This window comes from Streptomyces sp. BI87 (genome assembly GCF_025957665.1).
Lineage (GTDB): Bacteria > Actinomycetota > Actinomycetes > Streptomycetales > Streptomycetaceae > Streptomyces > Streptomyces albidoflavus.
In genome coordinates this window covers 3,114,950-3,169,374 of the sequence record NZ_CP110079.1, presented here as the reverse complement: position 1 = coordinate 3,169,374, position 54,425 = coordinate 3,114,950, and the positions used below count along the sequence as shown (strand labels likewise).

Sequence of the window (54,425 nt, the reverse complement as noted above, 5' to 3'; positions counted from 1 at the left end):
CCGGATCTGGACGAACTGCCGACCCGAAACGCGGGCCGGGGCGCGCTGATCAGCCGGGAACACGACACCCCTGCGTGTCAGCGAGTGGGGGTGTGCTCGCCGCTCGCTTCGGCCGGGAGGAGCTCGACGGTGTAGGCGGCCGGGTCGTCGTCGATGCCGAGGACGAGACTGACCAGATCGCGCGCATTCTCGTGCGCCTCGGCCCAGGTGCGGCCCTGGGTGACGTTCTGCTCTCCCTCCGGAAGTCCGTCGACGCGCACGACCCAGAAGGGTTCCCGACGCTCTGCTGTTGCCTTGTACGAGGAGTCGCGGGAGTTTCCCGCCGCGCTGGCGGGCGGTTCGACTACGACGACGGGTACGGGGTCGAGGCCGCGGCCGGTCACGGGGCGGAGGGAGGGGCCCGGCCGGATGCCGTGCGGGAGGCGGTGGCGGAACGGTTCGCTCCTGGGCGGCGACGCGGACCCGCCGAGGTGGTGGCGGCCGCCGGGGCCGCATTCCCCGGCTTCGACGGCCACGTGAGGAGCCTGACCCGCTCTGACGACTCGCCGACGACCCTGACTACCCCCCGACCACCTTCGCCGCGAAGGCGTCCAGGTTGGTCATCATGCGGGCCACCCGCTCCTCGACCGTCAGCGACTCCTCCTGCCGCCCCGAGCGCAGCTTGGGCTGCCGCTTGCCGCGTACGTAGAGGGGGCAGGCCAGGTCGGAGCAGAGGTAGATGCCGACGGTGTTGCCCTGGCGGCCGCGTGGGCCGGCGAGCGGGGCGGTGAAGAGGGTGACGCCGGAGGAGGCGTGGCCGGTCAGGCAGATCTGGCAGAGGCTCGACTTCATGGCGCTGGTGCGGCCGACGGCCGGGACGCGCAGGGAGACGCCGAGCGGGCCCTCGTCCGCGCGCGGGACGACGAGGTGGGCGCGGAGCGGCGCGCCCGGGTCGACCCAGCCGAGGAAGTCGAGATCCGGCCAGGGCAGCTCGGCGAAGTCGAGCGGGAGGCGCAGGCGGGCGGCCTCGCCCTTCGTGCTGTTGACGAACGAGGTACGGATCTGTTTTTCGGTCAGTGGGTCCACGGGGGACGACCCTAGGGCGGAGTCGGTGGGCGGTGCACGGAGTTTTTCGTGCCGTGCCGTGCCGTGCCGTGCCGGGGGCCGTGGGCGGGGCGGGAGGGGCCGGAGCGCCGACGGAGCGTCATATACCGGCCGCACAGGCGTGGTCTGCGTCATGTCCGGGGGAAATCTGTTCGCTTCCGGTCGCGATGGGGGACCCTGGGGGCGTGAAAAAGGTTCTGGTGGTGGGCGGGATCGGGGTCACGGCGTCCCTCGGGTTCGTCGGGCTGCTCTTCGTCGGCACGCTGGCGGCCGCCGGGTCGCTGGCGGGCGGCGCGGCGGGGGGTGCGGTGGGGCTCGCCAAGGGCGCCGTACCGGCGCAGTACCAGAGCCTCGTGCAGAAGTGGGGCAACCTCTGCCCGGCCATCAACCCGGCCCTGCTCGCCGCCCAGCTCTACCAGGAGAGCGGCTTCAACCCGAAGGCGCAGAGCCCCGCCGCCGCCCAGGGGATCGCCCAGTTCATCCCCGGGACCTGGGCCACCCACGGCATAGACGGCAACAAGGACGGCGTCCGGGACGTGTGGGACCCGCAGGACGCGATCCCCTCGGCCGCCTACTACGACTGCGAGCTGGCCAAGTACGTCAAGGACGCCCCGGGCGACCCGACGCACAACATGCTCGCCGCGTACAACGCCGGGCCGTACGCCGTCATCAAGTACGGGGGCGTGCCGCCGTACAGCGAGACGCAGAACTACGTGAAGACCATCACCGACCTCTCCAAGAGCTTCGCCCGGCCGGTGACCCGGGTCGAGCCCTCCAAGCAGGCGGCGCAGGCCATCCAGTACGCGCAGCAGAAGCTGGGGACGCCGTACCTGTGGGGCGGGACGGGTACCGCCGAGCAGGGCGGGCGGTTCGACTGCTCGGGGCTGACGCAGGCGGCGTACCGGACGGCGGGGATCGAGCTGCCGCGCGTCGCCAACGACCAGTACAACGCCGGGCCGCACCCCTCGCGGGACGAACTGCTCCCGGGCGACCTGGTCTTCTTCTCCGACGACCTCACCAACTCGCGCGCCATCCGCCACGTCGGGATCTACGTGGGCGGCGGCTACATGATCGACGCCCCGCGCCCGGGCGCCGTCGTCCGCTTCTCCAAGATGGACACCCCGGACTACTTCGGCGCCACCCGTGTCACGGCGGCGGGGGCCGAGGCGCTGCCGACGGCGCCCGCCGAGGAGCAGAAGGCCGAGGAGCAGGCCGAGGAGCAGGCCGGGGAGCAGGCGGAGGAGCAGGAGGAGAGCCCGGAGGGCGCGGCGGATACGGAACCGGGTGACGAGGCCCGGCGCGAGGAGAGCGAGACGCCCGAGGGCCGTTCGGACGAGGCCGGGGGGCCGTCGGTGTCAAGGGCCCCTACGTCCTGAACGCGCACGGTAAGGTGGCTTGAACTCTGTGTCAGATTCCGGCTCTGAGCTGCGAGGATGGATCTCTCTTCGATAACAGGAGGGTGATCGTTCCGTGGAGGGTGGAACGGCGCGCGGGCCCACAGGCGTTTCCTGGTCGGGGGCAGCACGCCGCACTGACCACGCAGCAGCACGCACCGGACGGACCGTCACCACGGTGGTGGCGGAACCGTCGCTTCGGACCACGGGGGTTGCGAAGGCAGAAGAGGCACGCGCGAAGGTGTGCCGGCAGGCGAGCAGACAAGGGGCCGCACCGCGATGGCTGGACTGGAGACCACCGGGTCGAACCCCGACGTGGGTCTGCTCTACGACATCAACGGCCTCGCCGCCACCGCCCCCGACTGGGTCGACCGCGTCGTCACCTTCGCCGGGGAGTACGGGCTGATCCTCGCCCTGGTCCTGCTGACCGTGTGGACCTGGTGGCGGGTGCGGCGCACCGCCTGCCGCGAGGAGGCCGCGGGCGCGGTCGCCGCCGTGGTCTGGGCGCCTCTGGCGGCGGGCATCGCCCTGCTGGTCAACATCCCGATCCGCGGTTTCGTCGCCCGCCCGAGACCGGCCGAACAGCACCGCGGCATCGAGGAACTCGTCGCCGGCCGCGCCGACTTCTCCTTCGTCAGTGATCACGCCACCCTCGCGATGGCCCTCGCGGTCGGCCTCTTCATCGCCCACCGCCGGGCGGGCCTGGCCGGTATCGCCCTCGCCGCCCTGCTCGGCTTCAGCCGCGTCTACCTCGGCGTCCACTACCCCACCGACGTCATCGGCGGCCTCGCCCTCGGCACCGCCGTCACCCTCCTCCTCTCCCCCCTCGCCTCGGCCCTCCTCGCCCCGCTCACCAAGCTCATCGCCCGCTCGGCGACGGTGGGCCGCCTGGTCTGGTCCCCGAGGGGCACCCGGGACGAGGCCGTCCCGGTGGAGGAGGAGCGGGAGCGGGAGCAGGGCCGGGAGCGGCAGGAGGACGGGGTACGCCAGGAGTCGGGCGCCGTCGGCGTCAGCCGCCGCCGGGACCGCGACCTGGCCGCCTGAACGGGCTGCCCGGCCGGAAGGCTCAGGCTGCCGCGACGGGGCTCAGCCCGTCCTCGTACGCCCCGTGCCCCTCGGCGTCCGACCGCGCCTTCGACCGGGCTCTGCGCGCCGGTCCCCGCCACCCGCAGGTGCAGTGCGCGGTACAGAAGCGCCCCTTCTCCACGGTGGTGGTGAGATGGGGCGCGGGGGGTGCTGTCGGCTCTGCCACGACTTCCACGGTACTCGTCCGCCTCCCGGCCTCAAGTGCCGGTGTGCTGTTCCTTCGGGCGGGATGCGCCCCAGCCGTTACTTGACCGATCGTTCTTGAATCTCCTAGGGTCCGGGCGTGGCCAGATCCAAGGAATTCGACCCGGACGCCGCCCTCCAGTCAGCCCTTGAGCTGTTCTGGCGCCAGGGCTACGAGGCGACCTCGATGGCCGACCTCGTCAGCCACCTCGGCATCGGGCGCGCCAGCATCTACGCCACCTTCGGCAACAAGCACGAGCTGTATCTGAAGGCGCTGGACCGGTACAACGAGAACCGGGACCCTGGACTGCTGGGAGAGCTGTCCCAGCCGGGCCCCGCGCTGCCGGCCGTGCGCGCGGTGGTGCGGCGGTTCGCGGCCGAGGCGAGCTCCGGCGAGCACCGCGCCGACGGGTGCTTCGTCACCAACACCGCCGCCGAACTGGCCGCGCGGGACCCCGCCGCCGCCCGCCGGGTCGAGGCGAGCTGGTCCCACATCGAGACCCTGCTGCACTCGGCCCTGGTCCGGGCCCACGCCCAGGGGGAACTGCCCGCCGGCCGCGATCCGCGGGCCCTTGCCCGGATGCTGCTGGTGCTGATGCAGGGGCTGCGGGTGGTCGGCAAGGCGTCGGACGAGCCGGGCCGGGTACGGGACGCCGCCGAGCAGGCGCTGCGGCTGCTGGACTGAAGGTGCCCCCTGTCGAGCAGGGGGCTTGCTTCTGACCATGAAATGGAACGCTCGGTCAAAAACTAGGGGGAGTCATCATCATGACCACACGCTTCACGGGCAGGACCGTCCTCGTCACCGGCGCGGGCTCCGGCATCGGCCGGGCCGTCGCGCTCGCCTTCGCCGCCGAGGGAGCCTCGGTCGTCGCCGCCGGGCGCACCGCCGCACCGCTCGACGAGACGGTCGCCCTGATCGGGAAGGAGGGCGGTACGGCGGCCGCGTTCACCGCAGACGTGTCCCGCTCCGAGGAGGTCCGGGCGCTGGTCGACCACACCGTCGCCCGCTTCGGCAGCCTCGACGTGGCCGTCAACAACGCCGGTGTCTTCCGGGGCGGCGGCCCGGTGGCCGACCTCCCCGAGGAGGACTGGCGCGGCCTGGTCGACATCAACCTCACCGGCGTGCTGTTCAGCCTCCAGACCGAGATCGCCCGGATGCGCGAGCAGACCACCGGCGGCGCCATCGTCAACCTCGCCTCCAACCTCGGCGCCCACCGCCGCGTCCCCGGGATCGCCGGATACATCGCCACCAAGGCGGCCGTCTCCGCCCTGACCCGCGCCGCCGCCCTGGACCACATCGCCGACGGGGTCCGCATCAACGCGGTGAGCCCGGGGCCGTCCGCCACCTCCATGTCCCTGCTCCCCGGCGAGAACGGCACCGCCCGCGCCACCCGCATGAAGCAGGACTCCCCCTTGGGGCGCGTCTCCACCACCGCCGAGATCGCGGCGGCGGTGCTGTACCTGGCCTCACCGGAGGCCGCCTCGGTGGTCGGGGCGGACCTCGTGGTGGACGGGGGCGCCGCCGCCTGAGCCGGCGGGTGCGGGCCGGCGGTGTGGTCAGAGCCGTACGGCCCGCCCCTTGGCCCCAACGGGGCATGAGGGAAATGGCCCCTCTGTGTCATGTGCCGACCGAGGGCCCCTGCCTACGCTGGGGGATCGGTCGGCGGCGTGGGAAGGGGCGAGGGCGGATGGGCGGGATGCGCGGTGGGGGCGTGCAGGACGCCGTGGCGCTCGCGGAGATAGAGCTGTGCGGGGAGTTGATGATCGTCGCGTCGACCGCTGCCGGGGAGCGGCTGAGTTTCGCCGTGATCGACGAGGTGCTGCGGGTGCGGGAGACCCGGGTGCCGGTCGGTGCGGGGTGCTGGGGCGAGGAGTAGCCGGCCCCGCCCCCGAGACCCCTCCCCGAGACCCCTCGGGGGTATCCCGCGCCCGCCTGGAGCGTCAGGTGCGGAGCATGCGGGCGATGGCCTTGGTGGCCTCTTCGACCTTGGCGTCGATCTCGTCGCCTCCCTTGAGGGCGGCGTCGGCGACGCAGTGGCGCAGGTGCTCCTCCAGAAGCTGGAGGGCGAAGGACTGGAGGCCCTTGGTGCTGGCCGAGACCTGGGTGAGTATGTCGATGCAGTAGACGTCCTCCTCCACCAGGCGCTGGAGGCCGCGGATCTGCCCCTCGATGCGGCGCAGGCGTTTGAGGTGTTCGGCCTTGTTGTGGTGGTAGCCGTGGATGCCCCGGTCGTGGTCGGTGACGATCTCGGCCCCTGTCGCCTCGGCCGCCTCGCCCGTCCCCGCTGTCTCGTTGGTCACGTCCGCCCCCTGGTGCGCCTGCGTGTCCGGGGTGTCGCCCGGTGTGGTTCCCCGCTGGTCGGCGGAGGGTGCGGCGGGGTTCGGGGCTCCGGCCTCGGTGGTCGTCATCGCGTCCTCCTGGAGGGGGTGTCGGGGGTCGGGGCGGGGTACTCAAGCGAGAAGTCGTATCGTCGGCTTGGTGTCGGACGATGTCCGGTACCAGCCAAAACCAGCCAGTACCACCCTCCTCATATACCCCTAGTGGGTATATGGTACCGAACTTCGCCATACTGAGGGCTGGCCGGTTAGCCGTGGCCGGATGATGCGCCTAGCATCACCCTGACCGAATCCAGAGCACCCCGAGGACCCCACGTGCGCTTTCGTCTGACCCCCAGGGAGACGAGCTTCTACGACATGTTCGCCGCCTCTGCGGACAACATTGTCACGGGCTCGAAGCTCCTGATGGAACTGCTCGGGGCGGACCCCTCCGCTCGGGCCGAGATCGCGGAGCGGATGCGGGCGGCGGAGCACGCCGGGGACGACGCGACCCACGCGATCTTCCACCAGCTGAACTCCTCCTTCATCACCCCGTTCGACCGGGAGGACATCTACTCCCTGGCGTCGTCGCTCGACGACATCATGGACTTCATGGAGGAGGCCGTCGACCTGGTCGTGCTGTACCAGATCGACGAGCTGCCCAAGGGCGTCGACATGCAGATCGAGGTGCTCTCGCGCGCCGCAGAGCTGACCGCCGAGGCGATGCCGAACCTCCGCACCATGCAGAACCTCACGGAGTACTGGATCGAGGTCAACCGGCTGGAGAACCAGGCGGACCAGATCCACCGCAAGCTGCTCGCCCACCTCTTCAACGGCAAGTACGACGCCATGGAGGTGCTGAAGCTCAAGCAGATCGTCGATGTGCTGGAAGAGGCGGCCGACGCCTTCGAGCACGTCGCCAACACGGTGGAGACCATCGCGGTCAAGGAGTCCTGACGCTCGTGGACACCTTCGCGCTGGTCGTGACGATCGCCGTCGCGCTCGGCTTCACCTACACCAACGGCTTCCACGACTCGGCGAACGCCATCGCCACCTCGGTCTCCACCCGGGCCCTCACGCCCCGGGCGGCGCTCGCCATGGCCGCCGTCATGAACCTGGCCGGCGCCTTCCTCGGGCAGGGCGTCGCGAAGACCGTCAGTGAGGGGCTCATCGAGACGCCCCACGGCGACAAGGGAATGTGGATTCTCTTCGCCGCGCTGGTCGGCGCCATCGTCTGGAACCTCATCACCTGGTACTTCGGCCTCCCCTCGTCCTCCTCGCACGCCCTGTTCGGCGGCATGGTCGGCGCGGCCCTGGCCGGCGGCATCGGCGTCATCTGGACCGGGGTGCTCGACAAGATCGTCATCCCGATGTTCCTGTCCCCGGTGATCGGCCTCATCGCCGGTTACCTGGTGATGACCCTGATCATGTGGATGTTCCGCCGGGCCAACCCGCACAAGGCCAAGCGCGGCTTCCGCATCGCCCAGACCGTCTCGGCGGCCGGCATGGCGCTGGGCCACGGTCTCCAGGACGCGCAGAAGACGATGGGCATCGTGGTGATGGCCCTGGTCATCGCCGACGTCCAGCAGGCCGGCGACGAGATCCCGGTCTGGGTCAAGGTCGCCTGCGCCCTGATGCTCTCGCTCGGCACCTACGCGGGCGGCTGGCGCATCATGCGGACCCTGGGCCGGAAGATCATCGAGCTGGACCCGCCGCAGGGCTTCGCCGCCGAGACCACCGGCGCCTCGATCATGTTCGCCTCGGCCTTCATGTTCCACGCGCCGATCTCCACCACCCACGTGATCACCTCCGCGATCATGGGCGTCGGCGCCACCAAGCGCGTCAACGCGGTCCGCTGGGGCGTCGCCAAGAACATCATCCTCGGCTGGTTCATCACCATGCCGGCCGCCGCCCTGGTCGCCGCGGTCTGCTTCTACGCGGTGAACTTCGCCTTCCTGTAGCGAGGAGCCGGGCCAGGGGGTGTGAAGGCACCCCCTGGCGCCCGAGGCCGTACGCGAACGGGCCCGCACCCCTGGGAGAGGGGCGCGGGCCCGTTCGCGTACCCCCGCCCCTGGTGGAGCGGGCGGGTCCCCGCGGTGGCACCGCCATGCAGCACCGCGGGAGGCTGGGGGGGTGTCCGGGTCAGCCGAAGCGGCCGGAGATGTAGTCCTCGGTGTCCTGGACGGACGGGTTGGAGAAGATCCGCTCGGTCTCGTCCATCTCGACGAGCTTGCCGGGGCGGCCGACACCCTCCAGGTTGAAGAAGGCGGTGCGGTCGGAGACGCGGGCCGCCTGCTGCATGTTGTGGGTGACGATGACGATGGTGAACCGCTCCTTCAGCTCCCCGATCAGGTCCTCGATGGCGAGGGTGGAGATCGGGTCGAGCGCCGAGCAGGGTTCGTCCATCAGCAGGACCTGCGGCTCGACCGCGATGGCGCGGGCGATGCACAGCCGCTGCTGCTGGCCGCCGGAGAGGCCGGAGCCGGGCTTGTTCAGCCGGTCCTTGACCTCGTTCCACAGGTTGGCGCCGCGCAGGGACTTCTCGACCACGTCGGAGAGGTCGGCCTTCTTGGTCTTGCCGTTGAGGCGCAGCCCGGCCGCCACGTTGTCGAAGATCGACATGGTGGGGAAGGGGTTGGGGCGCTGGAAGACCATGCCGATGGTGCGGCGGACCGCGACCGGGTCGACGGAGGAGCCGTACAGGTCCTCGTCGTCCAGCATGACCTTGCCCTCGACGCGGCCCCCGGGGGTGACCTCGTGCATGCGGTTGAGGGTGCGCAGGTAGGTGGACTTGCCGCAGCCGGACGGGCCGATGAAGGCGGTCACGGAGCGGGGCTCCACGGTCATCGAGATGTCCTCGATGGCCTTGTGGGTGCCGTAGTAGGCGGTCAGGCCGCTGACGTCGATTCGCTTGGCCATCTGTACTCACACTTTCCGCGTGGCCCCGCGGACGGAGCCGGTTGTCGTGGCCGTTAGCGGCCGGTCTTCGGGGCCTTCCAGCGGGCGATGCCGCGGGCCGCCAGGTTCAGGACCATGACGAAGGCGATCAGGACGAGGGCCGCTGCCCAGGCGCGGTCGATCGAGGCCGTCTGGCCCGCCGCGTACTGCTGGTACACGTAGAGCGGCAGGGAGGACTGGCCCTGTTCGAAGGGGTTCATGTTGATGAGGGGGTTGCCCCACACCAGCAGGAGCACCGGGGCGGTCTCGCCGGCGACGCGGGCCACGGCGAGCATGACGCCGGTGGTGATGCCGCCGACCGAGGTGGGCAGCACCACCTTGAGGATGGTGCGCCACTTGGGGACGCCCAGGGCCAGCGAGGCTTCGCGCAGCTCGTTGGGGACCAGCTTCAGCATCTCCTCGGTGGAGCGGACCACCACCGGCATCATCAGGATGGCCAGCGCCAGCGCACCGGCGAAGCCGGACGGCTGGAAGCCGAGGATCATGATCCAGGAGCTGAAGATGAACAGGCCCGCGACGATCGAGGGGATGCCGGTCATGACGTCCACGAAGAACGTGACGGCCTTGGCGAGCTTCCCGGTGCCGTACTCGACCAGGTAGACCGCGGTGAGCAGACCGATCGGGACCGCCATCAGGGTGGCGAGGCCGACCTGCTCCAGGGTGCCGACGATCGCGTGGTAGATGCCGCCGCCGGTCTCGGCGTCGCCGATCACGCCCATCGAGTGGCTGAGGAAGTACCCGTCGAGGACCTTGACGCCCCGTTCGAGGGTGACCCACAGCAGGGAGAGCAGCGGGATCAGGGCGAGCACGAAGGAGGCCCAGACCAGGCTGGTCGCGAGGCGGTCGCGCGCCTGGCGGCGGCCCTCGACGCGGGCGGTCAGGGCGAAGTTGGCGGCGACGAACAGCAGGCCGGCGATGAGGCCCCACTGGACCTTGCTGCTCAGCCCGGCGGCGAGCCCGGCCGCGCAGCCGGCGGCGACGGAGCCGAGGGCGACGACCCAGGGCGTCCAGCGCGGCAGCCGCGCGGAGCTGAGCCGGGGGGCGGGGCCGCCGGCGGTAGGGGTGGTGGTCGCGGTGCTCATGCGTTGGCCCCCGAGTACTCCTTGCGGCGGGCGATGATCGCCCGGGCGCCGCCGTTGACCAGCAGGGTGATGACGAAGAGGACCAGGCCGGAGGCGATGAGCGCGTCCCGGCCCTGCTCGCTGGCCTCGCTGAACTTGCTGGCGATGTTCTGGGCGAAGGTGCCGCCGCCCGGGTCGAGCAGGCTGACGATGATCGTGAAGCTCGGGGAGAGGACCGTGGCGACGGCCATGGTCTCGCCGAGCGCGCGGCCCAGGCCCAGCATGGAGGCGGAGATGATGCCGGAGCGGCCGAAGGGCAGCACCGACATGCGGATGACCTCCCACCGGGTGGCGCCGAGCGCGAGCGCCGCCTCCTCGTGCATCTTGGGCACCTGGAGGAAGACCTCGCGGCTGACGTTGGTGACGATCGGCAGGATCATGATCGCCAGCAGGATGCCGACGGTGAACAGGGAGCGGGCCGCGCCGCCCTGGTAGGACAGGACGCCGGTCCAGCCGAAGAAGTCGTCGAACCACTCGTAGAGCCCGCCGAGGTGCGGGACGAGGACGAGGGCGCCCCACAGGCCGTAGACGATCGAGGGGACCGCGGCCAGCAGGTCGATGACGTAGGCGAGCGGGGTCGCCAGGCGCCGGGGCGCGTAGTGCGAGATGAACAGGGCGATGCCCACCGCGATCGGCACGGCGATGACCATCGCGATGATCGAGCTGATGATCGTGCCGTAGACCAGCACGGCGATGCCGAAGTCCGGCGGGTTGTCGTTGGCGTTCCACTGGAACGAGGTGAGGAAGTTCCCCTCGTTGACGGTGAGGACGCCGACCGCGCGGTAGGTCAGGAAGACGGCGATGGCCGCCATGATCACCAGCAGGGTGATGCCGGAGCCCCGGGAGAGGCCGCGGAAGACCCGGTCGCCGAGGTGGGTGACGGTCCGGCGGGGCGCGGGGGCGCCGTCCTGCTGGGGCGGCGTCCCGCCTTCGGGGGCGGGCCGGGCGCCGGAGCCCTGGTCGTGCGGGGCCCCTGTTCCCGGTGGGGTGTGTATGGACATGTCCATCTATTTCTCCGGTCTGCGGGCGCGGGGGGCCGGCGGTGGCCAGCTTCCGTGCCCTGGTGGCGGCGGTGCACCGGAATCGAGCGGATGGGGGTCGGTCGGGAAAGGGCCGGGCGCGCTGTCAGGGGCGCCCGGCCCTCGGTGGGCGTCAGCCCAGGTCGGCGATGGTGGTGCGGACCTTCTCGGCGATCTCGGCGGGCAGCGGCGCGTAGCCGTCCTTCTCCAGGAGGCCCTGGCCGTCCTCGCTGGCGATGTAGCCGAGGAAGGACTTGGTGGCGTCGAGGGTCTCGGCCTTGTTGCCCTTCTCGCAGGCGATCTCGTACGTCACCAGGGTGATCGGGTAGGCGCCCTCGGCCTTGGTGTCGTACGCCAGCTCCAGGGCGAGGTCGTTGCCCTGGCCGACGATCTTCGCCTCGGAGATGGCCTTCGAGGCGTTGTCGACGGTGGCCTCGACCGGGGTGCCGGCGCCGGTGTCCAGGTCGACGGTCTTGATGCCGTCGGTGGCGTAGGAGAGCTCGAAGTACGAGATGGCGCCGGCGGTCTGCTTCACCTGCTGGGCGACGCCGGAGGAGCCCTGCGCGGACTGGCCGCCCTTGGCCTCCCACGCCTTGCCCGGCTCGTACGGCCAGCTCTTGGGCGCGGCGGCCTTGAGGTACTTGGTGAAGTTGTCGGTGGTGCCCGACTCGTCGGAGCGGTGGAACGCCTGGATCTTGGTGTCGGGCAGCTCGGCGTCCGGGTTGAGCTTCTTGATCGCCTCGTCGTCCCAGGTGGAGATCTTGTCGTTGAAGATGTCCGCGAGGGTGGCCGCGTCCAGGTTCAGCTTGTCGACGCCGGGGACGTTGTAGCCGATCGCGATCGGGCCGCCGAGCATCGGCAGGTCGATGGCCTGGCTGTCCTTGCAGACCTCGGCGGACTTCTCGATCTCCTCGGGCTTGAGCGCCGAGTCCGAGCCCGCGAAGGCGGTCTGGCCCTGGAGGAAGGCGGTGACGCCGGCACCGGAGCCGTCGGGCTTGTAGTTGATCTGGGTGTCCGGGCAGGCGGCGCGGTAGTTCTTGATCCAGACGTCCATCGCGTTCTTCTGCGCGCTGGAGCCGGAGGCGAGGAGCTGGCCGCCCTTGCCGCACTCGACGTCGGCGGCCGTGGCGCTGGCCTCGTTGCCGCCGCCGGTGGTGTCGCCCGTCTCGTCCGAGCCGCAGGCCGTCAGCGCCAGGGCGCCGGACAGGGCGAGTGCACCGAGGGTCAGGGCGCGCGCCCTGTTCTTGCGCTGAAGCTTCACTGTCGGGGATTCCTTCCAGAAACCGTCCGAGTCCGCGGTGCTCGCGGCTCGCTCGCGTAAGGCCGAAATTAGGCAGATCAGGTGACGCCGTCTGCTGGCCGAAGTGAACTGGGGGTGAACCTCCCCTGTCGGGCTGGTTCCCCCGGCCTCCGGGGCGCCGGGCCGGATGACGCTCAGGTGAGCGGTCCGGCGGGGTCCGGCGGGCCGAGGAGCCGCAGCAGTTCGGCGACCAGGCCGCGGTCGCGGGGCTGGTCGAGCAGGCGCAGGGCCTCCTCCGGCTCCACCCAGCGCACCTCAGCGATCTCGTGGTTCGGCGTGAACGTTCCTCCGGTCGCCTCGGCGGCCCAGTACCGCACCACCTTGGGGCGCCCGCCGACCTCGTAGTGGAGCGTCGGCAGGGGCGCGCCCGGCAGGCAGTCCTGCCCGGTCTCCTCGCGGACCTCGCGGACGGCGGCGGTCAGCGGGTCCTCGCCGGGCTCCAGCTTCCCCTTGGGGTGCGACCAGTCGCCGTACTTGGGGCGGTGGACCAGGCAGACGGTCAGGGGGTGTCCGTCCGGGTCGGGCGCGCGCCGCCACAGCACGCAGCCGGCGGCCTGGATCGGGACGGGCTTGGCATCGGACATGGCACCAGTGTGCCGAGGCGGGGCGGGGCCGCCGGACACCCGGGCCGCTGGGGCGGGGAACAGGCGCGGTGGCTGGGCTGGATGGGGGAGGGGGCGTGGGAGGGAGGAATACGGGAAACCCGGCCGCGAGCCCGCCCGGATCGGCAGGATGTGGGCATGAATGACGGAAGGCAGACGTGGCCCGGCCCGCGCAGGATCGTGGTGCGGGCACCGGAGGACCCGGTGGAGGCGGTCACGGAGGCGGACGCCTGCGACGCCCCCCTCGACGTCGACACGGCACTGGTCCGCGGACCCCTCTTCGGCGTGGCCGCGCAGGAACTCGACGGCGAGGACTCCCGCTGGCGCGTGGTCTCTGCCCTCAAGGAGGGCTGCCCGCAGCAGGCCAGGGACGCCCTCATGGACCTGCTCTGGCTGCGGGCGTACGAGGAGTCCGCCACCCGTGAGGAGCGGCGCGCCCTGCTCCCGTGGATCGCCCGGCTGGAGCGCGAGCGCCTGGACGAGCTGACGGTGCTGGGCACCCGTTTCCGCGTCGTACGGGCCGACGAGTACGCCGCCGTAGGCCCGGACGGCATCGAGACGCCCCGCCCCACCGACCCCGAGCCGGTCGTCCAGGACGGGGAGGAGTCCCTGAGCGAAGGCCGGCTCGACGAGGACGTGGTCCTCGACCCCGACGCGCCCCTCACCCCCAGCCAGGCCACCGAACGCCTCCTGATGACCGGCCTCGTCCAGACCGCCGCCACCTTCCCCGACGACTTCCGCGAGGACGCCCGCCGGGCCGTCGCCACCCACCCCGACGTGCTGATCCTGCCCGTCACCTTCCGGCTGGTGCAGCGCAACGGCTTCACCTGGCAGCTCGGCGGCTCCCTGCACGCCGCCCCCTACTGGGCCCGCAAGTCCCTGGTCTTCAGCCTCAGCTGGTTCGAGCCCCGCGAGAAGGGCTACATCGCCTGGGACTTCGGCAACCGCCAGGACGACGCCCGCAGCTGCGTGGCCGCCGCCACCCCGGAGGTGGCCGCGGTCCTGGAGGCGTACGCCGACGCCGCCGACCGCGTCCAGGCCGAATGCCTCAACGAGGTCGAGGTCCTCGGCACCCTCCACCGCGTCGCCCGCGCCCGCCGCCTGGTCCGCTGGGGCCCGGACGGCCCCGAGGGCCCCCGCCCCTCCGACGTCGACGTCCAGGAGCCCTGCCAGATCAGGCCGCGCCTGGACGAGGACGGGGTGATCCACCACGAGTGGGAGGACGAGGACGAGGACGAGAACGAGGGGGCCGGGGCGGACGAGGGCGTGGAGGCCGACGGGAGCCAGGCGGACCGGGTGTGAGCGGAACTGCCCGGTGTCCGCCCCGGCGGCGTGCCCAGGGGCTACCCAGCGTCACCACCTGGGGTGAAATGAAGGAAATGTGCGGGTACGCGTCTCAGAAGGTGGTCAAAAGCGGGGGTGGTCTGGTCAGGTTGTTAACCCACCCGTAACACTTAGGGTCGAAGTGGGTCCCGTTCCTCCGGTCGGGACCCCAGCACTGTGCGAGGCAACGGCGCCGAGCGCACCCCACCGGGCGTACCGGTGCGCGCGCCTGCCCGGACGAGGCGGCGCCTGCCCCCTGCGCCCGGCGACCTTGGCCCGGTCCCCGCGACCGGCCCCCGCGCCAGAAGGGACCCCCGGTGACCCGTAACGACACCAAGGACCAGCTCGCCCAGCTCCTCGCCGAGACCGAGCGCCGCAATCCGGCCGAGCCGGAGTTCCACCAGGCCGTCCGGGAGGTGCTGGAGAGCCTTGCCCCGGTGCTGGCGGCCCGGCCCGAGTACGCCGAGCCCGGGCTGGTCGAGCGGCTGGTCGAGCCCGAGCGGCAGATCATCTTCCGGGTGCCGTGGCAGGACGACCGGGGGCGCGTCCACGTCAACCGGGGGTTCCGGATCGAGTTCAACAGCGCGCTCGGCCCGTACAAGGGCGGACTGCGCTTCCACCCCTCGGTCAACCTCGGCATCGTGAAGTTCCTCGGCTTCGAGCAGATCTTCAAGAACGCGCTGACCGGGCTCGGCATCGGCGGCGGCAAGGGCGGCAGCGACTTCGACCCGCACGGCCGCTCCGACGCCGAGGTGATGCGGTTCTGCCAGTCCTTCATGACCGAGCTGGCGCGCCACATCGGCGAGCACACCGACGTGCCCGCCGGGGACATCGGCGTCGGCGGCCGCGAGATCGGCTACCTCTTCGGCCAGTACCGCCGCATCACCAACCGCTGGGAGGCCGGCGTCCTCACCGGCAAGGGCCCGCTCTGGGGCGGCTCCGCGATCCGGCCCGAGGCCACCGGGTACGGCAACGTCCTGTTCACCGCCGCCATGCTCCGCGAGCGCGGCGAGGACCTGGAGGGCCAGACCGCCGTCGTCTCCGGCTCCGGCAACGTCGCCCAGTACACCATCGAGAAGCTGACCGCCCTCGGCGCCAACGCCCTCACCTGCTCCGACTCCAGCGGCTACGTGGTGGACGAGAAGGGCATCGACCTCGAACTCCTCCAGCAGATCAAGGAGGTCGAGCGCGGCCGCGTCGCCGACTACGCCGAGCGGCGCGGCGCCTCGGCCCGCTTCGTCGCCGGTGGCAGCGTCTGGGACGTCCCCGCCGACGTCGCCCTCCCCTCCGCCACCCAGAACGAACTGACCGAGGCCGACGCCACCACCCTGATCCGCAACGGCGTCAAGGCCGTCTCCGAGGGCGCCAACATGCCCACCACCCCGGAGGCCGTCCACCTCCTCCAGCAGGCCGGCGTCGCCTTCGGCCCCGGCAAGGCCGCCAACGCCGGCGGCGTCGCGGTCAGCGCCCTGGAGATGAGCCAGAACCACGCCCGCACCACCTGGCCCGCCACCCGCGTCGAGGACGAACTCGCCGCCATCATGACCGCCATCCACGACACCTGCCACGAGACCGCCGACCGCTACGGCGCCCCCGGCGACTACGTCACCGGCGCCAACATCGCCGGCTTCGAGCGGGTGGCGGACGCGATGGTGCAGCAGGGGGTCATCTAGCCACCCCGGGCACGCCCCGGCCGAGTACGCCCCCTACTGCCCCACCCGCCCGTCCACGCACTCCCGGAGCAGGTCGGCGTGGCCGCAGTGGCGGGCGTACTCGTCGATGCGGTGGACCAGCAGTTCGCGGATGGCGATGTTGTCCGTGCCGACCCGGGTGGAGAGGTCCGGGTAGGCGGACAGGGCGGTGTCGGTGGCCGTCTGTTCGCGTGCCAGGTCGCTGAAGGCGGCCTCGACCTGGGCCGGGTCGGCGACGGCGCCGTGGAAGTCGGCGTCGCGCTCGCCGTAGAGCTTGGGGGCGGGGTCGCCCTCGCCGAGCCAGTTGCGCCAGTCGCGTTCGACCTCGGCGAGGTGGCGGACCAGGCCGAGCAGGGACATGGTGGACGGCGGGACCGAGCGGCGGGCCAGCTGTTCGGCGTCGAGGCCCTCGCACTTCATGCGCAGGGTGTGGCGGTAGGCGGTCAGGAAGTCCTGGAGTGTGGCCAACTCGCCTTCGGGGCCCGGGCCTTCGGTGTCGCGCGGATCGTCGGCGGGGTCGACCCACATGTCGGGGAAGACGGTCGCGCGGGTCCAGCGTGCGGATTCTTCGGTCATGTGGTCATGGTGGGGCGCACGCGGCGGGGCCGCCACCGAGTTCCGGTGGCGGCCCCGTGCGCGGGGGCGCGGGGATCAGCCGGTGGCCGGGCCGTTGCGGTCGCGGAAGCGGCGGCGCGCTCCGGTGACGAGGGCGGCCAGGGCGCCCGCCGCCGTCAGGCCGACGGCCAGCGCGAGCAGCTCGGTGGCGCCGGGGCCGCCGGTGTCGGGCAGTTCACCGCCGGGGCCCGGGCTGTGTGTCGGGCCGGGGGTCGGGGTGGGCGTCGGTGAGGGGGACGGGCCGGGGCCCTCGCGGTCGGTGTTGGTGATGGTGCAGGTGGCTGACTCCCCTGCGGCCAGGGTCACTTCGTCCTCGTCGGTGACCGGGAGCGGCCCGCTCGCGCCGACGCAGCTCCAGCCGGAGGCGTCGTAGCCCTCGGGCCCGTCGCTCTCGGCGAGCTGGTACGTCCCGGGTGCGACCTCGCCCTCGGCGCCGCCCGGGCCGCCGAGCTGGTCGGGGCCGGTGGCGGTCAGTTGCCAGTCGGGCGGGGTGGCGGTGCCGCCGTGCCGGTTGACGACCTTCTTGACCAGCCGCAGGCGGGCGGAGTCCTCCTCGTCGCAGGTCACGGTGTTGGTGACGGTGAGGTGGGTGTGTTCGCGGTCGAGGGTGGCGTGGAAGGGGAGGTCACCGGTGGCGGGGTCGCCGTTGGCCTCGGTGACCTGGCTGTCGGTGAGTTCGCAGCGGTCGGGGAGGGTGGTCTCCTCGTCGACGGTGGCGGTGTCGCCCGGGGCGTAGCCGCTGCGGGGCGTGCCCCAGGGCTGCGGGGCGGCGGCGGCGCCGTCGGGGCCGGTGAGGGTGAGGGTGGCCTCGTAGCCGTCGGGCTGGTCGCCTTCGGCGTAGGAGGTGCCGTCGATGGTCCAGCGCTTGTCGACGGTCAGGTCGACCAGTTCGTCCTGGTCGGGGCGGTTGTAGACGGTGCAGGAGACGCCGCCCTGGCGGGCCAGGTCCACGGTGAAGCCGGTGGGTCCGGAGTTGGTGACGGGGACCGGGGTGCCGTCGTCGAGGTTGACGCAGACCGCGTTGGCGCCTCCCTGGGTGACCAGGGTGTGGGCGGGCTGCTGGGTCTCCGCGACGGTGACGGGGGCCTCGCCGGTGGTGGGCGGGAACTCCGGCTCGAAGGTGACGCCGCCGGTGCCGTCGTCGTCGGTGGTGCGGGTGTCGGGGAGCCCGCCCAGCGGCTCGGTGGAGGAGGCGGTGAACTCCCAGCCGGGGCCGGCGTTCCGGGAACCGGACACGTCCTCCCCGGTGTTGGACTCCGGAACGATCTGCTTGATCACGGAGAGCGTGCCCGCGCAGTGGCTGAGGGCCAGTTGGTTGAGGGCGGCGCCGGCGGCGGAGAAGTCGGTGGTCTGGTAGTAGTCGGCGGTCTCCGGGTTGTCGCCCGTGAAGGGTTCCGGGCCGGAGATGGCGCGCAGGTTGAGCCCGGAGACGCCCTCGACGCCCCGGCCGACGCCGACCGCGACCACCCGGGTGCCCTCGGCCTTCACCGCGTTGGCGGCGAAGATGCCGCCCTCGGTGTCGGCGAAGTGGGTCCGCGAGCCGTCACCCTCGATGGGCTTGCTGAACCGGGTCGGGTTGCCGTCGGTCAGCACCACGGTCAGGTCGTACCGGGTCGGGGCCTTGGCGACCGCGTACAGCCCCTGGTCCCAGTTGGTGCCGGAGCCCAGTTCCCAGTCGGCGTACAGGCTCTTGAAGGCCTCCGCTCCCGCCTGGGTGGAGACGGAGGTGGGCTCGGGGTGGTTCTCGGTACCGGTGCTGGGGGAGTTCCGGTCGAAGGAGAAGAGGGAGAGCCGCGAGGGGGTCCCGGCGAGCGTGTCCGTGAACTGGTCGGCAGCGGCCTTGAGCTGGGGCAGCGCGCTGCCGACGGAGGCGGAGAGGTCCAGGACGAGGGCGACGTCGATCCCGCAGGCGCCGTTCAGCGGCGGGTTGTTCCTGGACTGCTGCCAGATCCCGGTGGAGGCGGTGAAGGGGGACTACCGGTACTCCGTGCTGTACATGAAGTCGCTGGTGGAGGAGTACGTCTGCCCGCCCTCCAGCTCCGGCGTGGGGAAGGCGTACGCGGGCGAGAGCGAGCCGGAGCCGCTGCCCGGACCGGTGCGCAGCTCGGGGTTGGTGTACCAGCCGGACGGGGCCGCGATCTGGCGGACGGTGTAGACGGCGCCCTCGTGGGGGCCGCCCGGGCCGGTGCCGGGGACGGTGAACGAGCAGTCGCCCTCGGCGTCGGAGACGCAGACGCCCCAGTCGGGGTCGACGGGGTCGGTGGCCGCCTCGTCGGTGAAGAGGCCGAGGGTGACGCCGGCGAGCGGACCGACTACGGCGTCGGCGGTCCGGTCGCCGCCGGTGCGCACGGTCACGACGGAGGTGGTGGGCGTCGGCGCGGGGACCTCGGCGACCGCCACGGGGGCGGTGGCCGGCGCGGGCGCGAGGCCGGTGGCGCAGAGCAGAGCGGTGAGCGCGACGAAGGCGCGTACGGCCACGGCTGCCCGTCGCCGGTGGGGTGGTGCCATCTGGGTTCGCCCGTTCCCTCGGGCCCGGGTCCGCAGCGGCCGGGCCGGTCGTCTCTCGGTGGCCCGCCGATCGGGCGCACCCAGAAGAACAGGTCATATGACTGGTTGTCGGTCATTCCTCCCAACGGGGGCGCGGCGGACCGGGCGGACCCCTCCCCGGTCACGTCCAGCGGCACGAACCGGGCGTCGGCGCCCTCCTGCCGGAGCAGCGCTTCGGCGTCGCCGCCGCGCCGCTCGTCCCGCGCGCCGAGGAGGACGGTCGTCCCGCGCGCGCCGAGCTGACGTGCCGTCTCCAGCCCAATTCCCTTGTGGGTACCGGTGAACAGGGCGATGTGCGTCGTCATGGCTCCACGGTGCGTCCGCCCTCCCGCCCGAACAGCAGACCCGCGATCTCGCGGAAGGCTTCCTCGGGGGCCCGGCCCTCCAGCGCCTCGTCGAGGTTGTCGCTGAGCAGGAGGGAGGCGAAGCCGTGCGCCAGCGACCAGGCCGCGACCCCGGCGAGGCGGGGCCGCGTCGCATCGGCCCCCGGCGCTCCGGCGACGCCCGCGCGCAGCGCCTCGCCGGCCGCGGCGGTGGCGGCGCGCAGGGCGGGGTCCTCGGTGCGGAGCAGGGCGGGCTGGAACATGACCTGGAAGTGGGCCGGGTGCTCGCGGGCGAACCGGACGTAGGCCACCCCGCGTTCGCGCAGGTCGGGGGCGGCCTGGAGGGCGGCCGCGAAGAGGGTCCACCCTTCGGCGGCGAAGGCGGTGAGCAGGCCCGTGCGGTCCTTGAAGTGGTGGGCGGGGGCCGCGTGCGAGACCCCGGCCCGGCGGGCGAGGTCGCGCAGGGAGAGCGCCTGCGGGCCCTCGGCCCTGATCACCTCCTCGGCGGCGGCGAGGACGGCCCGCCGCAGATCGCCGTGGTGGTAGGTGCGCTCGGCCTGCTCGCTGGACATGGGAGCAGCCTACGCGGGATCTAGTCATTGACAAGTTGGAGGGGGAGGCGCACGCTGGGCTCGGATCTAGTCGCTGACTAGATGGCGTACGGACGCGGCTGGGTGGGACCCGGCGGCGGGCGCGACGCGACAACGACCGACACGGACGTGGACGTAAAGGGCGGGGACGGCATGACGGACGGGACGAACACGGGCACCGGCACCGGTACGGACGCGGGGGCGGCCGAGCGGGCGGCCGCGCGGCGGATGTGGCACCTCCTGGAACCGCTGCACGCGGTGGTCTACTACGCCCCCGAGGCGTACGAGGAGGCGGCGGCCCTCGGCTACGGCACGGCCGAACGCTGGCCCGCCTACTTCGCCTGGCGGGCCGCCCCGCTCGGCCCCGCCGATGCGGCGGAGACCACCGCCGCCTTCCACAGCTTCAGCCCGGACGTGGTCGCCCGGCACGTCCCGGAGAGCTGGCGCATCGCGGCCCCGGCGGCCGTCCTGGCGGCCCGCACCCGCGCGGTCACCCGGACGTACGCCGCCCTCCTCGGCCCCGAGGCCCACGCCCCCGGCGTCGCGGAGGCGGCCGCCCTGGCCCGCCGGGTCGCCGAGGCGGCCGTCCCCGCGGGCCCCCTGAGCGCGGCCAACGCGGCGCTTCCCTGGCCCGTCGACCCCGCCGCCGCCCTGTGGCAGGCGGCCACCGTGATCCGCGAGCACCGGGGCGACGGCCACCTCGCCGCCCTGCGCGAGTCCGGCCTCGACCCGGTCGAATCCCTGGTCTCCTTCGCCGCGATCGGCGCGGCCCCGCCCGAGGTCTTCGCCAGCCGCGGCTGGACCCCCGCCGCGTGGGAGGCGGCCCGCGCCCGGCTGGCCGCCCGGGGCCTGGTCGACGCGGCCGGCCTGGCCACCGAGGCGGGGCGGGAGCTGCGCGCCCAGGTGGAGCGGCGAACCGATGAACTGGCGGCGGCGCCTTGGCGGGTGCTGTCCGAGGACGAGCGGGAGCGCCTGGCCGAGGCCCTGGAGCCGTTCTGGGTCGCGGCGATCGGGTCGGGGTTGCTGCCCGGGGTCAACACCTTGGGGATCGGGAAGGTGTGACGGGTGCGCCCGGCGTCAGCACCCCACGTTCTTGATTCCGGTCCCCTTGTTCCCGAGGGTCCCGCCGTAACGGAACTTCTGCTACTTCTTGGCGCCGATCGCGAATTTCGGGTCCTTGCGGAGGGCGATGGTGACGGTGAAGCACTTCTTGGCGGAACAGGCGTTCCTCACCGTCACGTAGCGGCAGGACTTCTCGCTGGACCACTTGACCACCGTGACGCAGGCGGCGGCCGCCCGCGCGTCGGTGCGCTCGCCGGTGTCGGCGAGGGCGACGGCCTGGCCTGCGGTGAGGGTGGCGGAGCCGCACAGCAGGGCGGTGGTGGTGTGCCGGGCGTTCGCCTTTCGCCGCCCCAGGGGATGCGTTCGGTCGGCATGCGCGCCCCCCCGCGCTCACTCTCCGGCGGTCATCTCCGCCAGCTTCACCACCGTGTTCCAGTTCCGGCTGGTCGCCGGGCCCGCCGTCTTCGGGATCGCCCGGGTCAGGGGATCGGCCAGCCGGGAGCGGCCCAGGCCGTCGGGGGTGTGGAGGTAGACGGCGCGGTCGCCCGGCCGGAAGCCCTCCGGGTGGAAGGCGGCGGGGTCGAGCTTGGTGAGGTCGGCGGGGGTGACCGTGCGGGAGAGGTAGATGACGTGGAGCTGCTTCGGCTCCAGGTCGGCGGCCGGGAACGGGCAGGCGTCGATGACCGCCTGGAGGTAGGTGTGGTCGCGGACGAGGACGCCGACCTCGAAGCCGTACCGGTCGCGCAGGGCGTCCGCGATCCCGGTGGCGAGGGCGTCCGGGTCGGCCTGGGGGCTGGTGAAGACGGCGTTGCCGCTCTGGAGGTAGGTGCGCGCGTCGCCGTGGCCCAGTTCGGTGAGCAGGGTGCGCAGCTCGGCCATGGGAACCTTCTTGTGGCCGCCGACGTTGATGCCGCGCAGCAGGGCCGCGTACCGCTGGGAGGTCGTCATGGGGCCAGCCTAGAAACGGGCACCGACAGGGCGCCCGCCCCGCGTACCGGGTACCGGCCGCCGGAGTGACTACCCCGTCCGCGCCCCCGTCCCACCTGGCCGCATCCCGCGCCACCCGAGCGGCCGAAGACCTCGGGGGTTCCGGGCGGGAAGGCGTACGGGATGCGCCCTCTCTCCGACTTCCGACCCGTGGCGGCACTCAACCGGTGGCGCAACGACCCGACCGTCATGCAGACGGTCCGGTCCGCCGCCGCCGCGACCTTCGCCTACGCGGCGGCGGTCTGGCTGCTGGGCAACAAACCGCCGCCGCTGCTCGCGCCGCTGACCGCGCTGCTCGTCGTCCAGGTCACCCTGTTCGCCACCCTCACCAGCGGCATCCGACGGGTGAACGCGGTGGTGGCGGGCGTGCTGATCGCGGTGGGGTTCAGCGCGCTGGTGGGGCTGAGCTGGTGGAGCCTCGGCATCCTCATCATCACGGCGCTGGCGCTGGGGCATCTCGTACGGGTCGAGGAGTTCGTCCGCGAGGTGGCGATCTCCGCCATGCTCGTCCTCGGCGTCTCGCACGCCACCGACCTCGCCCTCTCCCGCGTCCTGGAGACGCTGGTCGGCGCCGGGGTCGGCCTGCTCTTCAACTTCGTCTTCGTCCCGCCGGTCTGGGTCTCCTCGGCGAGCGAGTCCATCGAGGACCTTGCCTCGCGGATGAAGGACCTGCTCATCGACATCGGGGACGAGGTGGCCGGCCACACCCCGGTGGAACGCGCCGCCGCCCGGCTCCACGAGGCGCGCGACCTCAACCACGACATCGCCGAGGTCGACGAGTCCCTCGACCGCGCGGTGGACAGCCTCCGCTTCAACCCGCGCGTGCGCGAGGGCCTGCTCTCCCGCGTCGTCCTCCGCACCGGCCTGGACACCCTGGAGATCATCGCCGTGGTGCTGCGGGTCACGGCCCGCACCCTCACCGACCTGGCCCGCGAACGCACCGACGAACCCCTCTTCCCCGAGGAGACGGCCACCGCCCTCCAGGACGTCTTCATCAACATGGCCGGGGCCATCGACAGCTTCGCCGTCCTCATCACCGCCCAGGTCAGCAAGGATGCCGACGAGGCCGAGACCTTCCTGCTCACCGAGTTGTCGGCGGCCCGCACCAGCCGCGAACACGTCGCCGCGCTGCTCCTCGAACACGTCCAGGAGCACCCCCGCCAGTGGCAGCTGCACGGCGCCCTGCTCACCGACATCGACCGCGTCCTCGACGAACTCGACGTCGAGAAACGCTCCATGCGCCTCGCCGAGGAACTCGACCGCTCCGCCCGCCGCCAGCGCGAGCGCTACCCGCGGCTGGCCCCCGCCCAGCGCTGGGCGGGCAAGAAGACCCGCGAGGTGTGGCAGAAGGCCACGGGGTGGACCCGCCGCAAGGGCAAGAACAAGGGCAAGGGCAAGAACAAGGGCAAGGACAGGAAGAAGACCGGGTGAGCGTCACGCGCGCCTCAGCGCGCCGCCCCGCTGTCACCCCCTTCCCCGCCCTGCTCGATCTCGGCGAACCCGTCCACCAGCCGCCCCAGTACCCGGAGGCAGGCGTCGATCTCGGCGTCGGTGAGGTCGCCGGGGAGTTCCGCCAGCATGGCTTTCTCGCGGGTGGTGATGGACTCGATGGTGGCGCGGCCGGCGGGGGTGAGACGGATCAGGGGGGAGCGCTGGTGGGCGGGGTTCGGGGCGGTGGTGACCCAGTCGTGGGTGGCGGCCTCGTTGGTCATGCGCTGGACGAACTGGCGGCTGAGGGACTGGAGTCGGCCCAGTTGCGGCACGGTCAGGTCGCCGTGGGTGTGCAGCAGGTCGAGGACGGCACGGACGCCGACCGAGACGCCCCGGGCGGCGTTGTCCTGCTCGATCTTGCGCTGGACCCGCCGGTACAACGGCCCGACCAGGGCGAACACCTCCATGAGGCGGTCGGCGAGCCGCTCGGGCGGCAGGGGCTCGGTGGGCGCGGGGCGGCGGGTGTCGGTCACCCGGCCATGGTGGCACCGGCGGCCCTTCGGCGGACACCAACATGACAACTCAGTTGTCAAAATCACCTCACCATGACACCTTGGTTGTCATGACGCGACCCACGCCGTACGACGGCTCCCCCGCGCTCTTCCCCTCCTGCGACGGCGACCTCGCCTACCTCGACACGGGGCCCCCGCAGGCGGGCGCCGCTACCCCCGCCCTCGTCCTCCTCCACCCGGGCTGGACCGACCACACCCTGTGGAGCGAGGTCGTCCCGCTGCTGGCCGCACGCCACCGTGTCATCGCCCCGGACGCGCGCGGCCACGGCGCCTCCGCCAACGCCTCGCGCCCCTTCCGCCCCTGCGACGACCTCGCGGGCCTCCTCCGCCACCTCGGCACCGGCCCCGCCGCGCTGATCGGCTGCTCCATGGGCGCCGACACCGCCGTCGCCACCGCCCTGGAACACCCGGACCTGGTCCGCGCCCTCGTCCTCGGCGGCGGCGGCAGCGGGCGGAACATGGAGCTGCGCACTCCGTGGGCGGTGGAGAACGCCGCCCGGCAGCAAGCCGCCCTCGCCGCCGGGGACCTGCCCGGCTGGGCCGAACACTTCGCCCACGGCGCCGTCGGCCCACAGCGCCAACCCGGTGACCTGTCACCCGAGTTGCTGGACCGCATCCGCACCGCCGGCCTCCGTACCCTCTCCAAGCACACCCCGGACGAGCCCGACCACCACATCCCCGTCCCCGACCTGGCCGCCCGCGCCGCCGCCCTCACCGTCCCCGTCCTCGCGGTCAACGGCGCCCTGGACGTTCCCGAACTCGCCGCGCACGCCCGCCACGTGGCCGACTCCGCGCCCTGGGGGCGCACCGTCACCCTCCCGGACGCCGGGCACTTCGCGCCGATGGAGCGGCCGGCTGAGTTCGTGGAGGCGGTGGGGGAGTTCCTGCGGGAGGTCGAGGCCGAGGCCGGCCGGGGGCGCTGACGGCCGGCGCGCATGCCGCGGGACACCTTCCGGGGAAACTCCGCCGAGGCCGGGCCCGCCTCCCTCACCGGGTCCTGGCCGGCCTCGCCCGGATGGTGCACGGCTGGCTCCGTACGCCCCGGGCGCGCCGTCTGCCCGGCCGGGTCACCGGCGCAGTCATCGCGGGGTGGACCCCGGCTCGTACGGCAGCCCCACCAGGGCCGCCGCTCGCGCGCTGAGGTCCGGGTCCGGGCCGAGCCATTCGCAGATCAGCACGGTGGCGTCGTCCTGCAACCGGCCGTCGTGGTGGTCCAGCAGGGCGCGGACCAGGCGGCGCAGGGTCTCCGGTACGGGCAGGCCGTCCGCGTGGTGGCGGACGAGGAAGTCGGTGAAGCGGGTGAGGCCGAACTCCTGGTCGTCGGCGCCGCGTGCCTCGGTGACGCCGTCGGTGTAGAGGACGATCCGGTCGCCGGGCTCCAGCTGGTCCTGGCAGAGGGTGACGGGGAGCGCGAGGTCCGTCCCCATCGGCGGTCCCGGCGGGCACTGCAAGTGGCTGCTCCAGCGGCCGCCCCGGATGAGCACCGGGGTGTGGTGGCCACGGTTGGCCCAGCTCAGCACGCCGGTACGGGTGTCGAGTTCGGCCAGCAGCCCGGTGGCGTACCGGCCGTGCCCGAACTGCTCGACCAGGGCCTCCTCGATCCGTGCCGCGGTCTCGACCGGCCCCGCCCCCTGCCGCCGGGCGTTGCGGCCGGCCCCGATGGCCAGGTGCGCGGTCAGCCCGGCGGCGGTGTCGTGGCCCATCGCGTCGAAGACCGACAGGTGCACGGTGTGCGTGTTCCGGGCGGCGGTGGCGTAGTCGTAGGCGTCGCCGCTGATCGTGTACGCGGGCTCCATCGCCGCCGAGATCACCACGCGGCCGTCCGCGTAGGTGCGCGGGGCCATCTGGGCCCACTGCATCTCGGCGGCGATGTTCAGCGGCCTGACGCGTGTCAGGCGGGCGTGTGCGTCGCTGATCCCCTGTTTGCTCTCGATGATCAGGGCGATGACCGAGGCCAGCAGGTTCATGTACTGCTCTGCGTGCTCGTGCGTGTGCTCCTGCTCGTGCTCGGCCTTGTCCGCCGTGGTGATGCGCAGGACGCCGAGCCGGTCGGTGCCGTCCAGCAGCGGGACCCACCAGTGGTGCTCGCCGGAGCCGGCGGGGGCGCCGGCGGTGATCGTCCCGTACTGGTATGCGCGGCCCGCCACGCTGCCGTCGACCGGCAGTTCCGCCTCGTACTCGGCGTCGCGGTCGCCGGTGAGCGGGCGGAGCACCTCGCGCTGGAGGTCGGCGAGGTAGATCAGCACCTGGGTGGACCCGACCTGCGCCGCGTACTCGGAAGCCTTGGACGGCAGCAGTTCCAGCGCCATCAGGTGGCTGTCCGCGAGCAGGCCCGCCAGCATCCGCCAGCCGCGCGCCTCCCGGTCCTGCCCGCTCTCCATTCGCGCACCCGCCTCGTCGAGGTCGGCCCGCTGCCCCGCGCGGCGCGCCCTGGTCGTCGTCCCACCTTGACGCGGTCCCGCCGGTGCTGCATCCGCAGAGACGGGGAGAGGGACGGTACGCGGCCAGGCGGGCCTAACTCCGTCCCCGCGCCCCCAGCGCCTCCAGCCCCACCGCGAACACCCCTTCCTCGAACTGCGCCGCCAGCGCCGCCCCGTCCCCGTCCCCGTCGGCCGGGCGGAAGGTGGCCGTCCAGATGACCGAGGAGCGGGTGTCGCCCTCGGCGCGGACCTCCAGGCGGGCGCGGTAGTCCGTGAGCGGGAAGGGATGGGCGACGAAGCCGTACTCCAGGGTCATGAGGGTGTCGTCGACGGCGTGGAGAGCTTCGGTGAGCCGGAGGCCGTCCGTGGTGACCAGGTCGCGGAGGCGCGGGTCGTCGGGGTGGGCGGTGCTGGAGGCGATCCCGGGGTGCCAGGCGGCGAGGGCGGGGAAGTCGCGGACCTCGCGCCAGACGGCGTCGGCCGCACGGTCCAGGACCCGGTGGGCCCTGGCCTCGGCGTACCGCTGCGGGTGCTGCCGCGGGGGCTGCGGCGCCTGGGGTTCCCGCCGCTGCCCCGGGAGAACGGGGTGGGCCTGCTGGAGGTCCCGTCCCGGCTGGGGGTTCTGGTGCTGGGGGTTCTTCGGCACGGGCTCTCCCGGAGGCGGTGGGGTACGGGCTGACGCGTTCCGCCTGTCTAGTCGGGGCGCCCGGGAGCCCGGAGGCATGCGGGGTGCGGTTCACCCGAACGGGGCGGGCGCCACCGTCACGGGGTCGCCCGTCCCGGCCCCGCCCGTCCCGGCCCTGCCCAGCCTCACCGTGCCAGCAGCCCCCGGATCTCCTCCGCCACCATCCCCGGCTCCTCCTCCGCCATGAAGTGCCCGCACGTCACCGTCCGGTGGCGCAGGTCGGGGGCCCAGGCCCGCCACAGCGCCTCCGCGTCGTAGCCGAGGGCGGCGCCCCAGTCCTGCTGGAGGACGGTGACGGGCGTGCTGAGGGTGTTTCCCGCGTCGCGGTCGGCGGTGTCGTGGGTGACGTCGATGCCGGCGGTGGCGCGGTAGTCGGCGGTGATCGAGGGGATGGCGGCGGCCGAGGCGGAGAGGTAGGCGGCGCGGATCTCGGGCGGGAGGGCGGCCCGGTCGCGGGTCCAGATGTCGAGGAAGTGGCCGAAAAAGGCGTCCGGGCTGCCGGCGAGGAGCTGTTCGGGCAGGCCGGGTGGCTGCGCCAGCAGGTACAGGTGGAAGCCGACGGCGGCCGAGGTGCCGTGCAGGGAGTCCCACATGTCGAGGGTCGGGAGGATGTCGAGCAGGGCGACCCGGGTGACCGCCTCGGGGTGGTCGAGGGCGGCCCGGAACGCGACCAGCGCGCCCCGGTCGTGCCCGGCGAGGGCGAACCGGTCGTGGCCGAGCGCGGCGGCGAGGCGGACGATGTCGCGGGCCATGGTGCGCTTGGCGTACACCTCGGGGCCGGTCTCGGCGGGCTTGTCGCTGGCGCCGTAGCCGCGCAGGTCCGGACAGATCACGGTGTGGCCGGTGGCGGCGAGGTCGGCCGCGACGTGCCGCCACATGAGGCGGGTCTGCGGAAAGCCGTGCAGCAGCACCACCGGGGTGCCGCTGCCACCGACGGCCACATCCAGCCACACCCCGTCGTCCACCGCGACGCGCTGCGAGGTGAAGCCGGGGAGGTCGGTGAGGTCGGGGTGGGGTGCGGGGCCGGAGGCCGGGGGCGGGGGAGTCATGGAGGGGCTGTCCGTCTCTCGTGGCAGGGTGGCCACGGGCTGGTGCGGCGGGCGGGAGCGTCCGGCCCCCGCCCGGGGACGCCTCCAGCCTCCGCGTGCCGGATCAGCACGGGATGAGTGGAGAGCGGAGGACGAGGACGACCGTGACGAGGACGACCGTGAGGACGACGTGACGACGACGGGCGCGGCCACCCCGGCGGCCTCCCCGGCGGCGGTCGGGTTCGGGGTGCTCGGGCCCGTCGAGTGCCGGGACGGCACGGGCCTGCCGGTCCGGCTCGGCGGGCCCCGGCACCGCGAGGTCGTCGCCCGGCTGCTGGTGGCCCGGCGCCGGGTGGTGCCGGTGGACCGGCTCGTCGCGGACCTCTGGGAGGAACCGCCGCCGGGCGCGGTCGGCGCGGTACGCACCTTCGTCGCCGAGGTACGCCGCGCCCTGGAACCAGGCCGCCGCCCGCGCACACCCTCCCGCCTCCTGGCGACCGAGGGGCCCGGGTACGTCCTGCGCCCCGATCCCGGCGCCGTCGACGCCTGGCACTTCGAGGCCGAGGTGGCACGCGCCGCCGGGCTCGCCCCCGCGAACGCGGCTCCCGTGCTCGACGCCGCCCTCGCCACCTGGCGCGGCCCCGCCTACGCCGACTTCCCCAGCGCGCGATGGGCGCACGCCGAACGCGCCCGGCTCGCGGAACTGCGCCTGCACGCCGTCGAGCGCCGGGCCGATGCGCTGATCCGCTCCGGCGCACCGCGCGAGGCCGTCTGGGATCTCGACGCCCACGTCGCCGAACACCCCTGGCGCGAGGACGGCTGGCACCTCCTCGCCACCGCCCTGCTCCGCTCCGGCCGCCAGGGCGACGCCCTCGGCGTGCTGCGCCGTGCCCGCCGGGTCCTCGCCGACCAGCTCGGCGCCGACCCGGGCCCCGGCCTCGCCCGCCTGGAACGCGAGGTGCTGCGCCAGGCCGACCACCCCGACGAGGCGGCGCCGGCCGCCGGGGACGAGGTGTGGAGCAGCGCGGCGGCGGCGTACGAGGGCAGCGTCCCGGCCCGCTCCCCGGCCCGCCTGGAGGCCACCGCGAGCCTGCTGCGGGAGCTGGCCGTGACCGGCGCGGGCGGCCTGGACGCGGCCCGGCGCCACCGCGCGGCAGCCGTGGCCGCCGCCGAACGCACCGGGGACGCCGAGCTGGCCGCCCGCGTCATCGGCGTGTACGACGTGCCGGCCGTCTGGACCCGGGTGGACGACCCCGAGGCCGCCCGCACGGTGGTCCGCACCGCCGAACGCGTCCTGGCCCGTCTCCCCGGGGACGCCCCCGAGACGGTACGCGCCCGCCTGCTCGCCTCCGTCGCCGTCGAGTCACGCGGCGACGCCCTCGCCGAAGGAGCCCTGCCGCGCGCGGCCGACCCGCCCGGCAGCCTCCGCGAACCCTGGCGTCACCGTGCCCAACAGGCCGCTGCCGAGGCCGAGTCGGCAGCCCGCCGCCTCCACGACGCGTCCCTCCTCGCCTTCGCCCTGAACGGCACCTTCCTCCAGAGCTTCGCCCACTGCGGCCAGGCCGCCCGCCGCGACGCGATCGGCGCCGAACTCGTCCAACTGGCCCGCACCCACGGCCTCGTCGGCCCCGAGGTGCTGGGCCGCCTGACCCGCGTCCAGGCCCTCGCCGGCCTCGGCGACCTGCCCGGCGCCGACCACCAGGCCACCGCCGCCGACCACCTTGCCGACCGCTACGAACGCCCCCTCGCCCGCGTCTTCACCACCTGGTACCGCGCCCTGCGCACCACCCTGGCCACCCCCGCCGACCTGGCCGCTACCGAGGCCGTCGAGGCCGCCGAGGCCGCGTACGCCGAGGCCGTTGCCCTCCTCCCCACCTGCGGCATGCCCGGTTTCGCGACGGGCCTCCCCGCTCTGACCCGCCTCGCGCCGGTGGTACGGACAGGCGCACTTCCGGCGCCCGAAGCATTCGCCGAGGCGGACTGGGGTCCGTACGACCCCTGGGTGCGCCCCCTGCTCCTCCTCGGCGACGCCCGCCCCGACGAGGCCCGCGAGGCCCTGCGCATCGCACCCCGCCCGCCCCACGACCTCATGGCCGAACCGATGTGGTGCCTGCTGGCCCGTGCGGCGGCGCTCGCGGGTGACCCCGTACTCGCGGCCCGGGCGGTGGCGGTACTGAGCCCGGCCGAGGGCCAACAGGCGGGCGCAGCGAGCGGGTTGCTGACCTTCGGCCCGGTGGCGGCGTACCTGGCGGAGGCCCGGGAGGCGGCGGGCGGATAGCCGGCCCGCAGGGTGTCCCGGTCCGGCGTCCCTCACCCCGCCTCGGAGGCGACCTCCGGCTCCCAGCGGGCGAGGCAGGCGCGGAGTACGTCCGGAGGGACCTCGTAGACCGCGCAGAGACGGTCGAGGGACATGCCCTCGCGATGCTGCGCGAGGATCTGCTCGCGCTTCCACTCCAGATGACGGACCCAGGCGGACAAGGTGGCTCCTTCGCAGGTGACACAGCGTGCGTACGGCGGGATGCGCGGAGAGTCGTCGGCGCTGGGCGCGTTCCAGGGCTGCGGCGAGTCGAGCGCGCGGAACGCCACCCGGTCGAACGCCATCACCCACGGCCCGTACCCCTCCAGCAGGAGCCGCCGCCCACCCGCCCGGGTGTGCCCCCGCTCCACCACCCGCCGGTACTCCCCGGCAACCGACACCAGGTCCCCTTCCCGCACCGTCTCCGGCGTGACGAGCCGCGCCACGCAACCGGCCACGGCCCGGGGATCGGACGCACCCGGATACGTCTGCAACTCCTTCTCGGGAACCAGGAACTGCCGATCCCCGAGCGGCACGGCCGCGACCCTGCGCAGGGCACCCTCCACGTCCAGCAGCAGAAGCTGACGGCGGGTACGGGGGTGCCAGACGACAAGAGACATGGGGGTACCTACTCACCGGGGGGTGGTTTCTCTCCGTGAGCCTTCAGACTCACCCAGTGATGGCTAGGCTGGCTAGCAAGTTGTGGACCAACTCCCCGGTGGCACAAGAGGGGCATATGCCGATGAGCGCGCGTGCGAAGGAACTCGATCCGGCGGGTTTGAACAAGAAATTGTTCGGGGCGAGGCTCCGTCGGATGCGGGAATCCCGAGGCTGGAGCCTTGACTACCTCGTCACCAAGATTCCGATGAGCAAGTCCCAGTTGGCCCGCGTCGAACGGGGCGAGTACCTGGCACCGGAGAGGATTCCCGCACTCCTGGACGAGCTGTTCGGCACGGACGAACTGTTCGTGCAGCTGTACGCGCTGGCCTGCCGGGAAGCGGTTCAGGACCAGTATCAGCGCCGGATGGAGTGTGAGGCGCAGGCGGTGTCCATCAAGGAGTACGCGGGCACGCTGGTCCCGGGCCTCCTCCAGACCGACGAGTACGCTCTCGCGCTCTTCGCTGCGACTCGACCCGGTGACCGTGCCTGGCAAGAGGAACAGCTCGCGGTCCGCAAGCAGCGACAGACGCGCCTTTATGGACCGGACGCACCACACCTGGCGGTACTGCTGGACGAGGCGTCCATCAGGCGCCCGATCGGTGGGCCGAAAGTCATGAGAAGGCAGTTGGAGTTCCTGGTGAGCATGGTGGACACTCCTTCATGCGTCATTCAGCTCTTGCCGTACAACCACGGTGCGCACAGCTTGCTCGGTGGCTCGCTGGCTCTCTTCACGCTGCCAGAGGGCAACTCCATTGCGTACGAAGAGTCGATTGACACCGGAACCCTCTTGGAGGCTCCCGCCGTGGTGCAAGAGCGAATGCTCCGTTGGGAGCGTCTTTGGGGATGTGCGCTGTCACCCCAGAAGACGGCAGCGGCTTTGAACGATGCGATGGAGGCATTGCCCCGATGAACTCTCTCCCGAATCCCGGCTGGGTCAAGTCGTCATATAGCAACGGCGGTGGCGGCGGTTGCATCGAGTGGGCCGCCACCCACGCCGCCACCTTCGGCCAAGTCCCTGTCCGCGACAGCAAGGACACCACCCTCGCGGGCTTCACCGTGGCCGCTCCCGCCTGGTCTGTGTTCGTGGACTATGCCAAGTCCGTCGGGGTCTGAAATCCCCGTGCACGCAGGGGCGTCGAGCGGGAAGATCTGAGGCGTAGCGTTCTCCCGCCTGTGCGAGTTGGAGGTACTGCCGATGATCGGATTCCTGGACCCCGGTTGGGGCAAGACGTCCTAGAACCAGGCCGGGCCCTCCCTCAGGGCCCGGCCCGCTGCTGTGTCGGGCGGGTCACGATGGACGGCAGTCTCCCGGTGCAGGGGCGGGGGCCCGCGAGGATGAGTGCGTGGCGATAGCGGAGTTGGTGCTCAAGTACCTGGACACCTTGGTGTGGCCGGCGGTCACGGTGGTCCTGGTGGGGATGTTGCGGGCGCAGATCCGGCAGGCGTTCCAGCGGCTGACCCGGCTGGAGACTCCGGCGGGGACGCTGGAGTTCGAGGCGGCGGCCCGGGCCGTGCGGGACGAGGCCGACGACCTGCGGGCGCCGGAGGAGGAGCCCAGCCGGACGCTGCCCGGTTCCGTCCGGACCGACCCCGACGGCGGGTGGCCCCAGGACGAGGACGAGGAACCGCCGCCGGACGAGGACGCCTTCCCTCCCGATCCGGAGGAAGGGCCGTACGAGTTTCCGCGTGGCGGCGCCTGGGGTGCTCCTTCGGGAGGCGGCGACGGCCCTTACCGGTCGGGACCCCCGCCCCCGGCTCGGCGGGACCCCTTCCAGGACGCGCTGGAGCTGGCGGCCGACTCGCCCGTGCGGGCGGTCGCCCTCGCATGGGAACGCCTGGTGGTGTGCGCCGTGGAGGTACTGGACGCCCGTGGCCACCCGCTCGGCCCGCAGCCGTACGCCCACAGCTCGGAGCAGATCCGGGGCTGGCTGGCGGGGCTGGGGCTGCCCGTCGAGGCACAGGGTGTCCACAGACGCCTGCAAGCCCTGTGGAACCAGGCGTTCCAGCATCCGGAAGCGGTCACCCCGGCCGCTGCCGGCGACTACGTACGGAGCTGCCGGTCCCTCGCGGCCGAGCTACGCGAACTCCCCTGATCCCGCGGCTCCCCCTCCCCGCCACCCAGGTGGTTCACCCGGGCGGGGCCGACGCGGCGGCTGTCCGCGACCACGCCGCAGGAGAAGCTTTCGTATGACCACGAGGGCGCGACATGCGAGGGGTCATGACGAGACGGACTGGGTGCTGCGGCACGTGACGTCACTCCGGACGGTCGTCGCCGAGTGCGCCCCGACTCTGAGGAGTGGCCGCCGCACGATGCGTCCGCACCACCTCGTGGACCCGGTCACGTCCGACGCGCGTCCGCCCCGCCCTGCTGAGAGCGGCTCCCGCGGGGCGGTGGCCGGTGCCGGGCTCCGGAATTCACCGAGGGGCCGGGCGCCGGGGCGGGCTGTGCCGCGCGACGGCGTCGTGGATCGGGGTGGTGCCGGCGATGAGTTCGAGGACGCGTGGGCTGGTGGAGTCGGTGGAGAGCAGGGTGGCGAGGACGGCCGCGACGTCCTCGCGGGCGATGTCGCCCACGCCGGTCCGCTCGGCGAGGTGGACCATGCCGGTTCCTGGCCGGTCCCGGAACCAGGCCGGCCCGATCACCGTCGTGGCCAGCGCGGAACGCGCCAGGAGGTTCTCGTCGGCGCGGCCCCTGGCTCGCAGGAAGGTCTCCACGAGTGGGTTGTCACGGTAGCGCGCGGCGGGATCGGCGCCCATGACGGAGAGCATGACGAAGCGGCGGACTCCGGCGCGTTCGGCCGCGTCGGCGAAGGTGACGATGGAGTCGTGGTCGACCGGGGCCGGCTGCCCCGGCGCGACACCGAGCCCCGCACCAGCGGCGTACAGCACCGCCCGCGCGCCGGTGAGGAGCTCTGTGAGGTCCTCGGCACTGGCGGTGGCGAGATCAGCCACCAGCGGCCGGGCCCCCGCGTCGCGGACCACTCCGGCCTGTTCCGGGCGCCTGATCACGGCGCTCACCCGCTCCCCCCGGACCGCGAGAAGACGGGACACCGTCAAGGCCACCCTGCCGTGACCACCAGCGATGACAACAGACATGCGGGCGACCGTACCGAACTCCGCACGCCGTGCTCCGGCGGATGGCCCAAGCCTCACACCTACGGGTCCCGGCGTCGCCCGAAAGTGCGGTGCCCGGCCCCGGTGGACGTGGCGCCACCGGCCACCGGGGGGAGAAGCATGACCAGCAGGTTCACCGAGCTGACCGTCGACTGCGAGGACCCGGAGGGCCTGGCGGAGTTCTGGTGCGCGGTGCTGGACTTCCAGGTGATCGACTCGGGGGCGGGCAAGGCCGAGATCGGGTCCTGGGTGCCGACGGCCGAGGAGGTCCGGGCCCGGCAGATGCCGCGAGTTCGACGTGCTGCGCACGCTGGCGCCGTAGGGCGCCCCCTGAGCACTCCCTGAGCACCCCCTGAGCGCCTACCGGTACAGCCCGTCCCCGTGCGGCCACACCCGGGAGGCGACGACCTCGGCGACCAGGTCCGGGGTCAGTTCGGTGGTGTCGATGACCTCGGCCTCGCGGTAGAGCCAGGGCACGGCCTGCTGGTAGCGGGGGAGATGGTCCAGGCGCCACTGGCGGCCGGCGACGCCGGCGGGCTCGATGTCGTTGGCGATGCGGTGGACCAGGGTGTCCTGGTCGGTGTGGAGCAGGAAGTGGTGGACCGGGATTCCGGCCTTGGCCAGGCCCGCGCGGATCTCCTGCCAGTACTGCTCGACCAGGACCGTCTGCGTGACGACCAGCGTGCCGCCGACGTGGTCCAGGACCTGACGGGCGGTCTCCACGACCAGGCCGCGCCAGGGCGGGAAGTCCTGGAAGTCCCCCTCCGGCACGCCCAGTACGTGCCACAGCATCTCCCCGACCTTCTCGGCGTCGAAGATCCGGGAGTCGCGTATCCGCGTGGTCAACTCCCCGGCCGTAGTGGTTTTCCCTGCCCCGAACGTGCCATTCAGCCAGATGATCACACCGGTAACTTTACGTGCTCTTGGGGTGACAGGGGAGGCCGCACCCCGGCCCGGCGCGGACGCCGGGGCGGGGGCGAGGCCCGGCCCCGGCGCCCACGCGCTCGGCGCGGGTCAGCCCCGCGGGGCCACCGGGGCGGGCACGGGGGAGGGCACCTCGGTCGGGGCGGGGACCGGGGAGGGCACCTCGGTCGGCACGGGTACAGGCGCCGGGACCTCGGCCGGGACGGGCACCGGGGTCGGCTCCTCGGCCGGCGTCGGCACCGGCTTGGGGGCCTCGGTCGGCGTGGAGGCTTCCTCGGCCGGGGCTGGCGCGGGCACGGGGGTGGGGACCTCGTCCGGCGTCGAGACCCCGGCCGGGGTGGAGACCTCCACCGGGGCGGAGCCGGAGGCCGAGGCCACGCTTCCCGTACCGGCGGCGAGCAGCGCGGCTCCGGCCGCGAGGCCGTAGATCCGGCGGCGGTTCAGGGTGATCTTCCGGTGCTTGGACACGGACGTTCCTCTTTCGGCTGCGGACCCTCCGCGCATCGGAGGGCCTGGTGCAAGAGGAGTACGGGGGCGGGGTGCGACCAGGTTGCACGGCAACCGCTTTCCGCCGGCGTGCAACCTGCGCGCGCCCGGCCACGTATGGAGGAAGAGCAGGGGTGGGGCGGCGGAAGGTCGGGGCGAGTGAAACAAGCGGTGCGGGAACGGGAGTTCCGGGAGTACGCCGAGGCGTGCCAGGCGCGCCTGAGGCGTGCCGCCTACCTGCTGTGCGGGGACTGGCACCAGGCCCAGGACCTGACCCAGACCACCTTGATGAAGCTCTACGCGGCCTGGGGCCGGGTCCGCCGGGACGGCAACGTGGACGCCTACGCGCGCACCATCCTCACCCGCACCTTCATCGACCAGCAGCGCAAGGGAGGCTGGCGCGAGGAGTCGGTGGGCGAGATACCCGAACTCCCCGTTCCGGCCACGGGGACACCGGAGTTGCGGTTGCTGATGAAGGAGGCGCTGATGACGCTGGCACCGAGGTACCGGGCCGTCCTGGTACTGCGGTACTGGGAGGACTGGACCGTCGAGGAGACCGCACACGCTCTCCAGGTGACACCGGGCACGGTCAAGAGCCAGAGTGCCCGGGGGCTGGCCCGCCTGCGCCAGGCCGTCGAGAACCTGTCCCACGAGACGGCCGGGAGGTGACGCGGGAGATGGGCCAGGGGATGGATCAGGGGATGGGCCGGGAGGCGGCCCGGGAGGCGGGCCAGGAGATGGACCGACGGGAGAACGCGGAGCTGCGTGCCGCCTTCGAGGCGCTGCTCGACGCGGGCCCCGAGCCACCCCTGCCCAGCGTCACCGACGCGGCCGTCGCCGGGGGCCGGCGGATCAGGCGCCGCCGTACCGCCGTGGCCCTCGCGGGCGCGCTGGTGGTCGCGGTGTGCGGGGTGACCACGGCCGTCAACGTGGCAGACAGCCGCCCCGATCCCGTCCAGCAGCCCCTCGCCCCGCCCACCCCGGCCCAGGAGCCCACCGAGGTGCCGACCCCCGTCGCGACACCGGAGCCGGCTCCCGGCTGAGCCTCCGGCGGCACGGGGGCGCCGCGCCGCACGGCCCTGCTCCGGCTCACCCGCCCCCGAGCAACAGGTCGATCAGCCGCCCCAGTTCCTCCTTCGGGTCCGGTGCGCCCGGCCAGCCGGTCATCAGGAGGTGGTGGGCGGTGCCGACGAGCGAGAGGGCGGCGGTGCCGGGGTCGGTGGCCGCCGGGAAGCGGCCGAGGGCCTGTTCGGCCCGGAGGTAGGCGGTGATCGCGTCCTGGATCGCGGTGAAGCCGGGGGCGCCCGCCGCCATGGCCTCACGGAAGCGCTCGGCGGCGCGGGGGCGGGTCAGGGCGAGGCCGGAGACGGCGGGGCCGCCGGAGTCGAAGAGGGCGTCGGTGACGGTGGCGAGGTGGGCGGCGACCGCACCGCTTCCGGCCAGCGCGGGCAGGGCGCGGGCGGTGGCGGCGGTGCGGGCGAAGCGGTCGAGGCAGAGGGCGGCCACGAAGGCGTCCATCCCGGCGAAGTGGGTGTGCAGCAGCCCCTTGGCACAGCCCGCCTCGGTGGTGACGGCCCGGCTGGTGAGGGCGCCGGGGCCGTCCCGGACGACGACGCGTTCGGCGGCGGCGAAGAGCAGTTCGGTCACGTCCGGCGTCGCGACTCCCCGCGGTGACATGGGCTTTCTCCTCGCTCGCCGTGGTGCGGCTCCGGTACCCGCCCGGTCGGGCGCGGCCCCGGGATCGTAACGGAGATTGCCGTTTTGGGCGCGCGCCCATACTCTTTGGGCGCTCGCCCATTCTTCGTTCTGCCTTCGCCTTCGCCTCGCACCACGTCAGGGAGTCCGTCGTGCCCGAGATCGTCAACACCGCGCAGTCGCACGCCTGGAACGGGCCGGAGGGGGCCCACTGGGCCGCCCACCAGGACCGCTGGAACGCCGTCAACGACGGTTTCAACGCACCACTGCTCGACGCCGCCCGCCTCGCCGCGACCGGCCACGTCCTCGACATCGGCTGCGGCGCCGGACGCACCACCCGGCTGGCCGCCCTCCGCGTACCCCGGGGCAGCGCCCTCGGCCTCGACCTCTCCGGCCCCATGCTCGCGCAGGCACGGGCCCGCGCCGCCCGGGAAGGGGTACCGAACGTCTCCTTCGTCCAGGGCGACGCCCAGACTCACCCGTTCGAGCCCGGCAGCTTCGACGCCGTGATCAGCCGGTACGGTGCGATGTTCTTCGCCGACCCCGTGGCCGCCTTCACCCACCTCCACGCCGCCGTGCGCCCCGGCGGCCGCCTCGCCCTCATCAGCCCGGCGGACCCCCGACGCAACGGCTGGGTCACGGCGATGGCCTCGCTGCGCGGCATCCTCCCGCTCGGCGACTTCGGCCGCGCGGGCACCCCCGGCATGTTCTCCCTGGCCGACCCGGACCACACCCGCCGCCTCCTCACCTCGGCCGGCTGGACCGCCGTCGGCGTCGAGCCCGTCGAGGCGTACGGGCGCTGGGGCCAGGACGCCGAGGACGCCGCCGAGTTCCTGCTCGCCACCGGCCCCGGCCGCCACCTGACGGAGCAGGCAGCACCGGGGGACCTGGACCGGGCCCGCACCGCACTCCGCGACCACCTGCGCGCTCATGAGGCGCCGGACGGCACGGGCGTACGCCTGCTCAGCACCTCCTGGCTGATCACGGGGGAGCGGCCCCCGTCCCCGCTCAGCCCCAGGTGAGCGGATCGAGACGGAGGTAGAAGCGGAGGCGGTCGGGGTCGGGCGCGAGGCCGTACCGCTCGGCGAAGGCCGCGTCCGCGCCCCGGGCCCGCTCCTCGTCGGGCCACGTCTCCCGCGCGTTGGCGAGCAGCAGCGCCAGATCGGCGTGACGGTCGGCCACACCGAGCCGTCCCAGGTCGATGAAGCCCGACACGTCCAGGGTCTTTGGGTCGAGGACGATGTTGGGCAGGCACAGATCCCCGTGGCAGACGACCAGGTCGGCCGCCTCCTGCTCCCGGCGCGGCGCGAGCTGCCCGGTGAGCCGGTCCAGCAGCTCGGGCCCGGGCGTCCCCCTCTGCTCGTCGGAAAGAAACTCCGGGTTGACGGCGTCACGGGCCACGACCTCACGCGCCACGGCAACCATGGCGTCCAGCCTCCGGCCGAAGGGACACGCGGACACCGGCACCTCGTGCAGCCGCCGCACCGCGTCCGCGATACGCCCCCAGGCAGCCGCCAACTCCTCGGCCGGCACCTGATCAGCGGGAACCCCGGGCACCGCACCGGTCACCAGACAGGCACCCGCCTCCCCGGCCCGCCAGTCGAGCACCCGGGGCCCCGGCACCCCCTGCCCGCGCAGCCAGGCGGCCCGGTCCCGCTCCTCCGCCAGCTCGGCCGCCCCCTCGGGCCCCACACACGTGGCGTACCGGGTGCCGTCCGCACTGCGGAACACGTCCGCCCCGGACTCCCCCGCCGTGACCGGGGACCAGCCGCCGCCCTTCGCGCCTGGCAGTAGCGGCGACGGGAGCAGCGGCGTTTTGGGGTCGTCGCTCATGGCGGCACTGTAGCCAGGGGGCGGGAGTGCGGGGCCTCGGATCGGCGGGCACGGGCACGGGGGCCGCCGTCAGGCCGGCTCGCCGCCCCCGGCCGCGGTGGCCACCACCGCGTCAATCCCCACCTCGTGCCTGCGTGCGCTGTTGAGCCCTGCGGCCTCGTTCTCCATACGGGCAGCGCGCCAGAGGCGCGGCCCGGCGACCGGCCCCCGTGACCGGCCCGGCACCATGGCGTACGACGCGTCCCGCGTCCCGCGTCCGCCCTGCCCGCACCCGCCCCCCCCGGAGCCACGCCGTGCCTCATGCCCTCACCCACGACGATGTCCAGGCCGCCGCCGAGCGGATCGCGGGCCAGGTCCGGCCCGTCGCCGTGGCCCCGCTCGACCTCGGCACGCCAGGCGCTTCGTACCCCGGGCCGGTGTACGCCGCCCTGGAGTTCGCCCAGTTCACCGGGAGTTTCAAGGCCCGGGGCGCCGCCAACTTCATCGCCGCCCACCGCGAGGCCGGCACCCTGCCCGAGGCGGGCGTCACCATCGCCTCCGGCGGCAACGCCGGGCTCGCCTGCGCCTGGGCGGCCCGCGCCCACGGCGTCCGCGCCACCGTCTTCCTCCCGGCCACCGCCCCGGCCGTCAAGGTCGAGCGGCTGCGCCGGTACGGCGCCGAGGTCCGGCTGACCGGCAGCGAGTACGCCGAGGCGCTGGCCGCCTGCGAGACGTACGCGGCCGAGTCCGGCGCCCTCCCGAGCCACGCCTACGACCACCCCTTCATCGCCGCCGGGGCGGGCACCCTCGTCGACGAGATCCGGGCCCAACTCCCCTTCCTGGACACCCTCGTGGTCGCGACCGGCGGGGGCGGCCTGTTCGCCGGGGTCGCCACCGCCGCCCACCACCACGGCCTGCGGACCGTCTCAGCCGAGCCGGAGGGGAGCCGGGCCCTGCACGCGGCGCTGGCCACCGGGGGTCCGGTCGACGTACCCGTGGACTCCGTCGCCGCCGACTCGCTCGGCGCCCGCCGCGCCGGGGAACTGGCCTACGCCGCCGCCCAGTACGACTCCACCCGCTCCGTCCTCGTCACCGACGAAGCCCTCACCGCCGCCCGCCACACCCTGTGGGCCGAACACCGCTTCGCCGTCGAACACGGCGCCGCCACCGCCCTCGCCGCCCTCACCGACCCGGCCCCGGACCACGGCTACACCCCCGCCCCCGACGAAACCGTCTGCGTCGTCCTCTGCGGCGCCAACACCGACCCGGCCACCCTCAGCCGCTGACCAGCGGACAGGCCACTCGTCCCGACCGCAGGCGTACGCCTGCACGCCTACCTGCTCCACATCGCCCTCGACGCTCTCGCCTGCGGTGCCTACCGGCGTCGCCGGGAGGAGGGCCGCGCGCACGCGGAGATGGTGCGGGGCCTGGCGGCCGCCGAGCCGGGGGAGAGTGCCCTGATCCCGGCCGCGCCCTGATCCGGAGTGCCGGTTCCGCCCGGGCTGGGCTCCGTCTTTCCCGTGCCGGTCACTGATCGGCCTCAAGCGCCGGCCGGGCTGTGGGGTTCGCGGGTCGTTCGCCGTGTGGGTCGGGCGGGGCCGCGTCGGGGTACCTCCTCACAAACTGCATGGTGCGGGGTCAATTGGAGTATGGCGGCCGTGTGTGCAGTTTGCTGCGGGGGCACCCCGACCCGTCCCCGCCCTTCCGTCTCGTCGGCGTCGTCCCGCCGGTGGGAGAGGAAAAGACAGGCCGTCGCCTATTGATCTTTGTGGCGAGCGAGAGCGATGACGGTGGTCACTGTGGAGGAGGGAGCCATCGGTGACGGCCTCTTCCGCCCTCCGGCGGTTGGCCGCGTACGAGACCGTGGGGTGGGGTCGTGTCGGGGTGCCCCCGCAGCAAACTGCACACACGGCCGTCTTGAAGCGACTGACCCCGCACCTTGCAGTTTGTGAGGAGGTACCCCGGCGCGGCCCCGCCCCGCCCCCGCACCGGAGGAACCGCGAACCTGACAGCCCGGCCGGCGTTTGAGGCCAGTCAGTGACCGGTACGGACAACAACCGGCACCCCCAGACGCGGCGCAGCCCCACGTGCTAGGAAGACGGCCATGCACACGGACCGAACAGACCCCGTCGAGCGCCTGCGCGCCGAGCGAGAGTGCGAACGGCTGATCGTGGAGTTCGGGCAGAGGCTGGACCTGGGCAACCCAGGAGACGTCGCAGAGCTCTGCACCGAGGACGCGGTGTGGGAATGGCCGGCCGGAGAACGCCGCATCGAGGGCCGAGCGGCGCTGAGGGCGTACTTCGCGGGCCGCCCCGACGACCGCCTCTCGCGCCGCATCGCGAGCAACATCCTGGTGACCGTGACCAGCCCGGACACCGCCACCGCGACCAGCTACTTCACCACGTACCGCGTGGACGGCCACACAGGCGGCCCGGTCCCGGCCCGCCCGCCGGTCCAGGTCGGCCACTACGAGGACACCTTCCGCCGGGCCGCAGGCCACTGGCAGCTCGCCCACCGCACCCTCTTCCTCGCCTTCGCCGGCCCCACCGACCGGCTCCCCCCGCCCGGGAAGGACTGACAGGCGCGTCCCGTGGCTCCTCTCCACAGCCGGTGGAAAACTGGTGCGGGTCAGCCGGGCGCCAGCCCGGTGCCGGGCGGGATCGGGGGGCCGCAATGCCGCAGCTGGAGTTGTCCGCCGGGGTCGTCGACTACGAGGACACGGGCGGAGACGGCCCCGTCGTGGTCCTGCTGCACGGCGTGGCGATGGACGCGAGCCTCTGGGACGAGGTCGTGCCGGGGCTGCGCGAGGAGTACCGGTGCGTACGGCCCGTGCTGCCGCTCGGCGGCCACCGCAGGCCGATGCGGGCCGGGGCGGACCTGTCCGTGCCCGGGGTGGCCCGACTGGTCGCCGAGGTGCTGGAGCGGCTGGACCTGCGCCGGGTGACCCTGGTCCTCAACGACTGGGGCGGCGCCCAGGCCCTGTTCGCGCTGGGCCTCGCCGAGCGCGTCGGCCGGCTCGTCCTGACCTCCTGCGAGGCGTTCGACAACTACCCGCCCGGCCTGCCGGGCCGCAACCTCGTCACCGCCGCCCGCCTCCCCGGCGGCCTGGCCGCCGCCTTCGGTCTGCTGCGCTTCCGCCCCGCGCGCCGCCTGCCGATGACCTGGGGCTGGATGAGCCGGCGCCCCGTCCCGACCCGGCTGATGGACGGCTGGCTGCGCCCCGCCCAGACCTCCCCGGAGATCCGCCGCGACCTGCGCGCCTACCTGCTGGGGGTGCCGCCCCGCGAGGAACTGCTGCGCTGGGCCGAGGCGCTGCGGGAGTTCGAGGGGCCCGCGCTGGTGGCGTGGGCGGCCGGGGACAGGGTGATGCCGGTGGAGCACGGCCGGCGGCTGGCCGCGCTGCTGCCCCGGGCCGAGTACGTGGAGATCGCCGGGAGCCGCACCCTGATCCCCGTCGACCAGCCGGCCGAACTCCTGGCCCGTCTCCGGGACTTCCTCGCCCGGACCGGCCCCTGAGCCACGGCCGGGACCCCGGCGCGTACGCCTCGTCGGGGCCGGGCCCCGGCGCGTACCATGCGAAAAAATGACACAGGGGGGAGTCGTTCCATGAGCGGCTGGATGTGGTGGGGCCTGGCGTTCATGCTGCTGGGCGGCGGAAGCTGGATCGGGGAGAGCGTGCGCAGCGCGCTCAAGGCGCGGCACACCCGCAAGCTGGAGCTGCAACGCGCCGAGACCGAGCGGCAGCGCGCCCTGGACGCGGCGAACCGCCCGCCCGAGCCCATCTGCGGCTGCACGCACCACCTCGCCAAACACGACAAGCAGGGCACGTGCCACGAGCGGGTCCAGGCCCCGGTCGAGTGGGACGCCGACCGCAAGCCGGTCAAGTTCGAGGAGCGCCCCTGCAACTGCCAGCAGTACGTCGGGCCCGAGCCGCTGGGCACGGTGTACGCGCCGGAGATCACCGACCGGGGCTGACCGGGTTCCCCCTCCGCGCGTCGTGCGTTATGGGATGTTCCGTTCGGGTATGCGCCTCTTCGTAAGCCGTGTTCGAGGCCGAGAAGGAGACAGGAACCCCGTGCCGACCCCGACCAACCGCATCCTGATCATCGTCACCAGCGCCGGCGAGTACGAGAGCGCCGGCTACCGCACCGGCCTCTGGCTCGGTGAGCTGACCCACTTCTACGACGTCGCCGAGGCGGCCGGGTTCGGCCTCACCATCGCCAGCGTCGACGGCGGCCGCGTCCCCATCGACCCGGAGAGCCTCGCCCACGACGTCCTCGCCGACCAGGGCACCGCCGAGCGCTACGCCGACCGCACCTTCATGAACCTCCTGGAGGACACCGTCGCCGTCGCCGACGTCCGGCCCGAGGAGTACGACGCGATCTACCTCACCGGCGGCCACGGCACCATGTTCGACTTCCCGCGCAGCAAGGCGCTGGGCGAACTGGTCGCCGCCTTCCACGACCAGGGCCGCGTCGTCTCCGCCGTCTGCCACGGCCCGTGCGGCCTGCTGGAGGTCACCCTCGCCGACGGCCAGCCGCTCCTGCGCGGCCGCGAGGTCACCGGGTTCTCCTGGCCGGAGGAGGAGCTGGCCCAGCGCGCGGACGCCGTCCCGTTCAGCCTGGAGGAGCGGCTGCGCGCACTCGGCGCCTCCTACAGCATCGCCGAGGAGCCCTTCGCCCCGTACGTGGTCGAGGACGGCCTGCTCATCACCGGCCAGAACCCGGCCAGCGCGACCCCGGTGGCCGAGGCGGTCGTACGGGCGCTGCGCTGAGCCCCCGTTATCTTTTTCGCGGTCCTGCAAGAGGGCCGCTGGCCTCCGGGCCCGGCATGACTGTTGCCCCCTGTCGATGAGATGACCTGGGGGGTGGTGTCACCGGGTCCGAGGGGTGCCGTCACAGACGCTGATCAGAGGTCCGACCACCGCCCGGCCGGGCGCAATGCCAGGCCGTTCGCGGGCGGCAGGTCTGCATAACGTGGATGCGCGAGAACGGCTCCTGACCTTGAGGCCGGCACGCATCGACGCATGTGGGGGCACGGTGATCAGCATCGACGGGGTGGGCGTCTTCCTGGGCCTGGACGTCGGCAAGCAGACGCATCACGGCCACGGCCTGACCCTGGCCGGGAAGAAGGTGTTCGACAAGCAGCTGCCGAACAGCGAACCCAAGCTGCGGGCTGTCTTCGACAAGCTCACGGCCAAGTTCGGCACCGTCCTGGTGGTCGTGGACCAGCCCGCCTCCATCGGCGCCCTCCCCCTGACCGTCGCCCGGGACGCCGGCTGCCAGGTCGCCTACCTGCCCGGACTGGCGATGCGCCGGATCGCCGACCTCTACCCCGGCGAGGCCAAGACCGACGCGAAGGACGCCGCCGTCATCGCGGACGCTGCCCGCACCATGCCCCACACCCTGCGCACCCTCGGCCTGACCGATGAGGCCACCGCGGAGCTGACCATGCTGGTCGGCTTCGACCAGGACCTCGCGGGCGAGGCCAACCGCACCTCCAACCGCATCCGCGGCCTGCTCACCCAGTTCCACCCCAGCCTGGAACGCGTCCTCGGCTCGCGCCTGGACCATCCGGCAGTGACCTGGCTCCTCGAGCGCCACGGATCCCCTCAAGCACTCCGCAAAGCAGGCCGCCGCAAGCTGGTCGAGGTCGTCCGGCCCCGGGCGCCTCGCATGGCCGAGCGGCTGGTCGACGACATCTTCACCGCACTCGACGAGCAGACCGTCGTCGTTCCGGGCACCGGCACCCTCGACGTGATCGTCCCCTCGCTGGCGAAGTCGCTGGCCGCCGTTCACGAACAACGCCGGTCCCTGGAAACCCGGATCGAGGCACTGCTGGAGGTCCACCCTCTTTCCCAGGTCCTGACCTCGATGCCCGGCATCGGTGTCAGGACCGCCGCAGTCCTCCTGGCCACCGTCGGCGACGGCAGCAGCTTTCCCACCGCCGCCCACCTGGCCTCCTACGCCGGCCTCGCCCCGGCGACCCGGCAGTCCGGCACGTCGATCCACGGCGAACACGCCCCCAGAGGCGGCAACCGGCAACTGAAACGAGCGATGTTCCTCTCCGCGTTCGCAGCACTCCACGATCCCGCCTCCCGGACCTACTACGACCGCTGCCGAGCCCGCGGCAAGACCCACACCCAGGCCCTCCTCCGCCTCGCCCGCCACCGCATCAGCGTCCTGTTCGCCATGCTCCGCGACGGAACCTTCTACGAGCCGAAAAGCCCCCGACTCGCTTGACGAAGGACATAGAGGCACCCCCCGGGACGCCGCGGGGTCAGCCCCGCCCGGCGGCGCCCGGCCTCCGGCGCGCGGCGAGCTGCCGCGCCACGCGCCACTCGCGCACCACCTCGTCCACCTTGAACCGGGGGATGCCCAGCGGCGGCCCGGGCGGCGGCATCAGGTGCAGGTCGGTGATCCGCTTGTTCAGCTCGGCGACCCGGCGCCGTACCTCCGCCTCGTCCTGGATCCGGGCCAGCACGGCGGGCAGCTCCTCGGCGTCCCGCCGGCACACCGCCACCAGGGACCCCGACGCGTCGGCGGCCCGTTCCTGCCCCAGCCCCTCCCGCCGCATCTTGGCCTTGACCCACCACAGCGCGTCGTACTCGGTCTCGTTCCCCGGCAAGGGCTTCCCCCGCCCGGGCAGCTCCGCGAACTCCCCCCGCCGCTCGGCCTGCCGGATCTGATGCTCGACCCAGTCCTCGTGCGAGACGTCCGCCGGTTTCCGCTCCGTCATGGTTCCAGGGTCGCAGACGCCCCCACCGCCTCCCCCGCCCAAGCCCGCTGAAAGGCGTAGCGGGCCGCTTCCACCTCGTGGCGCTGGTCGGCGTGGAGGACGCCGAGGGCGTAGGCGGTGGTGGGGGCGATGCGGGGGGTGGCGGCGGCGGAGGCGGCTTCGTGGGCGGCTTCCGAGGCGTCGCGGTGGTGGTCGAGGGCGTGGCGGGCGGCGGTGACGCGGGGGTCGGGGGCGGCGTCGGGGGCGACGACCTCCTGGGCGTAACGGTGCAGGCGGAGCAGGAGGCGGACCTGGTGCCAGGGGGTGTCCTGGCCGTCCGGTGCCGGGACGGCGAGGGCCAGGGCGTCGGCGTTGTACGGGTGGCCGGCGCGGTGGAGCGGCAGGGCGGTGACGGCGTCGGAGAGGCGGCGGGCGGCGGCCTCGGCGAGGGTGTCGGCGCGGCCGGCGGGGCGCAGGTGGGCGTCCTCGGCGAGCGGGACCTCGCCGCCGAGCAGGGCCACCTCGTCGACGAGGGCGTGCAGCCGGGCCGAGGCGAAGGCGGTCAGGCAGGCCGAGTGGGCGCGGGTCCGGGCCAGGGTGAGGCGGCGTTCCAGGAGGGCGCCGGCCTTGGCGGCTCCTATGCCGGGGCCGCCGCGGCGGGGCGCGGCCGGGCCCGAGAGGCGGTGGAGCGAGGCGAGCAGCCGGGTCAGGCGGGCCGCGACCAGGTGTTCGTCGGCGAGGACGCCACTGAGCCAGGTCAGTTCGGGCCGGAGCCGGTCGGCCCACTCACGGTCCAGCAGGGGGCGGAAGGTGTGCAGGGTGGCGCCGATGCGGCGGGCCGAGCGGCCCAGCGACCGGGCCGCCTCCCTGGCCTCCTGCGGGTCCTGGGCGGCCTCGGTGTGGTGGCGCAGGGCCCGCAGGAAGGCCGCGGCCTCGGCGCGCAGGGCGGTGGCGACGGGGGCCGCCGCCGGGGGCGGGCCGGGGGCCTGCTCGGGCAGGCGGTCCGGCTCAGGGAGTCGGGGCACGTCGGCGCCTCCGCGCGTCGATGAGCATTTCCTGTACGTGGCGGAGCGGCTTGCCGTCGGCGTCGTGGCTGTGGCGGGTCCACTCGCCGTCGGCGTCGAGGTGCCAGGAGCTGGTGGTGTCGGCCATGCCGGTCTCCAGCAGCCGGTCGAGGGTGGCGCGGTGGGCCGGGTCGGTGACGCGGACCAGGGCCTCGATGCGCCGGTCGAGATTGCGGTGCATCATGTCGGCGCTGCCGAACCACACCTCGGGCTCGTCGCCGTTGCCGAAGACGAAGACCCGCGAGTGCTCCAGGAACCGGCCGAGCACGGACCGTACCCGGATGTTCTCGGAGAGCCCGGGCAGGCCCGGCCGCAGTGCGCAGATCCCGCGCACCCACACGTCCACCGGCACCCCGGCCATGCTCGCCCGGTACAGCGCGTCGATGACCGCCTCGTCCACCATCGAGTTGACCTTGATCCGGACGTACGCCTCGCGGCCCGCCCGGTGGTGCGCGATCTCCTGGTGGATGCGGGCGACCAGGCCGGCGCGGAGCGAGTGCGGGGCGACCAGCAGGCGGCGGTAGCTCTCGCGGCGGGAGTAGCCGGAGAGCCGGTTGAAGAGGTCGGAGAGGTCGGCGCCGACCTTCGGGTCGACGGTCAGCAGCCCCAGGTCCTCGTAGAGCCGGGCGGTCTTCGGGTGGTAGTTGCCGGTGCCCACGTGCGAGTAGCGGCGCAGGAGTTCGCCTTCCTGGCGGACGACCAGCGACAGCTTGCAGTGGGTCTTCAGGCCGACCAGCCCGTAGACCACGTGGCAGCCCGACTCCTCCAGCTTGCGGGCCCACTTGATGTTGGCCTGCTCGTCGAAACGGGCCTTGATCTCGACCAGCACGAGGACCTGTTTGCCGGACTCGGCGGCGTCGATGAGCGCGTCGACTATGGGCGAGTCGCCCGAGGTCCGGTAGAGCGTCTGCTTGATGGCCAGCACGTCCGGGTCGGCCGCCGCCTGCTCCAGGAACGCCTGCACGGAGGTGGAGAAGGAGTCGTACGGGTGGTGCAGGAGCACGTCCCGTTCGCGGACGGCCGCGAAGATGTCCGGGGCGGAGGCCGACTCGACCTCGGCGAGGTCGCGGTGGGTGCGCGCCACGAACTTCTTGTACTTCAGCTCGGGCCGGTCCAGGCCGGCGATGCCGAAGAGCCCGGTCAGGTCGAGCGGGCCCGGCAGCGGGTACACCTCGGCGTCGCTGATCTTCAGCTCGCGCACCAGCAGGTCCAGCACGTACGGGTCGATCGACTCCTCGACCTCCAGGCGCACCGGGGGCCCGAAGCGGCGGCGCATGAGCTCCTTCTCCAGGGCCTGGAGCAGGTTCTCGGTGTCGTCCTCCTCGACCTCCAGATCCTCGTTCCGGGTGAGCCGGAACATGTGGTGCGCCAGCACCTCCATCCCCGGGAACAGCTCCTCCAGGTGGGCCGCGATCACGTCCTCGATGGGGACGTACCGCTCCGGCGACGCCTCCAGGAAGCGCGACAGCAGCGGCGGCACCTTCACCCGCGCGAAGTGCCGGTGGCCGCTGACCGGGTTCCGGACCACCACGGCGAGGTTGAGCGAGAGCCCCGAGATGTACGGGAAGGGGTGCGCCGGGTCGACCGCGAGCGGGGTCAGCACGGGGAAGATCTGCTGCCGGAACAGGGTGAACAGGCGGGCCTGCTCCTCCTCGGTCAGCTCCGCCCAGCGCACCAGGTGGATGCCCTCGTCCGCCAGCGCCGGGGCGATGTCGTGCTGGTAGCAGGCGGCGTGACGGGCCATCAGCTCCCTGGACCGCGCCCAGATCATCTCCAGCACCTCACGCGGCTGGAGCCCCGACGCCGACCTGGTCGCCACGCCCGTGGCGATGCGGCGCTTCAGCCCCGCCACCCGGACCATGAAGAACTCGTCCAGGTTCGAGGCGAAGATCGCCAGGAAGTTGGCGCGCTCCAGCAGCGGGGTGTACGGGTCCTCGGCCAGCTCCAGCACCCGCTCGTTGAAGGCGAGCCAGCTGCGCTCCCGGTCCAGGAACCGGCCCTCGGGCAGCTCGGCCTCGTCGTCGCCCGGGTAGTCGTCCGGGTCGGAGTCGAGGCCGGCCGTGGTCTGCGCGCGGTGCGCGGAGGTGAGGGAGGCCAGTGGAGGCTGGGAGCCCTGCTCCAGCGGGTCAGGGGTCTCTCCTGGAGTACGCAGCATGGCCCCATTCTTCCCGGTCGCCGGGGTCGGGGGCGCGTCGGAAAGGGCGGAGGCCAGCCTCAAGGGGGGCTTCCGCTCGGGTTCGGGCGCTGCGTGCTGCATGGCGCGAGCGTGCCAAGGGTTGCTGAATCCCGGGTTACGGGGACGTGGCGTCCGGGGTATGCGGGGGCGGCCGGGCGGGGACCGGGCCCGAATTCACCCGGGTGGGTGAACGGGCGTCGGCGGCACAGGACGAGGCTCAGGCGGGCGCCGGGCCGGCGGGGGAGGGCGCGGCGGAGACGGGCGCGCGGGCCGGTTGCCGGGCCGGGCGCCAGGTGGCGACCAGAGCGGCGGCGAGGAGCAGTTCGGCGAGGTCGCCGCCGTAGTACATCAGCTCTCCCGCGCCCCGCAGCTGCTCGGCGGGGACGGGGACCTGGACGAAAAAGCCGCCGTACAGGAGCTGGGAGACGGTGGCGTGCGCGGCGACGGCGACGCCCAGGACGACGAGGCGGGCCGGGACGCCGGGCCTGGCCGGGGCGGGGTCGGGCCCCGCGACGGCGTGCGCGAAGAGGCAGCCGGAGAGCAGGAAGTGGGCGTGCAGGAGCCCGTGGCCGCCCGGGGCGGAGGCGAGGGCGGTGTACAGCGGGGTGAAGTACACCAGCGCCAGCGTGCCGGTGGAGAGGACGAGCGCGATCAGCGGGTGCGTGAGCAGCCGGGCCGGGGCGGAGTGCAGCAGCGCGGTGAGGGTCCGGGCCCGCGCCGCGGGCAGGGTGCGCAGCAGCAGGGTCACGGGGGCGCCGAGGACCAGGCCCAACGGGGCGTACATGCCGAGGAGCAGGTGCTGCGCCATGTGGCCCCGGAAGTCGCCGTGCGCCCACGGGGCCAGGGGCGGGAGCAGCGCCAGGGCCAGCGCGGCGAGCCCGGCGAGGAACGCCGCCGTACGCGCCCGGGACCAGCCGAGCACCGGGTTGCGCCGGCGGGCCCGCCGGGCGAGGCGGAGGTAGGCGGCACCGAGCAGGACGGCGACGAGGGCGGGTGCCAGGGCGGGGGAGAGGACGGGGGACAGCGCGTCCCAGGGGCCCGGGTCGCCCGCGGGTCCCGGCGGATGCGGATGGGGGCCGGTGCCGCTCATCGCGCGTACCGGCCGGGATCACGCGGACCGTCGGGGTTCCGGGGGGCCTCGTCCGTACCGGGGTCGAGGGGGTGGGCTCCGCGTCGGACGAGGAGACCGACGGCGACCAGCAGGGCGCCGAGGGCGAGGAAGCCCATGTCCCACCAGAACGCGTCGGGGCCGCCGCGCACGTGGTGGATGCCGAGGATCTGGTGGTCCACGACGCCCTCGACCAGGTTGAACAGGCCCCAGCCCACCAGCACCCAGCCCCACAGCACCCGCGAGGCCCAGACGCGGCGCCGGTGGTGGGTGACGCGGGCGTAGAGGACGGCGAGGCCGGAGAGGACGGCCAGCCAGCAGACCGTGTGGAAGATCCCGTCCCAGACGGTGTTCATCTCCAGGCCCGTGACGGTGTCCGCCGGGTAGTACTTCACCCCGATCCTGGCGGTGTCCGTGCTGGTCAGCATGTGGTGCCACTGGAGGAGCTGGTGGAGCAGGATGCCGTCGACGAATCCGCCGAGTCCCACGCCGAGCAGGATGCCCGGCAGCCGGATGCTCCTCGGGTCGGTCGTCGGCTTCTCCCGTGCGTGAGCCGCTGTGCTCGCCATTGTCTGGCCGTCCCCGTCCGTTCGGTGTGCGGTGAGGGCACCTGTTCCCGCGTACCGCGGTGCCGTCCCGGGGTGGGCGCCGCATTCCCTCCTCCGGGGGTGTGCGCACGGGCGGCCGCCCCGCTCGGGAACGGGACGGCCGCACCCCGCCCGGTCAGGGCGTGCGGCGTCGCAGGACGAGGAAGGCGGTCCCGACCGCGAGGACGGCCAGGAGCAGGACGAGCCCGGTCTCGACGAGCTGGATGGGGAGGCGGTGGGAGAGGGGGTGGAATTCGACCAGCCAGGTCTCCGCTCCGGCCCGCACGCCGCACGCCTCGATCCCCCCGGTCGGGGCGGTGCACGACGCGGGATCTATCCGCCCCCCGTCCCCGGTCACGAGCCACTGCCCGCGCACCTCGGCCCCCTTGGGCCAGTCGGTGCCGGGGGAGGGCCAAGCGCCCCGCCCCTCTGAGAAAGGCGTGACCACGGTGGAGACCGGCCACAGCCAGGGCCGCCCGAACGTCCCCGCGACCAGCAGCCCCCCGGTCCCCACCACCCCGACGAAGATCGCGGGCAGCGCCCGCCCGACGAGGGTCCCCGCGCACACCCCCACGGCCAGCCCGAGCAGGCAGTACGCCACGAGTACGGGCCCGGAGGCGGCGTACCCGCCGGGCTCCCAGCCTCCGAACCCCCAGACCCCTTCCATGGGGGCGACCGCTGTCCGGAAGACCATGACCAGGAAGACCGCGCCCACCGCGGCCGCCACGGAGGCGAGCGCCAGCGTGGAGCGGAGCCAGCGGACCGGGGAGGCGGCGGACTGGGTCCACAGGAGGTGGTGGGTGCCGAGTTCGCGTTCGCGGGCGGTGAGGGGACCGGCCGCGTAGGCGGCGATGACGAGGGGGACGAGGAGCAGTACGTTCTGGCTCTGGTTGAGCAGGGACCAGTAGACGGTGTGGGCGGTCTCGTACGCGTTCAGGCCCGGGCACCCGGCGCCGGTTCCGCAGGCGGCGATCTCCGCCGGGCTGTACAGGGAGCGCCACAGCAGCGAGCCGAGCAGCAGCAGGGTGAAGAGCCCGACCAGGACCGCGCCCACCACCAGCGCCTTGCGGTGCAGCCGCAGTACGGCACGGGGGAGCGCGGCCCGGCGGTCGCGGGCGGCGGACGCGGGGGCGTCGGCCCGCCCGGCAGGGGTCAGGGTCGCGGTCACGCCTCCACCCCCGCCCCCGCCAGGTCCCGCACGGTCGCCTCGGGCGCGAGCAGCGCGGGCGCGGACGGATTGCGCAGGTGGGCCAGGAGTACGTCCTCCAGGCTCGGCTCCTCGCACTCCCAGCCGGGGCCGACGGGGCCCTCGGGCCGGATCAGGGCGCTCTGGCCGCGCCCGTGCGGCCGGGACTCGATCACGGTGTGCGGGGCGAGTTCGGCGGCCCCACCCGGCCCCGTGACCAGGCGATGGGCGGCGGTCAGGTCGTCCACCGGCCCGGCCATGCGCACCCGCCCGGCGCCGAGCAGGAGCAGGAAGTCGCAGGCTCCGGCCAGCTCGCCGAGGATGTGCGAGGACATGACCACGGTGGTGCCGTGCTCGGTCGCCTCCGCCAGCAGCGTCCCCATCAACTGGTGCCGCGCCAGCGGATCGAGGTCCGAGACCGGCTCGTCGAGCAGGAGCAGCGCGGGCCGCTTGCCGAGGGCGAGCGCCAGCGCCACCCGCGTCCGCTGCCCTCCGGAGAGCCCGCGCACCTTGGCGTACGGGTCGAGCGCCGAATCGGCCCCGTCCCCGTGCGCGACGCGTTCGGCGGCTGCCTGGTCCCAGCGCCCCGGGTTGAGGTCGGCCCCCAGCCGCAAGGTGTCGGCCACGGTCAACTGCGGGAACAGCGCCTTGTCCTGGGCCACGTACGCGATCTCGCGCCGCGCCTCTGCCGGGGTGGTGCCGAGGACGCGCAGCTCCCCGCCGGAGGGCCGGGCCAGTCCGGCGGCGAGCGTGAGCAGGGTGCTCTTGCCCGCGCCGTTCGGCCCGACCAGGGCGCAGATCCGCCCGGCCGGCAGCCGGAACGAACAGGCGTCGAGCGCGTTCCGGCGCCCGAAGCGTTTGCCGAGGCCCCGGGCCTCGACGGCGGTTTCGGTCATGGTGATTCCTTAGAACAGAGCCAGGGGGACGGGAGTGTCAGGGAGTGCGGCGGCGGAGCAGGCGCAGGGCCGCGAAGGCGAGGGCGGCGGTGAGGACGAGGATCAGGGCCGTCTCGGCGAGGTGGAGGGGGACGGCGTGGGAGGCGGGGTGGTACAGGGTTTCGACGCCCTCGATGCCCTTCGCGTCGGCGCACTGTCGGAAGGCTGACTCGTCCAGCAGGCACTCGCCCATGGGGACAGGCCGGCCCTGCGCGTCGAGCGCCGTCTCACTCACCCGCCAGGCCCCGGAGGGCACGCCCTCGCCCAGCCCTCCGAAGGCTCGCTCGGCCGGCCAGAGGTACGGGATGAGCTGGGGCAGGCCCTGTACGGCTCCGAACATGGCCCCCGCCGACACAGCGAGCGCGGCAAGCGAGCGCCGGAGCAGCAATCCGGCGTAGGCGCCCAGGGTGAGAGCGAGGAGGAGCAGGGCGGGGGTGACCGGACCGGAGGCGGTGAAGACGACCCAGTCCGTCCAGTCGTACGTGCCGGCCTGGGTCAAGAACGGGACGGAGCGGGCCCACACGTACAGCGGCACCAGCACGCTCACCCCGGCGACGAGTACGCCCCCCGCCACCGCCCACTTCACCGCGACCCAGCGCCGGGGGGAGACGGACTGCGTCCAGGCGAGTGCGGCCGTACCCCGTTCCTGTTCGGCCCCGGTGAGCGCGGCACCGGCCCAGGCGGCGACGGCGACGGGCAGCCCGGTCAGCAGGACGGAGGTCCAGCCGAGCCAGAAGACGTGGCTCGACCACATGCCCGAGTCCGCCTCAACTTCCTGCGGCGCGCAGCCCGTACCGTCCCAGCACTCAAGAGGCCCGGGCAGCACTACAGACCCCCCCACCCACCGCAACCACACCAGCCCCGCCCCCGCCAGCACCACCACGGCGACCCAGGTCAGCAACGCCCCCCGGTGCAGCCGCAGCACCACCCGCGCCAGCGTCCCGAACGACGGGGACGAGGGGGAGGAAGTGGTCCGCTCCCCCGGCTTGTCCAAGGTCGTACTCATCGTTCCTCGCCCTCCGGATACGTCGAGTCCAGTACGGCCGTACAGAGCGCCGCCACGTCCTCCCTGCCGAGCCCCGACTCCCGCGCCCGCGCCGCCCACGCGGCCAGCTCCGTCTGGAGCGGCCCGGTGTCGGCGTCGGTGCCGAGCGTCCGCCGGACGAAGGTGCCCAGGCCGCGCCGGGCCTCGACCAGGCCCTCGCGCTCCAGTTCGCGGTAGGCCTTGAGCACGGTGTTGGGGTTCACGGCCGTCGCCTCGACCACCTCGCGGGCGGTCGGCAACTTGTCCCCGGGCTCCAGCAGCCCGAGCCGCAGCGCTTGCCGGGT

Annotated in this window: 58 protein-coding genes and 2 pseudogenes (1 of these 60 cut by a window edge); 26 read left to right on the top strand and 34 right to left on the bottom strand. The window is 73.4% G+C overall.

Annotated features, from left to right (window positions below; translation table 11 throughout):
• Positions 1-77: 77 nt before the first annotated feature.
• Together OIM89_RS13980 and OIM89_RS13975 are read right to left on the bottom strand one after the other, a co-directional pair.
• Positions 78-515: a hypothetical protein gene (locus tag OIM89_RS13980; protein ID WP_264491313.1), complete on the bottom strand. Its 438-nt coding sequence runs from the start codon at positions 513-515 to the stop codon at positions 78-80.
• Positions 516-558: 43 nt separating this feature from the next.
• Positions 559-1,065, bottom strand: a complete 507-nt coding sequence (locus tag OIM89_RS13975) for an FBP domain-containing protein (RefSeq protein WP_047466092.1) — start codon at positions 1,063-1,065, stop codon at positions 559-561.
• Positions 1,066-1,268: 203 nt separating this feature from the next.
• On the opposite strand from OIM89_RS13975, the gene OIM89_RS13970 reads away from it, so the two are divergent.
• The 5 genes from OIM89_RS13970 (at position 1,269) to OIM89_RS13945 (ending at position 5,623) form a co-directional block, all read left to right on the top strand.
• Positions 1,269-2,459: an NlpC/P60 family protein gene (locus OIM89_RS13970; RefSeq protein WP_226964152.1), complete on the top strand. Its 1,191-nt coding sequence runs from the start codon at positions 1,269-1,271 to the stop codon at positions 2,457-2,459.
• 297 nt (positions 2,460-2,756) lie between these two features.
• Positions 2,757-3,521: a phosphatase PAP2 family protein gene (locus OIM89_RS13965; RefSeq protein WP_264491312.1), complete on the top strand. Its 765-nt coding sequence runs from the start codon at positions 2,757-2,759 to the stop codon at positions 3,519-3,521.
• 325 nt (positions 3,522-3,846) lie between these two features.
• On the top strand, positions 3,847-4,431 hold the full coding sequence (locus OIM89_RS13955) for a TetR/AcrR family transcriptional regulator (protein WP_195730669.1): 585 nt from the start codon (positions 3,847-3,849) through the stop codon (positions 4,429-4,431).
• Between the two features lie 80 nt (positions 4,432-4,511).
• Positions 4,512-5,276, top strand: coding sequence for an SDR family NAD(P)-dependent oxidoreductase (locus tag OIM89_RS13950; RefSeq protein WP_264491311.1), 765 nt, complete (start codon positions 4,512-4,514; stop codon positions 5,274-5,276).
• Positions 5,277-5,434: 158 nt separating this feature from the next.
• Positions 5,435-5,623: a hypothetical protein gene (locus tag OIM89_RS13945; protein ID WP_008408997.1), complete on the top strand. Its 189-nt coding sequence runs from the start codon at positions 5,435-5,437 to the stop codon at positions 5,621-5,623.
• A 64-nt stretch (positions 5,624-5,687) separates the two neighbouring features.
• On the opposite strand, the gene OIM89_RS13940 is transcribed toward OIM89_RS13945, so the two are convergent.
• The gene (locus OIM89_RS13940) at positions 5,688-6,155 is read right to left on the bottom strand and encodes a metal-sensitive transcriptional regulator (protein WP_047466078.1); all 468 of its coding nucleotides are present in this window, start codon (positions 6,153-6,155) and stop codon (positions 5,688-5,690) included.
• 243 nt (positions 6,156-6,398) lie between these two features.
• Between OIM89_RS13940 and OIM89_RS13935 the strand changes: the two genes are divergently transcribed.
• Positions 6,399-7,019: a DUF47 domain-containing protein gene (locus OIM89_RS13935; protein ID WP_023418554.1), complete on the top strand. Its 621-nt coding sequence runs from the start codon at positions 6,399-6,401 to the stop codon at positions 7,017-7,019.
• A 5-nt stretch (positions 7,020-7,024) separates the two neighbouring features.
• Positions 7,025-8,023 carry an inorganic phosphate transporter gene (locus OIM89_RS13930; protein ID WP_030696176.1) on the top strand — a complete coding sequence of 333 codons (999 nt, stop codon included), beginning with the start codon at positions 7,025-7,027 and terminating at the stop codon, positions 8,021-8,023.
• A 181-nt stretch (positions 8,024-8,204) separates the two neighbouring features.
• Here OIM89_RS13930 and pstB read toward each other — a convergent pair whose 3' ends face one another.
• From pstB to OIM89_RS13905, 5 genes are all read right to left on the bottom strand, one after another.
• Positions 8,205-8,981 (bottom strand): phosphate ABC transporter ATP-binding protein PstB, encoded by a 777-nt coding sequence (gene pstB, locus OIM89_RS13925; RefSeq protein WP_030696177.1) that lies wholly within the window; start codon positions 8,979-8,981, stop codon positions 8,205-8,207.
• 53 nt (positions 8,982-9,034) lie between these two features.
• A complete protein-coding gene (gene pstA / locus OIM89_RS13920; RefSeq protein ID WP_030696178.1) occupies positions 9,035-10,102 on the bottom strand; it encodes a phosphate ABC transporter permease PstA in 1,068 nt (355 codons plus the stop codon).
• Positions 10,099-11,148 (bottom strand): phosphate ABC transporter permease subunit PstC, encoded by a 1,050-nt coding sequence (gene pstC, locus OIM89_RS13915; RefSeq protein WP_030696179.1) that lies wholly within the window; start codon positions 11,146-11,148, stop codon positions 10,099-10,101. The genes pstA and pstC overlap by 4 nt, the downstream gene beginning before the upstream one ends.
• Before the next feature lie 145 nt (positions 11,149-11,293).
• Entirely contained in the window at positions 11,294-12,421 is a 1,128-nt protein-coding gene (pstS, locus tag OIM89_RS13910) for a phosphate ABC transporter substrate-binding protein PstS (protein ID WP_047139394.1), read from the bottom strand.
• Positions 12,422-12,594: 173 nt separating this feature from the next.
• Positions 12,595-13,044, bottom strand: a complete 450-nt coding sequence (locus OIM89_RS13905) for an NUDIX hydrolase (RefSeq protein WP_030696181.1) — start codon at positions 13,042-13,044, stop codon at positions 12,595-12,597.
• Positions 13,045-13,200: 156 nt separating this feature from the next.
• Between OIM89_RS13905 and OIM89_RS13900 the strand changes: the two genes are divergently transcribed.
• Positions 13,201-14,364 (top strand): DUF5954 family protein, encoded by a 1,164-nt coding sequence (locus OIM89_RS13900; protein WP_175458525.1) that lies wholly within the window; start codon positions 13,201-13,203, stop codon positions 14,362-14,364.
• Between the two features lie 338 nt (positions 14,365-14,702).
• Positions 14,703-16,058: an NADP-specific glutamate dehydrogenase gene (gene gdhA / locus OIM89_RS13895; RefSeq protein WP_030696183.1), complete on the top strand. Its 1,356-nt coding sequence runs from the start codon at positions 14,703-14,705 to the stop codon at positions 16,056-16,058.
• 33 nt (positions 16,059-16,091) lie between these two features.
• Here gdhA and OIM89_RS13890 read toward each other — a convergent pair whose 3' ends face one another.
• The 5 genes and pseudogenes from OIM89_RS13890 to OIM89_RS13870 form a co-directional block, all read right to left on the bottom strand.
• Positions 16,092-16,652, bottom strand: a complete 561-nt coding sequence (locus OIM89_RS13890; RefSeq protein WP_030696184.1) for a DinB family protein — start codon at positions 16,650-16,652, stop codon at positions 16,092-16,094.
• Positions 16,653-16,727: 75 nt separating this feature from the next.
• Entirely contained in the window at positions 16,728-18,287 is a 1,560-nt protein-coding gene (locus tag OIM89_RS13885; RefSeq protein WP_264491310.1) for a hypothetical protein, read from the bottom strand.
• A 378-nt stretch (positions 18,288-18,665) separates the two neighbouring features.
• The gene (locus OIM89_RS13880; RefSeq protein ID WP_264491819.1) at positions 18,666-19,199 is read right to left on the bottom strand and encodes a hypothetical protein; all 534 of its coding nucleotides are present in this window, start codon (positions 19,197-19,199) and stop codon (positions 18,666-18,668) included.
• 158 nt (positions 19,200-19,357) lie between these two features.
• Positions 19,358-19,543: pseudogene (locus tag OIM89_RS13875) on the bottom strand (SDR family NAD(P)-dependent oxidoreductase); the annotation flags it as partial.
• Positions 19,540-20,133 (bottom strand): TetR/AcrR family transcriptional regulator, encoded by a 594-nt coding sequence (locus OIM89_RS13870; RefSeq protein ID WP_030696186.1) that lies wholly within the window; start codon positions 20,131-20,133, stop codon positions 19,540-19,542. The gene OIM89_RS13870 and the pseudogene OIM89_RS13875, both read right to left, overlap by 4 nt.
• A gap of 171 nt (positions 20,134-20,304) precedes the next feature.
• Here OIM89_RS13870 and OIM89_RS13865 point away from each other — a divergent pair, with 171 nt between their 5' ends.
• A complete protein-coding gene (locus OIM89_RS13865) occupies positions 20,305-21,213 on the top strand; it encodes an SCO6745 family protein (RefSeq protein WP_264491309.1) in 909 nt (302 codons plus the stop codon).
• 81 nt (positions 21,214-21,294) lie between these two features.
• Here OIM89_RS13865 and OIM89_RS13860 read toward each other — a convergent pair whose 3' ends face one another.
• Together OIM89_RS13860 and OIM89_RS13855 are read right to left on the bottom strand one after the other, a co-directional pair.
• Positions 21,295-21,426 carry a hypothetical protein gene (locus OIM89_RS13860; RefSeq protein WP_264296847.1) on the bottom strand — a complete coding sequence of 44 codons (132 nt, stop codon included), beginning with the start codon at positions 21,424-21,426 and terminating at the stop codon, positions 21,295-21,297.
• 177 nt (positions 21,427-21,603) lie between these two features.
• Entirely contained in the window at positions 21,604-22,161 is a 558-nt protein-coding gene (locus OIM89_RS13855; protein WP_047466060.1) for a DUF1697 domain-containing protein, read from the bottom strand.
• 162 nt (positions 22,162-22,323) lie between these two features.
• On the opposite strand from OIM89_RS13855, the gene OIM89_RS13850 reads away from it, so the two are divergent.
• Positions 22,324-23,631: an FUSC family protein gene (locus OIM89_RS13850; RefSeq protein ID WP_264491308.1), complete on the top strand. Its 1,308-nt coding sequence runs from the start codon at positions 22,324-22,326 to the stop codon at positions 23,629-23,631.
• A gap of 14 nt (positions 23,632-23,645) precedes the next feature.
• Here the strand turns inward: OIM89_RS13850 and OIM89_RS13845 are convergent, their stop codons facing one another.
• Positions 23,646-24,164: a MarR family winged helix-turn-helix transcriptional regulator gene (locus tag OIM89_RS13845; RefSeq protein ID WP_030696191.1), complete on the bottom strand. Its 519-nt coding sequence runs from the start codon at positions 24,162-24,164 to the stop codon at positions 23,646-23,648.
• Positions 24,165-24,253: 89 nt separating this feature from the next.
• Between OIM89_RS13845 and OIM89_RS13840 the strand changes: the two genes are divergently transcribed.
• On the top strand, positions 24,254-25,126 hold the full coding sequence (locus OIM89_RS13840; RefSeq protein WP_264491307.1) for an alpha/beta fold hydrolase: 873 nt from the start codon (positions 24,254-24,256) through the stop codon (positions 25,124-25,126).
• 156 nt (positions 25,127-25,282) lie between these two features.
• Here the strand turns inward: OIM89_RS13840 and OIM89_RS13835 are convergent, their stop codons facing one another.
• The 3 genes from OIM89_RS13835 to OIM89_RS13825 form a co-directional block, all read right to left on the bottom strand.
• A complete protein-coding gene (locus OIM89_RS13835) occupies positions 25,283-26,584 on the bottom strand; it encodes a PP2C family protein-serine/threonine phosphatase (RefSeq protein WP_264491306.1) in 1,302 nt (433 codons plus the stop codon).
• A gap of 133 nt (positions 26,585-26,717) precedes the next feature.
• A complete protein-coding gene (locus OIM89_RS13830) occupies positions 26,718-27,269 on the bottom strand; it encodes an SRPBCC family protein (RefSeq protein ID WP_047466053.1) in 552 nt (183 codons plus the stop codon).
• A 164-nt stretch (positions 27,270-27,433) separates the two neighbouring features.
• On the bottom strand, positions 27,434-28,357 hold the full coding sequence (locus OIM89_RS13825; protein ID WP_217467793.1) for an alpha/beta fold hydrolase: 924 nt from the start codon (positions 28,355-28,357) through the stop codon (positions 27,434-27,436).
• A gap of 226 nt (positions 28,358-28,583) precedes the next feature.
• Between OIM89_RS13825 and OIM89_RS13820 the strand changes: the two genes are divergently transcribed.
• A complete protein-coding gene (locus OIM89_RS13820; RefSeq protein WP_264491788.1) occupies positions 28,584-30,614 on the top strand; it encodes an AfsR/SARP family transcriptional regulator in 2,031 nt (676 codons plus the stop codon).
• 32 nt (positions 30,615-30,646) lie between these two features.
• Here the strand turns inward: OIM89_RS13820 and OIM89_RS13815 are convergent, their stop codons facing one another.
• Entirely contained in the window at positions 30,647-31,252 is a 606-nt protein-coding gene (locus OIM89_RS13815; RefSeq protein WP_257380897.1) for a hypothetical protein, read from the bottom strand.
• 122 nt (positions 31,253-31,374) lie between these two features.
• On the opposite strand from OIM89_RS13815, the gene OIM89_RS13810 reads away from it, so the two are divergent.
• From OIM89_RS13810 to OIM89_RS13800, 3 genes are all read left to right on the top strand, one after another.
• Complete coding sequence (locus tag OIM89_RS13810) at positions 31,375-32,202, top strand: helix-turn-helix transcriptional regulator (RefSeq protein ID WP_319802328.1); 828 nt, start codon at positions 31,375-31,377, stop codon at positions 32,200-32,202.
• Positions 32,199-32,405, top strand: a complete 207-nt coding sequence (locus OIM89_RS13805) for a DUF397 domain-containing protein (RefSeq protein WP_047466041.1) — start codon at positions 32,199-32,201, stop codon at positions 32,403-32,405. The genes OIM89_RS13810 and OIM89_RS13805 overlap by 4 nt, the downstream gene beginning before the upstream one ends.
• Positions 32,406-32,635: 230 nt before the next feature.
• Positions 32,636-33,385 carry a hypothetical protein gene (locus OIM89_RS13800; protein WP_264491305.1) on the top strand — a complete coding sequence of 250 codons (750 nt, stop codon included), beginning with the start codon at positions 32,636-32,638 and terminating at the stop codon, positions 33,383-33,385.
• Between the two features lie 322 nt (positions 33,386-33,707).
• Here OIM89_RS13800 and OIM89_RS13795 read toward each other — a convergent pair whose 3' ends face one another.
• Complete coding sequence (locus OIM89_RS13795; protein WP_238469661.1) at positions 33,708-34,388, bottom strand: NAD(P)H-binding protein; 681 nt, start codon at positions 34,386-34,388, stop codon at positions 33,708-33,710.
• A gap of 138 nt (positions 34,389-34,526) precedes the next feature.
• Between OIM89_RS13795 and OIM89_RS13790 the strand changes: the two are divergent.
• Positions 34,527-34,694, top strand: a pseudogene (locus OIM89_RS13790) (VOC family protein); the annotation flags it as partial.
• Positions 34,695-34,766: 72 nt separating this feature from the next.
• On the opposite strand, the gene OIM89_RS13785 reads toward OIM89_RS13790, so the two are convergent.
• Both OIM89_RS13785 and OIM89_RS13780 read right to left on the bottom strand, forming a co-directional pair.
• Positions 34,767-35,309 (bottom strand): AAA family ATPase, encoded by a 543-nt coding sequence (locus tag OIM89_RS13785; RefSeq protein WP_030696203.1) that lies wholly within the window; start codon positions 35,307-35,309, stop codon positions 34,767-34,769.
• 111 nt (positions 35,310-35,420) lie between these two features.
• Positions 35,421-35,798 carry a hypothetical protein gene (locus OIM89_RS13780; protein WP_151168687.1) on the bottom strand — a complete coding sequence of 126 codons (378 nt, stop codon included), beginning with the start codon at positions 35,796-35,798 and terminating at the stop codon, positions 35,421-35,423.
• A 177-nt stretch (positions 35,799-35,975) separates the two neighbouring features.
• On the opposite strand from OIM89_RS13780, the gene OIM89_RS13775 reads away from it, so the two are divergent.
• Both OIM89_RS13775 and OIM89_RS13770 read left to right on the top strand, forming a co-directional pair.
• Complete coding sequence (locus OIM89_RS13775) at positions 35,976-36,485, top strand: SigE family RNA polymerase sigma factor (protein ID WP_030696205.1); 510 nt, start codon at positions 35,976-35,978, stop codon at positions 36,483-36,485.
• 20 nt (positions 36,486-36,505) lie between these two features.
• Positions 36,506-36,859, top strand: coding sequence for a hypothetical protein (locus OIM89_RS13770; protein WP_030696206.1), 354 nt, complete (start codon positions 36,506-36,508; stop codon positions 36,857-36,859).
• A gap of 46 nt (positions 36,860-36,905) precedes the next feature.
• Here OIM89_RS13770 and OIM89_RS13765 read toward each other — a convergent pair whose 3' ends face one another.
• The gene (locus tag OIM89_RS13765; protein WP_030696207.1) at positions 36,906-37,493 is read right to left on the bottom strand and encodes a TetR/AcrR family transcriptional regulator; all 588 of its coding nucleotides are present in this window, start codon (positions 37,491-37,493) and stop codon (positions 36,906-36,908) included.
• A 170-nt stretch (positions 37,494-37,663) separates the two neighbouring features.
• Here OIM89_RS13765 and OIM89_RS13760 point away from each other — a divergent pair, with 170 nt between their 5' ends.
• Entirely contained in the window at positions 37,664-38,533 is an 870-nt protein-coding gene (locus OIM89_RS13760) for a class I SAM-dependent methyltransferase (protein WP_257380900.1), read from the top strand.
• On the opposite strand, the gene OIM89_RS13755 is transcribed toward OIM89_RS13760, so the two are convergent.
• Positions 38,520-39,344, bottom strand: a complete 825-nt coding sequence (locus tag OIM89_RS13755; RefSeq protein ID WP_226964166.1) for an APH(3'') family aminoglycoside O-phosphotransferase — start codon at positions 39,342-39,344, stop codon at positions 38,520-38,522. The two genes, OIM89_RS13760 and OIM89_RS13755, sit on opposite strands and share 14 nt — an antisense overlap.
• 293 nt (positions 39,345-39,637) lie before the next feature.
• On the opposite strand from OIM89_RS13755, the gene OIM89_RS13750 reads away from it, so the two are divergent.
• From OIM89_RS13750 to OIM89_RS13725, 6 genes are all read left to right on the top strand, one after another.
• On the top strand, positions 39,638-40,609 hold the full coding sequence (locus tag OIM89_RS13750) for a threonine/serine dehydratase (RefSeq protein ID WP_195730655.1): 972 nt from the start codon (positions 39,638-39,640) through the stop codon (positions 40,607-40,609).
• Positions 40,610-41,427: 818 nt separating this feature from the next.
• A complete protein-coding gene (locus OIM89_RS13745) occupies positions 41,428-41,901 on the top strand; it encodes a nuclear transport factor 2 family protein (RefSeq protein WP_047466015.1) in 474 nt (157 codons plus the stop codon).
• A gap of 95 nt (positions 41,902-41,996) precedes the next feature.
• Positions 41,997-42,839, top strand: a complete 843-nt coding sequence (locus OIM89_RS13740; protein ID WP_030696213.1) for an alpha/beta fold hydrolase — start codon at positions 41,997-41,999, stop codon at positions 42,837-42,839.
• Positions 42,840-42,929: 90 nt separating this feature from the next.
• Entirely contained in the window at positions 42,930-43,298 is a 369-nt protein-coding gene (locus OIM89_RS13735; protein WP_008411241.1) for a hypothetical protein, read from the top strand.
• 100 nt (positions 43,299-43,398) lie between these two features.
• Positions 43,399-44,097 carry a type 1 glutamine amidotransferase domain-containing protein gene (locus tag OIM89_RS13730; protein WP_030696214.1) on the top strand — a complete coding sequence of 233 codons (699 nt, stop codon included), beginning with the start codon at positions 43,399-43,401 and terminating at the stop codon, positions 44,095-44,097.
• Positions 44,098-44,362: 265 nt separating this feature from the next.
• Positions 44,363-45,565, top strand: coding sequence for an IS110 family transposase (locus OIM89_RS13725; RefSeq protein WP_023423439.1), 1,203 nt, complete (start codon positions 44,363-44,365; stop codon positions 45,563-45,565).
• A 37-nt stretch (positions 45,566-45,602) separates the two neighbouring features.
• On the opposite strand, the gene OIM89_RS13720 is transcribed toward OIM89_RS13725, so the two are convergent.
• The 9 genes from OIM89_RS13720 to OIM89_RS13680 all read right to left on the bottom strand — a co-directional run.
• Positions 45,603-46,061 carry a DUF1992 domain-containing protein gene (locus OIM89_RS13720; RefSeq protein WP_264491304.1) on the bottom strand — a complete coding sequence of 153 codons (459 nt, stop codon included), beginning with the start codon at positions 46,059-46,061 and terminating at the stop codon, positions 45,603-45,605.
• Positions 46,058-47,065 carry a CHAD domain-containing protein gene (locus OIM89_RS13715; protein ID WP_047466011.1) on the bottom strand — a complete coding sequence of 336 codons (1,008 nt, stop codon included), beginning with the start codon at positions 47,063-47,065 and terminating at the stop codon, positions 46,058-46,060. Before OIM89_RS13715 ends, OIM89_RS13720 begins: the two co-directional genes overlap by 4 nt.
• The gene (locus OIM89_RS13710) at positions 47,049-49,259 is read right to left on the bottom strand and encodes an RNA degradosome polyphosphate kinase (RefSeq protein WP_030696217.1); all 2,211 of its coding nucleotides are present in this window, start codon (positions 49,257-49,259) and stop codon (positions 47,049-47,051) included. The genes OIM89_RS13715 and OIM89_RS13710 overlap by 17 nt, the downstream gene beginning before the upstream one ends.
• Before the next feature lie 238 nt (positions 49,260-49,497).
• A complete protein-coding gene (locus tag OIM89_RS13705; RefSeq protein ID WP_078858036.1) occupies positions 49,498-50,370 on the bottom strand; it encodes a cytochrome c oxidase assembly protein in 873 nt (290 codons plus the stop codon).
• A complete protein-coding gene (locus OIM89_RS13700) occupies positions 50,367-50,957 on the bottom strand; it encodes a DUF2243 domain-containing protein (RefSeq protein WP_030696219.1) in 591 nt (196 codons plus the stop codon). The genes OIM89_RS13705 and OIM89_RS13700 overlap by 4 nt, the downstream gene beginning before the upstream one ends.
• Positions 50,958-51,111: 154 nt before the next feature.
• Positions 51,112-52,143: an ABC transporter gene (locus tag OIM89_RS13695; protein ID WP_264491303.1), complete on the bottom strand. Its 1,032-nt coding sequence runs from the start codon at positions 52,141-52,143 to the stop codon at positions 51,112-51,114.
• Positions 52,140-53,057, bottom strand: a complete 918-nt coding sequence (locus OIM89_RS13690; RefSeq protein ID WP_264491302.1) for an ABC transporter ATP-binding protein — start codon at positions 53,055-53,057, stop codon at positions 52,140-52,142. The genes OIM89_RS13695 and OIM89_RS13690 overlap by 4 nt, the downstream gene beginning before the upstream one ends.
• Positions 53,058-53,094: 37 nt before the next feature.
• Complete coding sequence (locus OIM89_RS13685) at positions 53,095-54,102, bottom strand: ABC transporter (RefSeq protein WP_264491301.1); 1,008 nt, start codon at positions 54,100-54,102, stop codon at positions 53,095-53,097.
• Positions 54,099-54,425: the 3' portion of a GntR family transcriptional regulator gene (locus OIM89_RS13680; protein WP_217467806.1), read on the bottom strand. 63 nt of this gene lie beyond the right edge of the window; the window shows 327 of its 390 coding nt (coding positions 64-390); the start codon falls outside the window, past its right edge; it ends in the stop codon at positions 54,099-54,101. The genes OIM89_RS13685 and OIM89_RS13680 overlap by 4 nt, the downstream gene beginning before the upstream one ends.

Bases quoted from the DNA above. Each gene is read 5' to 3' on its own strand.
- OIM89_RS13965 (WP_264491312.1), top strand. From the start codon at position 2,757: ATGGCTGGACTGGAGACCACCGGGTCGAACCCCGACGTGGGTCTGCTC.
- OIM89_RS13950 (WP_264491311.1), top strand. From the start codon at position 4,512: ATGACCACACGCTTCACGGGCAGGACCGTCCTCGTCACCGGCGCGGGC.
- OIM89_RS13945 (WP_008408997.1), top strand. From the start codon at position 5,435: ATGGGCGGGATGCGCGGTGGGGGCGTGCAGGACGCCGTGGCGCTCGCG.
- OIM89_RS13940 (WP_047466078.1), bottom strand. From the start codon at position 6,155: ATGACGACCACCGAGGCCGGAGCCCCGAACCCCGCCGCACCCTCCGCC.
- pstB (WP_030696177.1), bottom strand. From the start codon at position 8,981: ATGGCCAAGCGAATCGACGTCAGCGGCCTGACCGCCTACTACGGCACC.
- pstA (WP_030696178.1), bottom strand. From the start codon at position 10,102: ATGAGCACCGCGACCACCACCCCTACCGCCGGCGGCCCCGCCCCCCGG.
- pstC (WP_030696179.1), bottom strand. From the start codon at position 11,148: ATGGACATGTCCATACACACCCCACCGGGAACAGGGGCCCCGCACGAC.
- OIM89_RS13905 (WP_030696181.1), bottom strand. From the start codon at position 13,044: ATGTCCGATGCCAAGCCCGTCCCGATCCAGGCCGCCGGCTGCGTGCTG.
- OIM89_RS13900 (WP_175458525.1), top strand. From the start codon at position 13,201: ATGAATGACGGAAGGCAGACGTGGCCCGGCCCGCGCAGGATCGTGGTG.
- OIM89_RS13890 (WP_030696184.1), bottom strand. From the start codon at position 16,652: ATGACCGAAGAATCCGCACGCTGGACCCGCGCGACCGTCTTCCCCGAC.
- OIM89_RS13880 (WP_264491819.1), bottom strand. From the start codon at position 19,199: ATGGCACCACCCCACCGGCGACGGGCAGCCGTGGCCGTACGCGCCTTC.
- OIM89_RS13870 (WP_030696186.1), bottom strand. From the start codon at position 20,133: ATGTCCAGCGAGCAGGCCGAGCGCACCTACCACCACGGCGATCTGCGG.
- OIM89_RS13865 (WP_264491309.1), top strand. From the start codon at position 20,305: ATGACGGACGGGACGAACACGGGCACCGGCACCGGTACGGACGCGGGG.
- OIM89_RS13855 (WP_047466060.1), bottom strand. From the start codon at position 22,161: ATGACGACCTCCCAGCGGTACGCGGCCCTGCTGCGCGGCATCAACGTC.
- OIM89_RS13850 (WP_264491308.1), top strand. From the start codon at position 22,324: ATGCGCCCTCTCTCCGACTTCCGACCCGTGGCGGCACTCAACCGGTGG.
- OIM89_RS13840 (WP_264491307.1), top strand. From the start codon at position 24,254: ATGACGCGACCCACGCCGTACGACGGCTCCCCCGCGCTCTTCCCCTCC.
- OIM89_RS13835 (WP_264491306.1), bottom strand. From the start codon at position 26,584: ATGGAGAGCGGGCAGGACCGGGAGGCGCGCGGCTGGCGGATGCTGGCG.
- OIM89_RS13825 (WP_217467793.1), bottom strand. From the start codon at position 28,357: ATGACTCCCCCGCCCCCGGCCTCCGGCCCCGCACCCCACCCCGACCTC.
- OIM89_RS13815 (WP_257380897.1), bottom strand. From the start codon at position 31,252: ATGTCTCTTGTCGTCTGGCACCCCCGTACCCGCCGTCAGCTTCTGCTG.
- OIM89_RS13810 (WP_319802328.1), top strand. From the start codon at position 31,375: ATGAGCGCGCGTGCGAAGGAACTCGATCCGGCGGGTTTGAACAAGAAA.
- OIM89_RS13805 (WP_047466041.1), top strand. From the start codon at position 32,199: ATGAACTCTCTCCCGAATCCCGGCTGGGTCAAGTCGTCATATAGCAAC.
- OIM89_RS13795 (WP_238469661.1), bottom strand. From the start codon at position 34,388: ATGTCTGTTGTCATCGCTGGTGGTCACGGCAGGGTGGCCTTGACGGTG.
- OIM89_RS13770 (WP_030696206.1), top strand. From the start codon at position 36,506: ATGGATCAGGGGATGGGCCGGGAGGCGGCCCGGGAGGCGGGCCAGGAG.
- OIM89_RS13765 (WP_030696207.1), bottom strand. From the start codon at position 37,493: ATGTCACCGCGGGGAGTCGCGACGCCGGACGTGACCGAACTGCTCTTC.
- OIM89_RS13755 (WP_226964166.1), bottom strand. From the start codon at position 39,344: ATGAGCGACGACCCCAAAACGCCGCTGCTCCCGTCGCCGCTACTGCCA.
- OIM89_RS13745 (WP_047466015.1), top strand. From the start codon at position 41,428: ATGCACACGGACCGAACAGACCCCGTCGAGCGCCTGCGCGCCGAGCGA.
- OIM89_RS13740 (WP_030696213.1), top strand. From the start codon at position 41,997: ATGCCGCAGCTGGAGTTGTCCGCCGGGGTCGTCGACTACGAGGACACG.
- OIM89_RS13735 (WP_008411241.1), top strand. From the start codon at position 42,930: ATGAGCGGCTGGATGTGGTGGGGCCTGGCGTTCATGCTGCTGGGCGGC.
- OIM89_RS13720 (WP_264491304.1), bottom strand. From the start codon at position 46,061: ATGACGGAGCGGAAACCGGCGGACGTCTCGCACGAGGACTGGGTCGAG.
- OIM89_RS13710 (WP_030696217.1), bottom strand. From the start codon at position 49,259: ATGCTGCGTACTCCAGGAGAGACCCCTGACCCGCTGGAGCAGGGCTCC.
- OIM89_RS13705 (WP_078858036.1), bottom strand. From the start codon at position 50,370: ATGAGCGGCACCGGCCCCCATCCGCATCCGCCGGGACCCGCGGGCGAC.
- OIM89_RS13700 (WP_030696219.1), bottom strand. From the start codon at position 50,957: ATGGCGAGCACAGCGGCTCACGCACGGGAGAAGCCGACGACCGACCCG.
- OIM89_RS13690 (WP_264491302.1), bottom strand. From the start codon at position 53,057: ATGACCGAAACCGCCGTCGAGGCCCGGGGCCTCGGCAAACGCTTCGGG.
- OIM89_RS13685 (WP_264491301.1), bottom strand. From the start codon at position 54,102: ATGAGTACGACCTTGGACAAGCCGGGGGAGCGGACCACTTCCTCCCCC.